This window comes from Haloarcula salina (assembly GCF_049603855.1).
GTDB classification, from domain to species: Archaea; Halobacteriota; Halobacteria; order Halobacteriales; family Haloarculaceae; genus Haloarcula; species Haloarcula salina_A.
Genome location: NZ_CP187146.1, coordinates 1,149,713 through 1,204,571 on the forward strand (window position 1 = coordinate 1,149,713; position 54,859 = coordinate 1,204,571).

56 protein-coding genes (2 of these 56 cut by a window edge) are annotated in these 54,859 nt (G+C 67.3%); 34 read left to right on the forward strand and 22 right to left on the reverse strand.

The window, feature by feature from the left end; all coding sequences use genetic code 11:
- On the reverse strand, nt 1-848 hold the 5' portion of the coding sequence (gene aglG, locus ACOZ4I_RS05995; protein WP_424003994.1) for a glucosyl-dolichyl phosphate glucuronosyltransferase. 88 nt of this gene lie to the left of the window's left edge; the window shows 848 of its 936 coding nt (coding positions 1-848); it begins with the start codon at nt 846-848; its stop codon lies beyond the left edge, outside the window.
- A 95-nt stretch (nt 849-943) separates the two neighbouring features.
- Here aglG and ACOZ4I_RS06000 point away from each other — a divergent pair, with 95 nt between their 5' ends.
- Nucleotides 944-3,763: an oligosaccharyl transferase, archaeosortase A system-associated gene (locus ACOZ4I_RS06000; RefSeq protein ID WP_424003996.1), complete on the forward strand. Its 2,820-nt coding sequence runs from the start codon at nt 944-946 to the stop codon at nt 3,761-3,763.
- Between the two features lie 100 nt (nt 3,764-3,863).
- Here the strand turns inward: ACOZ4I_RS06000 and ACOZ4I_RS06005 are convergent, their stop codons facing one another.
- Nucleotides 3,864-4,043, reverse strand: a complete 180-nt coding sequence (locus tag ACOZ4I_RS06005; protein WP_424003998.1) for an HEWD family protein — start codon at nt 4,041-4,043, stop codon at nt 3,864-3,866.
- A 77-nt stretch (nt 4,044-4,120) separates the two neighbouring features.
- Here ACOZ4I_RS06005 and ACOZ4I_RS06010 point away from each other — a divergent pair, with 77 nt between their 5' ends.
- Nucleotides 4,121-4,678, forward strand: coding sequence for a class I SAM-dependent methyltransferase (locus tag ACOZ4I_RS06010; protein ID WP_424004000.1), 558 nt, complete (start codon nt 4,121-4,123; stop codon nt 4,676-4,678).
- Nucleotides 4,679-4,685: 7 nt separating this feature from the next.
- On the opposite strand, the gene ACOZ4I_RS06015 is transcribed toward ACOZ4I_RS06010, so the two are convergent.
- The 3 genes from ACOZ4I_RS06015 to ACOZ4I_RS06025 are packed head-to-tail and all read right to left on the reverse strand — an operon-like array spanning nt 4,686 to nt 5,940.
- Nucleotides 4,686-5,141, reverse strand: coding sequence for a hypothetical protein (locus tag ACOZ4I_RS06015; RefSeq protein WP_424004002.1), 456 nt, complete (start codon nt 5,139-5,141; stop codon nt 4,686-4,688).
- 31 nt (nt 5,142-5,172) lie between these two features.
- Nucleotides 5,173-5,616: an acyl-CoA thioesterase gene (locus ACOZ4I_RS06020; protein ID WP_424004004.1), complete on the reverse strand. Its 444-nt coding sequence runs from the start codon at nt 5,614-5,616 to the stop codon at nt 5,173-5,175.
- Between the two features lie 48 nt (nt 5,617-5,664).
- The gene (locus ACOZ4I_RS06025) at nt 5,665-5,940 is read right to left on the reverse strand and encodes a PadR family transcriptional regulator (protein ID WP_424004006.1); all 276 of its coding nucleotides are present in this window, start codon (nt 5,938-5,940) and stop codon (nt 5,665-5,667) included.
- A gap of 248 nt (nt 5,941-6,188) precedes the next feature.
- Between ACOZ4I_RS06025 and ACOZ4I_RS06030 the strand changes: the two genes are divergently transcribed.
- The 3 genes from ACOZ4I_RS06030 to purM are packed head-to-tail and all read left to right on the forward strand — an operon-like array spanning nt 6,189 to nt 9,469.
- A complete protein-coding gene (locus ACOZ4I_RS06030; protein WP_424004008.1) occupies nt 6,189-7,721 on the forward strand; it encodes a TraB/GumN family protein in 1,533 nt (510 codons plus the stop codon).
- Entirely contained in the window at nt 7,721-8,398 is a 678-nt protein-coding gene (locus ACOZ4I_RS06035) for a metalloprotease (RefSeq protein WP_424004010.1), read from the forward strand. Before ACOZ4I_RS06030 ends, ACOZ4I_RS06035 begins: the two co-directional genes overlap by 1 nt.
- 60 nt (nt 8,399-8,458) lie before the next feature.
- Nucleotides 8,459-9,469 carry a phosphoribosylformylglycinamidine cyclo-ligase gene (purM, locus tag ACOZ4I_RS06040; RefSeq protein WP_424004012.1) on the forward strand — a complete coding sequence of 337 codons (1,011 nt, stop codon included), beginning with the start codon at nt 8,459-8,461 and terminating at the stop codon, nt 9,467-9,469.
- Nucleotides 9,470-9,499: 30 nt separating this feature from the next.
- Here purM and ACOZ4I_RS06045 read toward each other — a convergent pair whose 3' ends face one another.
- From ACOZ4I_RS06045 to ACOZ4I_RS06055, 3 genes are all read right to left on the reverse strand, one after another.
- Nucleotides 9,500-9,646, reverse strand: a complete 147-nt coding sequence (locus tag ACOZ4I_RS06045) for a hypothetical protein (protein WP_424004014.1) — start codon at nt 9,644-9,646, stop codon at nt 9,500-9,502.
- A gap of 116 nt (nt 9,647-9,762) precedes the next feature.
- The gene (locus ACOZ4I_RS06050; RefSeq protein WP_424004016.1) at nt 9,763-10,305 is read right to left on the reverse strand and encodes a CBS domain-containing protein; all 543 of its coding nucleotides are present in this window, start codon (nt 10,303-10,305) and stop codon (nt 9,763-9,765) included.
- 81 nt (nt 10,306-10,386) lie between these two features.
- Complete coding sequence (locus ACOZ4I_RS06055; RefSeq protein WP_162411606.1) at nt 10,387-10,755, reverse strand: DUF555 domain-containing protein; 369 nt, start codon at nt 10,753-10,755, stop codon at nt 10,387-10,389.
- Between the two features lie 275 nt (nt 10,756-11,030).
- On the opposite strand from ACOZ4I_RS06055, the gene ACOZ4I_RS06060 reads away from it, so the two are divergent.
- The 6 genes from ACOZ4I_RS06060 (at nt 11,031) to ACOZ4I_RS06085 (ending at nt 15,956) form a co-directional block, all read left to right on the forward strand.
- The gene (locus tag ACOZ4I_RS06060; RefSeq protein ID WP_424004018.1) at nt 11,031-11,201 is read left to right on the forward strand and encodes a hypothetical protein; all 171 of its coding nucleotides are present in this window, start codon (nt 11,031-11,033) and stop codon (nt 11,199-11,201) included.
- Between the two features lie 105 nt (nt 11,202-11,306).
- On the forward strand, nt 11,307-12,029 hold the full coding sequence (psmB, locus tag ACOZ4I_RS06065) for an archaeal proteasome endopeptidase complex subunit beta (protein ID WP_424004020.1): 723 nt from the start codon (nt 11,307-11,309) through the stop codon (nt 12,027-12,029).
- Between the two features lie 118 nt (nt 12,030-12,147).
- Entirely contained in the window at nt 12,148-13,515 is a 1,368-nt protein-coding gene (locus tag ACOZ4I_RS06070) for a phosphopentomutase/phosphoglucosamine mutase (protein WP_424004022.1), read from the forward strand.
- Between the two features lie 83 nt (nt 13,516-13,598).
- A complete protein-coding gene (cdd, locus tag ACOZ4I_RS06075) occupies nt 13,599-13,985 on the forward strand; it encodes a cytidine deaminase (protein ID WP_424004024.1) in 387 nt (128 codons plus the stop codon).
- On the forward strand, nt 13,982-14,806 hold the full coding sequence (locus ACOZ4I_RS06080) for a nucleoside phosphorylase (protein WP_424004026.1): 825 nt from the start codon (nt 13,982-13,984) through the stop codon (nt 14,804-14,806). The genes cdd and ACOZ4I_RS06080 overlap by 4 nt, the downstream gene beginning before the upstream one ends.
- Nucleotides 14,807-14,909: 103 nt before the next feature.
- Nucleotides 14,910-15,956 (forward strand): FAD-binding oxidoreductase, encoded by a 1,047-nt coding sequence (locus ACOZ4I_RS06085; protein ID WP_424004028.1) that lies wholly within the window; start codon nt 14,910-14,912, stop codon nt 15,954-15,956.
- Here ACOZ4I_RS06085 and rocF read toward each other — a convergent pair whose 3' ends face one another.
- Both rocF and ACOZ4I_RS06095 read right to left on the reverse strand, forming a co-directional pair.
- Nucleotides 15,957-16,871: an arginase gene (gene rocF / locus ACOZ4I_RS06090; protein ID WP_424004030.1), complete on the reverse strand. Its 915-nt coding sequence runs from the start codon at nt 16,869-16,871 to the stop codon at nt 15,957-15,959.
- Nucleotides 16,872-16,920: 49 nt separating this feature from the next.
- Nucleotides 16,921-17,844, reverse strand: a complete 924-nt coding sequence (locus tag ACOZ4I_RS06095; protein WP_424004032.1) for an NAD-dependent epimerase/dehydratase family protein — start codon at nt 17,842-17,844, stop codon at nt 16,921-16,923.
- A gap of 122 nt (nt 17,845-17,966) precedes the next feature.
- Between ACOZ4I_RS06095 and ACOZ4I_RS06100 the strand changes: the two genes are divergently transcribed.
- Together ACOZ4I_RS06100 and ACOZ4I_RS06105 are read left to right on the forward strand one after the other, a co-directional pair.
- Nucleotides 17,967-18,500: an Rrf2 family transcriptional regulator gene (locus ACOZ4I_RS06100; protein ID WP_424004034.1), complete on the forward strand. Its 534-nt coding sequence runs from the start codon at nt 17,967-17,969 to the stop codon at nt 18,498-18,500.
- 145 nt (nt 18,501-18,645) lie between these two features.
- On the forward strand, nt 18,646-19,809 hold the full coding sequence (locus ACOZ4I_RS06105; RefSeq protein WP_424004036.1) for an NAD(P)/FAD-dependent oxidoreductase: 1,164 nt from the start codon (nt 18,646-18,648) through the stop codon (nt 19,807-19,809).
- Between the two features lie 132 nt (nt 19,810-19,941).
- On the opposite strand, the gene gyrA is transcribed toward ACOZ4I_RS06105, so the two are convergent.
- Nucleotides 19,942-22,389, reverse strand: coding sequence for a DNA gyrase subunit A (gyrA, locus tag ACOZ4I_RS06110; RefSeq protein ID WP_424004038.1), 2,448 nt, complete (start codon nt 22,387-22,389; stop codon nt 19,942-19,944).
- Nucleotides 22,386-24,314, reverse strand: a complete 1,929-nt coding sequence (gene gyrB / locus ACOZ4I_RS06115) for a DNA topoisomerase (ATP-hydrolyzing) subunit B (RefSeq protein ID WP_424004040.1) — start codon at nt 24,312-24,314, stop codon at nt 22,386-22,388. Before gyrB ends, gyrA begins: the two co-directional genes overlap by 4 nt.
- Nucleotides 24,315-24,459: 145 nt before the next feature.
- Here gyrB and ACOZ4I_RS06120 point away from each other — a divergent pair, with 145 nt between their 5' ends.
- Together ACOZ4I_RS06120 and ACOZ4I_RS06125 are read left to right on the forward strand one after the other, a co-directional pair.
- Entirely contained in the window at nt 24,460-26,850 is a 2,391-nt protein-coding gene (locus ACOZ4I_RS06120; protein ID WP_424004042.1) for a DNA topoisomerase VI subunit B, read from the forward strand.
- Nucleotide 26,851: 1 nt separating this feature from the next.
- Nucleotides 26,852-27,958 carry a DNA topoisomerase IV subunit A gene (locus tag ACOZ4I_RS06125; protein WP_424004044.1) on the forward strand — a complete coding sequence of 369 codons (1,107 nt, stop codon included), beginning with the start codon at nt 26,852-26,854 and terminating at the stop codon, nt 27,956-27,958.
- Between the two features lie 140 nt (nt 27,959-28,098).
- Here the strand turns inward: ACOZ4I_RS06125 and ACOZ4I_RS06130 are convergent, their stop codons facing one another.
- The 6 genes from ACOZ4I_RS06130 to ACOZ4I_RS06155 all read right to left on the reverse strand — a co-directional run bounded on the left by ACOZ4I_RS06130 (nt 28,099) and on the right by ACOZ4I_RS06155 (nt 35,927).
- A complete protein-coding gene (locus tag ACOZ4I_RS06130; RefSeq protein WP_424004046.1) occupies nt 28,099-28,578 on the reverse strand; it encodes a hypothetical protein in 480 nt (159 codons plus the stop codon).
- A 93-nt stretch (nt 28,579-28,671) separates the two neighbouring features.
- The gene (locus ACOZ4I_RS06135) at nt 28,672-29,418 is read right to left on the reverse strand and encodes an MBL fold metallo-hydrolase (RefSeq protein ID WP_424004048.1); all 747 of its coding nucleotides are present in this window, start codon (nt 29,416-29,418) and stop codon (nt 28,672-28,674) included.
- A 76-nt stretch (nt 29,419-29,494) separates the two neighbouring features.
- Nucleotides 29,495-31,153, reverse strand: a complete 1,659-nt coding sequence (gene ligA, locus ACOZ4I_RS06140) for an ATP-dependent DNA ligase LigA (RefSeq protein ID WP_424004050.1) — start codon at nt 31,151-31,153, stop codon at nt 29,495-29,497.
- Between the two features lie 38 nt (nt 31,154-31,191).
- The gene (locus tag ACOZ4I_RS06145; RefSeq protein ID WP_424004052.1) at nt 31,192-33,633 is read right to left on the reverse strand and encodes a type II secretion system F family protein; all 2,442 of its coding nucleotides are present in this window, start codon (nt 33,631-33,633) and stop codon (nt 31,192-31,194) included.
- A 1-nt stretch (nt 33,634) separates the two neighbouring features.
- A complete protein-coding gene (locus ACOZ4I_RS06150; RefSeq protein ID WP_424004054.1) occupies nt 33,635-35,257 on the reverse strand; it encodes a type II/IV secretion system ATPase subunit in 1,623 nt (540 codons plus the stop codon).
- A gap of 169 nt (nt 35,258-35,426) precedes the next feature.
- A complete protein-coding gene (locus ACOZ4I_RS06155; RefSeq protein ID WP_424004056.1) occupies nt 35,427-35,927 on the reverse strand; it encodes a TIGR04206 family protein in 501 nt (166 codons plus the stop codon).
- A 102-nt stretch (nt 35,928-36,029) separates the two neighbouring features.
- On the opposite strand from ACOZ4I_RS06155, the gene ACOZ4I_RS06160 reads away from it, so the two are divergent.
- Nucleotides 36,030-36,458, forward strand: coding sequence for a DUF5793 family protein (locus ACOZ4I_RS06160; RefSeq protein ID WP_424004058.1), 429 nt, complete (start codon nt 36,030-36,032; stop codon nt 36,456-36,458).
- 45 nt (nt 36,459-36,503) lie between these two features.
- Here the strand turns inward: ACOZ4I_RS06160 and ACOZ4I_RS06165 are convergent, their stop codons facing one another.
- Nucleotides 36,504-37,292, reverse strand: coding sequence for an NAD-dependent protein deacylase (locus ACOZ4I_RS06165; protein ID WP_424004784.1), 789 nt, complete (start codon nt 37,290-37,292; stop codon nt 36,504-36,506).
- Between the two features lie 190 nt (nt 37,293-37,482).
- On the opposite strand from ACOZ4I_RS06165, the gene sucC reads away from it, so the two are divergent.
- From sucC to ACOZ4I_RS06190, 5 genes are all read left to right on the forward strand, one after another.
- Entirely contained in the window at nt 37,483-38,631 is a 1,149-nt protein-coding gene (gene sucC / locus ACOZ4I_RS06170) for an ADP-forming succinate--CoA ligase subunit beta (protein ID WP_424004060.1), read from the forward strand.
- Nucleotides 38,628-39,500: a succinate--CoA ligase subunit alpha gene (gene sucD, locus ACOZ4I_RS06175; RefSeq protein ID WP_424004062.1), complete on the forward strand. Its 873-nt coding sequence runs from the start codon at nt 38,628-38,630 to the stop codon at nt 39,498-39,500. Before sucC ends, sucD begins: the two co-directional genes overlap by 4 nt.
- 43 nt (nt 39,501-39,543) lie before the next feature.
- A complete protein-coding gene (locus ACOZ4I_RS06180; RefSeq protein WP_424004064.1) occupies nt 39,544-40,536 on the forward strand; it encodes a sensor histidine kinase in 993 nt (330 codons plus the stop codon).
- 297 nt (nt 40,537-40,833) lie between these two features.
- Nucleotides 40,834-41,070: a transcriptional regulator gene (locus ACOZ4I_RS06185; RefSeq protein ID WP_424004066.1), complete on the forward strand. Its 237-nt coding sequence runs from the start codon at nt 40,834-40,836 to the stop codon at nt 41,068-41,070.
- 276 nt (nt 41,071-41,346) lie between these two features.
- Nucleotides 41,347-42,351, forward strand: a complete 1,005-nt coding sequence (locus ACOZ4I_RS06190; protein ID WP_424004785.1) for a sensor histidine kinase — start codon at nt 41,347-41,349, stop codon at nt 42,349-42,351.
- Between the two features lie 37 nt (nt 42,352-42,388).
- Here ACOZ4I_RS06190 and ACOZ4I_RS06195 read toward each other — a convergent pair whose 3' ends face one another.
- Nucleotides 42,389-42,817: an SRPBCC family protein gene (locus ACOZ4I_RS06195; RefSeq protein WP_424004068.1), complete on the reverse strand. Its 429-nt coding sequence runs from the start codon at nt 42,815-42,817 to the stop codon at nt 42,389-42,391.
- A 60-nt stretch (nt 42,818-42,877) separates the two neighbouring features.
- Here ACOZ4I_RS06195 and ACOZ4I_RS06200 point away from each other — a divergent pair, with 60 nt between their 5' ends.
- The 5 genes from ACOZ4I_RS06200 (at nt 42,878) to ACOZ4I_RS06220 (ending at nt 48,156) form a co-directional block, all read left to right on the forward strand.
- A complete protein-coding gene (locus ACOZ4I_RS06200; protein ID WP_424004070.1) occupies nt 42,878-43,780 on the forward strand; it encodes an ABC transporter ATP-binding protein in 903 nt (300 codons plus the stop codon).
- The gene (locus tag ACOZ4I_RS06205) at nt 43,781-45,664 is read left to right on the forward strand and encodes a PrsW family intramembrane metalloprotease (protein WP_424004072.1); all 1,884 of its coding nucleotides are present in this window, start codon (nt 43,781-43,783) and stop codon (nt 45,662-45,664) included.
- Complete coding sequence (locus ACOZ4I_RS06210) at nt 45,657-46,745, forward strand: ABC transporter permease (protein WP_424004074.1); 1,089 nt, start codon at nt 45,657-45,659, stop codon at nt 46,743-46,745. Before ACOZ4I_RS06205 ends, ACOZ4I_RS06210 begins: the two co-directional genes overlap by 8 nt.
- A 41-nt stretch (nt 46,746-46,786) precedes the next feature.
- Nucleotides 46,787-47,764, forward strand: a complete 978-nt coding sequence (locus ACOZ4I_RS06215; RefSeq protein WP_424004076.1) for an aldo/keto reductase — start codon at nt 46,787-46,789, stop codon at nt 47,762-47,764.
- A 116-nt stretch (nt 47,765-47,880) separates the two neighbouring features.
- Entirely contained in the window at nt 47,881-48,156 is a 276-nt protein-coding gene (locus tag ACOZ4I_RS06220) for a hypothetical protein (protein ID WP_424004078.1), read from the forward strand.
- A gap of 25 nt (nt 48,157-48,181) precedes the next feature.
- On the opposite strand, the gene ACOZ4I_RS06225 is transcribed toward ACOZ4I_RS06220, so the two are convergent.
- Nucleotides 48,182-48,682: a macro domain-containing protein gene (locus ACOZ4I_RS06225; protein WP_424004080.1), complete on the reverse strand. Its 501-nt coding sequence runs from the start codon at nt 48,680-48,682 to the stop codon at nt 48,182-48,184.
- Nucleotides 48,683-48,821: 139 nt separating this feature from the next.
- Between ACOZ4I_RS06225 and ACOZ4I_RS06230 the strand changes: the two genes are divergently transcribed.
- From ACOZ4I_RS06230 to ACOZ4I_RS06255, 6 genes are all read left to right on the forward strand, one after another.
- On the forward strand, nt 48,822-49,496 hold the full coding sequence (locus tag ACOZ4I_RS06230) for a DUF2071 domain-containing protein (RefSeq protein WP_424004082.1): 675 nt from the start codon (nt 48,822-48,824) through the stop codon (nt 49,494-49,496).
- 70 nt (nt 49,497-49,566) lie between these two features.
- Entirely contained in the window at nt 49,567-50,946 is a 1,380-nt protein-coding gene (locus ACOZ4I_RS06235; protein ID WP_424004084.1) for a response regulator, read from the forward strand.
- A 36-nt stretch (nt 50,947-50,982) separates the two neighbouring features.
- Nucleotides 50,983-51,777: an HAD-IIA family hydrolase gene (locus ACOZ4I_RS06240; RefSeq protein WP_424004086.1), complete on the forward strand. Its 795-nt coding sequence runs from the start codon at nt 50,983-50,985 to the stop codon at nt 51,775-51,777.
- Nucleotides 51,778-51,843: 66 nt separating this feature from the next.
- Nucleotides 51,844-52,434 (forward strand): DJ-1/PfpI family protein, encoded by a 591-nt coding sequence (locus tag ACOZ4I_RS06245; protein ID WP_424004088.1) that lies wholly within the window; start codon nt 51,844-51,846, stop codon nt 52,432-52,434.
- Between the two features lie 114 nt (nt 52,435-52,548).
- A complete protein-coding gene (locus ACOZ4I_RS06250; protein ID WP_424004091.1) occupies nt 52,549-52,779 on the forward strand; it encodes a zinc ribbon domain-containing protein in 231 nt (76 codons plus the stop codon).
- 2 nt (nt 52,780-52,781) lie between these two features.
- Entirely contained in the window at nt 52,782-52,955 is a 174-nt protein-coding gene (locus ACOZ4I_RS06255; RefSeq protein ID WP_424004093.1) for a hypothetical protein, read from the forward strand.
- Between the two features lie 18 nt (nt 52,956-52,973).
- Here ACOZ4I_RS06255 and ACOZ4I_RS06260 read toward each other — a convergent pair whose 3' ends face one another.
- Complete coding sequence (locus ACOZ4I_RS06260; protein ID WP_424004095.1) at nt 52,974-54,356, reverse strand: PQQ-dependent sugar dehydrogenase; 1,383 nt, start codon at nt 54,354-54,356, stop codon at nt 52,974-52,976.
- 115 nt (nt 54,357-54,471) lie between these two features.
- Between ACOZ4I_RS06260 and ACOZ4I_RS06265 the strand changes: the two genes are divergently transcribed.
- Nucleotides 54,472-54,720: an MTH865 family protein gene (locus ACOZ4I_RS06265; protein ID WP_424004097.1), complete on the forward strand. Its 249-nt coding sequence runs from the start codon at nt 54,472-54,474 to the stop codon at nt 54,718-54,720.
- Nucleotides 54,721-54,790: 70 nt separating this feature from the next.
- A protein-coding gene (locus ACOZ4I_RS06270; RefSeq protein WP_424004099.1) for a hypothetical protein crosses the window boundary here: on the forward strand, nt 54,791-54,859 show its start. The gene runs 81 nt beyond the window's last position; 69 of the gene's 150 nt are visible here — the first part of the coding sequence; the start codon lies at nt 54,791-54,793; its stop codon lies off the right edge, out of view.

A 54,859-nucleotide genomic window follows, 5' to 3' on the forward strand; every position in this document is an offset into this window, starting at 1 on the left:
AGCGACGGCGAGCGGACGAGTCCAGCGAGCCTGGCGGGGGCGAACCGAAGCAGGAGGTCGCCGAGGAAGTCCGACTCCTCGCCGGTGGACTCGGGGACGAACACTTCCATCCCGCGCTTGGAGTAGCCCTGCCAGAACGCCCTGTCGAGCAGCCAGCCGGGGTCGGTCCGGTACTCGAATATCTTGTGTGCGACCAGCGCGTCGGGCGTGTAGTAGACGCGCTCGCCGTACTCGCTCTCCAGGCGCGCACACAGCTCCGTCTCGCCGCCCTGGAGGTTCTTCTCGCCCTGTCGGCCGCCGATGTCGTCGTCGAAGCCCCCGAGGTCCAGAAACACGTCTCGGTCGAAGGAGATGTTCGAGCCGAACGTGTTGCGGACCTCGCCGGGCTCGTCGGGGTCGCCGTTCGGGCCGAACCCGCGGTGGGTGACGCCGACGAGCCAGTAGAACTCCTCGGGGAGGTATCGCGGCTTGCCGGCGACCCACGCCGGCGTCATTCGGCCGCCGACGGCGAGCGCGTCTTCGCGCTCGTAGGCGTCGACTACCGCCTCGACCCACCGGTCGTCGGCGACGGCGTCATCGTCGATGAACGCGACCACGTCGCCGGTCGCCGCTTTGGCCCCGTTGTTCCGGCTCTCCAGCAGGCCGACGTTTTCGTCGTTGCAGTGGGTCAGCACGTCCGCCCGGTCGCCGAAGTCTCGTTCGTAGCGGTCGTAGACGGCCCGATCGCCGTCGGAGACTAGCACCAGTTCCACGTCGTCGTACGTCTGTCCGAGGACGCTCTCGGCCGCTTCCCGGCAGTCGTCGTAGCGCTCCATCGTGTGCGTACAGAGCACGACCGAGACTCGCATACTCTGGGGTCGGAACCGGCGCTGTTAGGCGTTTCCATCCTGCGGTCGTCTGGAGGTCAAAAGGCTTATGCGCGCGTTGGCAGTTTCTCCCTGCAATGAGTCAATCCCGGGGATACTTCGACGACAACCCCGAACTCGAGTCCGCCCTGGAGTGGGCCGAGCGCTGGTACCACGTTCCGATCCTCCTGGTACTGCTCGGGTTCATGCTGTGGAATCGCGTCCGTAGCTGGCAGAATTTCATCATCGACGGCGAGGTCTATTTCAGCGGTAACGACGCCTGGTATCACCTCCGCACGACGCGGTACACGGTGCAGAACTGGCCCTCGACGATGCCGTTCGACCCGTGGACGTACTTCCCGTACGGTACCAGTTCGGGCCAGTTCGGCACGTTCTTCGACCAGATCGTCGCGACCGTCGCGTTGATCGTCGGGCTGGGATCCCCGAGCGATCAGACAGTCGCGATGACGCTCCTGTTCGCGCCGGCGGTCTTCGGCACGGCCGTGGCCATCCCGACGTACGTCATCGGCCGTCGACTCGGCGGTCGGCTCGGCGGCGTCACCGCCGTCGCCGTCCTGGCGTTCTCTGCCGGGTCGTTCCTCCAGCGGAGCATGGTCGGGTTCTCGGACCACCAGGTCGCTGAGGCGCTGTTCCAGACGCTCGGCGTCCTCGGCGTCATGGTGGCCGTCAGCGTCGCCGCGCGCGACAAGCCGATCTACGAGCAGTTCCTCGAACGAGACCTCGACGCGCTGCGCGACACCGTCGGCTGGTCGGTCCTCGCGGGCGTCGCAATCGCGATGTACCTCTGGACGTGGCCGCCGGGCGTCCTCCTGCTCGGCATCCTCGGGCTGTTCTTCCTCCTGCGGCTCTGCATCGAGTACGTCCACGACGACAGCCCTGAGCACACCGCTATCGCCGGGGCGATCACGATGTCCACCGTCGCCGTACTGAGTGCGTCGCGGCTCCAGACCCTCCAGATCACCGCGACCTCGCACTCGCTCTTACAGCCCGGGATGGCGCTCGCCGTCGCCGTCGGCTGTGTCTTCATGGCGTGGCTCGCCCGCTACATGGAGCGGTCCGACTACGAGCGGTACTTCTACCCGGCGACCGTCTTCGGCATCCTCGCCGTCGGAATCGCGTTCATGGCAGTCGCGCTGCCGGACCTGTACGGGTTCTTCGTCAACAACCTGAGCCGTGTCGTCGGATTCGTGACGACGACCTCCGGGGGGACCGTCGGCGAGGTCGCCCCGCTCAGCGACCCGTCGGTCCTGTTCAACCGGCACGGGTTCGCCGTCCTCGTGGCGGCCGGCGGTGCGGTGTGGCTCGCCGGGCGGCAACTCCTCGACGAGGACGCGCCCGCCGAAGACCTGCTCGTGGTCGTCTGGGGGGCGATCCTCCTGATGGCGACGTTCACCCAGCGGCGGTTCGCGTACTACCTCGTCGTACCGATCGCGGTGCTGACTGGTATGGCCGTCGGCCGGGTCGTCAGGCGCTTCGATCTCGTTCCCGACGACGGTATCGAGTACTACCAGGTGCTGACGATCCTGACGATCGTCCTCGTCGTGATCGCACCGCTGGTCCTCATCGGCCCGACGACGACGCAGGTCGGACAGTCGGCCAACCCCGGTGCCGGCATCCAGGGCTGGGACGAGAGCCTCCAGTGGATGCAGACCCACACGCCCGCCGAGGGGGCGTACGGAACCGGTGAAAGCGGCTCACTCGAGTACTACGGGACGTATCCGCGACAGGAGGACTACGACTACGAGCAGGGAACGTACGGCGTCATGTCGTGGTGGGACTACGGGCACTGGATCACGACGCGGGCCGAGCGGATTCCGAACGCGAACCCCTTCCAGCAGGGCAGCGACACCGCCGCGCAGTTCCTGATCGCACCCAACGAGACGCGGGCCAACGGCGTCCTCGACAACATCGACGAAGACGACGCCAAGACCCGGTACGTCGCCGTCGACTGGAAGATGGCCGAGACGAACGGGAACATCGGCGGGAAGTTCTTCGCTCCGCCGAGATTCGTCGAAGGCGTTCAGGGCAGCGACTACTACAGTCGGATGTACGTTCAGACCCAGAGCGGCGGGTTCCGACAGGTGACGTTCCAGAAGCAGGCCTACTACGAGACGACGGTGGCGCGGCTGTACCGGTTCCACGGCAGCGCGGCGGAACCACAGCCCCTCGTCGTCGACTGGGAGAACAAACAGACCAGCGCTGGCACGCAGTACCGCGGTGCGCCGACCAACGAGGAGGAACCAGCGGGCCAGCAACAGGGCCGAATCCTCCGGCAGTTCGAGTCGATGGAGGCCGCGCGCCAGTACGTCCAGAACGACCCGACCTCGCAACTGGGTGGCTACGCCGGAACGCCGGCCGAGCGCGTCCCGGCGATGGAGCACTACCGACTGGTCGGCTCCAGCGAGAGTGAGGCGTTCAACAGCGCCCGATACCAGTCCTCGGCGTGGACCAAGATCTTCGAGCGCGTCCCCGGCGCGACCGTCGAGGGGACCGCCCCGGCGAACACGACCGTCCGGGCTGCGGTGCAGATGCACAACCCCGCGACGAACAAGACGTTCGTCTACCGCCAGCAGGTCCAGTCCGATCAGAACGGTAACTTCGAGATGACCGTCCCGTACTCGACGACCGGCTACGACGAGTGGGGCGTCGACGAGGGGTACACGAACGTGAGCGTCCGGTCGCGGACGGCCTACCAGTTCACCGCGGTGGGGACCCACAACGGAAGCCGGACCGCGTTCACGGACACCACCCAGATCACTGAGGGGCAGGTCATCGGTGAGGACGAGACGACCGCCACAGTCGAACTGACGCCGGTCGAGGTGACCACCGGGAACGCCACCGACGGCTCACTCGCCGCGCCGTCGACGTCCGAGACGTCGGCACAGCCGGCGTCCTAAGCGGTCACGGCGTAGATTCTTCCCGAGGGACGTTTCGACTCTTCTGAGCGCGATCCGATACGTTCGAACGGGAGGAGAAACGCGACTGATTGGACCGTCTTCACTCGGCGAGCGGATTGAACGTGCCGTTGATGTCCCACTCGTGGAGGCAGTGGGGATTGCCGGACTGCTTGGTTCCGTCCTTCGTGACGATGCTCCACGTTTGCTTGTCCGGGTTCCACTCGTCGACCCGTCCGCAGCGTTCACACTCCCGTTTTCGGGGTGCGACGATTTCGACCATATCGGTGGAAATGCGTGAGCCGTTATCAGGCTGCCGGTCCCTGCCTGTTTTTCTCGGCGGAGCGCGAACTGCCACCGATGGGATTTCACACGTTCGACGTCGACCGGGCCGCACAGCTCGAAGACCCCGGTCGATACGAGTACCTCTCTGTCGACGAACTCCTGGCGCTGTTCGATCCCGGGCCGTCGTCGATCGTCGCCGACCTCGGGAGCGGGACGGGCTTTTACACCGACTCGGTTGCCGAGACGGCCGGCCGCGTCTACGCGCTCGACGTGCAGGCGGCGATGCACGAGCACTACCGGGAGAAGGGAATGCCGGGGAATGTCGTGCCGGTCACCGCGGCCGTCGAGGCGCTCCCGTTCACCGACGCGCTCGACGCCGTGGTGTCGACGATGACGTTCCACGAGTTCGCCTCACCGGCCGCGATGGACGCTATCGCCGCCTCTCTCGTCCCTGGCGGTCGGGTCGCAATCGGCGACTGGACGCGGACTGGGACCGGACAGGAGGGGCCGCCGCTGTCCGAACGATACGAGGCCGACGACGCCGTCGAGTTCTGTGCCGACGCCGGCATCGACGTGACCCGCGCCGAAGACCGGCGCGAGACGTTCGTCCTCGAGGGCGTCCTGCCGGAGTGAACGCCGATCAGAAGTCCGGCAGGCCGTCGGCGTCGACCTCCTCGGCCTCCCAGTCGATGTAGTCTTCGGCGAGCACTTCACAGACCACCTGCCCGAACTCGGTGAGGCCGGCGTTGATCCCCGAGACGGTTCCCCAGGAGTCGATGTCGGGGTGAATCTCCCGCTCGCGCCAGTCCTCGGGGAGCCCGGGCGCGTGATAGCCCACGCGGCCGGCGAAAGAGTCCCAGAAGAAATCGAACTCCGAGAGCAGATCGAGGTCCGTGACGATGGCCCACTGGTCGTCGTCGAGGGCGGTTTCGGCGGCCCACTGCTCGAACGCGTCTTCCCACGCGCCCGCATCGAGCGCGTCGGCCAGTTCCGCGCGGCGGTACTCGTCGCCTTGGACCTCGGCGTCGTCGTATTCGTCGGCGGCGACGCCGGTCGAAAGCTCCGGTCGCGGCGGCGTCTCGACATCGAGTGTCATAGTCGTCGTAGGCGGGCGGCGGGAATAAACGTCAGCGTGTCGCCTCGCCGTCGAGGGCGCGTCGGCGCAGTCGCTCGCCCCGCTCGGAGTCGACCGTCAGTTCCGGTACCGGGACGGGGGTTCCGTCGTCGTCGACGGCGACGTACACCGAGTACGACTCCGTCGTCGGTTCGCGCTCGCCGGTCCGGAGGTCCTCCCGGGAGGCGCGCAGTCGGACCTTGACGCTCGTCTCGCCGGTGTCGTAGACGAAGGCCTCGACGAGGGCGTTGTCGCCGACGGGGATGGGTCGCTTGAAGTTCACCTGATCCATTCGCGCGGTGACGCAGGTCTCGCCGGCGAATCGCATCGCGGACATCGCCCCCAGTTCGTCCATCCACTTCAGTACGTTCCCCCCGTGGGTCGAACCGAGGTGATTCGAGTGGTTCGGCTGCACCATCCAGCGATTCTCTAGATACGTCTCCAGAACAGTTGGCATGGGCCGACGTTGGTGTCGGCTCCCGTTGAGTCTGTCGTCCGGGGACGCTTACGCCGAGACGTACTGTGCTTCCCAGTCCTTGCGTGCGTCGAGTTCGCGCTTGCCCCGCTTGGTCAGCGTGTAGAAGTTCGTCCGACGATCGCGCTCGCCCTTCTCGATCAGACCCTTCTCGACGAGGGTGTCGAGGTTCGGGTACAGTCGGCCGTGGTTCACTTCGCTCTCGTAGTAGTCCTCCAACTCCTCCTTGATCGCCAGCCCGTGTGGCTCGTCGAGCCCCGCGATGACGTACAGGAGGTCCCGTTGGAATCCGGTCAGGTCGTACATCGCTATACCCGTTACAGTTTGACCCCATACATATCAGTCTTTTGAATCAGTAGTGAGACCGGTACTTTCGATGACCGCTGCCACGTCTGGTAGTTACCACGAAATATGTTCCTGTATTAACAGACTGTCGTCTAATAGCTTCGGCTACTGTCGAAGACATACAATGGGACGAACATGACGGGACGACGATATTGGGTCGGTGGACCCGACCCGACAACGGTAAAGGACGCGACTGTGTAACGCGGATGATGACCGAACACGCGGAGTCGGCGGCAGACGATCTCCCCGAGCCGTCGGGCGCGGGGCGCGTCGACGTCGTCGGAACCGCTCACGTCTCCGAGCACAGCGTCGCGGAAGTCGAGTCCGCTATCGAGGAGGCAGACCCCGACGTCGTCGCCGTCGAACTCGACGAGGGGCGCTACCGCCAGATCAAAGGCGAGACGCCCGACGACCTCGACGCGAGCGACCTCCTGCGGGGGAACACCGTCTTCCAGTTTCTGGCCTACTGGATGCTGTCGTACATCCAGACCCGGCTGGGCGAGCGCTTCGACATCCAGCCCGGCGCCGACATGAAAGCCGCCATCGACACCGCCGAACGTCTCGGACTCGGCGTCGCGCTCGTCGACCGGGACATCCAGACCACGGTCCAGCGCTTCTGGGCACGGCTCTCCGCGGTCGAGAAGCTCACGCTCGTCGGGAGCCTGGCGGCCGAACTCGGCCCGCCGCTCACGGTCGGGCTCACGTTCGGCGCGGTGCTGGGCGGAGCCGTCGCCATCGTCGCCGGCGCGTTCGCCGGCTCGATCATCGTCCCGCCCGGCGCGCTCTCGGGCGTGTTGCCCGGCGGCGTCGGAACGACCGTCGCCGGCCTGCTCGACACGCTGCTGGTGATCTGTGTCGTCGCGCTCGCGGTCGGGATCCCGATTGCCGCCGTCCTGACGCGGTTCCGCGGCGGCGAGGAAGTCGAGGAGTTCGACATGGAGCGACTGACAGACACCGACGTGGTCAGCGCGATGATGGAGGAGTTCCGCCAGTTCTCGCCGGGCGGCGCGGAGGCGCTCATCGACGAGCGCGACGCCTTCATCGCCCACCGGCTCGTCGCGCTCCGCGAGGCCGGCTACCACGTCGTCGCCGTCGTCGGCGCGGGACACCGCGAGGGCATCGAACGCTATCTCGACGACCCCGATTCGCTCCCGCCGATGGAATCGCTCGTCGGCACCGAGAGCGGGCGACGCGTGTCGCTGTACAAGGCGGTCGGCTACGGCTTCGGCTTCGTCTTTCTCGCCTTCTTCGGCCTGCTCATCCTGGGCGGTGCGAGCCAGGCAGTCCTCCTGAAACTGTTCGTCGCGCTGGTCGCGGTCAACGCCGTCCTGGCCGGCGGCCTCGCCAAGGTGGCCGGCGCACACTGGTCGAGCGCGCTCGCGGCCGGTGCGTTCGGCTGGCTGACGAGCCTCTTTCCGCTGCTCGCTGCCGGCTGGTTCGCCGGCTACGTCGAACTCAAGTACATCTCCGTCAACATCAGCGACATCGCGACGCTGAACGAGATACTCAACGACCAGGAATCGCCGATCATGGACCTTCTCGCCCGGATGCGACAGGTCCCGCTCTTTCGGCTCATCCTCGTCGTCGCCCTGACGAACGTCGGCAGCGCCGTCGCCTCGTACGTCGTCTTCCCGGTGCTCATTCCGTACATCTCCTCGGACATCGGCGGCATGGCGGGCGTCTCTCGGCTCCTCTGGCAGGGTGTCCGCGAGGGAACGCAGATCCTGGTGGGGGTCCTCTGATGGCCGGCCAGATGGGGCGACGCGGCGGCGCGGGCGGCGGGCCCGGCGGCCTGTCGTTCAGCGGGCGCGAACTCCGTGACCTCGTCGTCGCGTGGCTCGCCCTCGGCGTCGCCTTCACGTTCTTCCTCGAACGGGAACTGCGCCGCATCGTATTCCTCCAGTTCCAGGGCCTGTCGCTGTCCGCCGTCGCAGGCACGTTCGCGGTCAGCCTGCTGACCGTCGGCATCGGGTTCCTACTCCACGAGCTCGCGCACAAGGTCGTCGCCGTCCGCTTCGGGCAGGTCGCCGCGTTCAAGGCCGACTACAAGATGCTGGGGTTCGCCGTCCTCGGCGGCCTCGTCGGCTTCCTCTTCGCCGCGCCCGGCGCGGTCGTCCACCGCGGCCGGCTCACGGCCCGGGAACACGGCCTCATCGCCGTCGCGGGGCCGGTGACGAACCTCGCGCTCGCCGTCGCCTTCCTCGTCCCGTTCGTCTCGGCGCTGCTGTCGGGCACGGGTGGGTTCCTCTGGGAAGTCGCGCGGATGGGACTCCAGATCAACCTCCTGCTCGCCGGCTTCAACATGCTCCCGTTCGGCCCGCTCGACGGCCGAACGGTGCGAGAGTGGAGCACGCCGGTCTTCCTCGTCGTCGCGGTACCGTCGATCCTGCTCGGACTCGGCGCGCTGTTCGTCCTCTGAGGCGGGCCGGCGCTCCGGCGGAACGACGCCCTTTTGCCCGCGCCACGCGCGCTCTCGCATATGACCGACGGAGACGCGACGGACCCCGAGGACGACACAGAGGAGGGACTGACCTACGCGGAGACCGGCGTCGACATCGACGCGAGCGAGGCGGCGACGGAGGCGCTCATCGGCGCGGCCGGCGAATTCGAGGGCGACTACGCGGGCCTGCTCGACATCGGCGACCAGTACCTCGCGCTGGCAACGGACGGCGTCGGCACGAAACTGCTCGTGGCCGAGGCCATCGACGACTACTCCACCATCGGCATCGACTGCATCGCGATGAACGCAAACGACCTGCTCGCGGCCGGCGTCGAGCCGGTGGCCTTCGTCGACTACCTCGCCGTCGAGACGCCCGACGAGGAGACGAGCGAGGACATCGGCGCGGGGCTCCAGGCCGGGGCCGAGCGCGCCGGGGTCGCCCTGGTCGGCGGCGAGACCGCGGTGATGCCCGACGTGATAAAAGGCCTCGACATCGCCGGGACCTGCGCGGGCCTGGCCCCGAAAGACGCCGTCTTCCCCGGCGAGGCCCAGCCCGGCGACGCCGTCGTCGGCTGGCCGTCCTCGGGGATCCACTCGAACGGGCTCACGCTCGCGCGCGAGGCCGTCACGCGCGACCACGAGTACACCGACCCGTTCCCGCCGAACCCCGACCGGACCATCGCCGAGGAACTGCTGGAGCCGACCCGGATATACAGCGAGGTGCTCGACCCGCTCCGGGCCGTGGAGACGCACGCGGCCGCTCACGTCACCGGCGGCGGCTGGACGAACCTCACGCGGATGGGAGCACACCGCTACGAGATCACGGACCCCTTCGATGCCCAACCGGTCTTCGAGTTCGTCCAGCGCGAGGGCTCCGTCGACGACGAGGAGATGCACCGGACGTTCAACATGGGCACCGGCTTCGTCGCCGCGGTCCCCGAGAGCGACGCAGACGAGGTCGTCGACGCGTCGGACGACGCGCGCGTCGTCGGAACCGTCGAAGACGACGACGAGGCCGTCGCCGTCCGCGGCCTGGAACTGACTGACTGAGCGAGAACCGAACCGTCGGCGGCGAGCGCCTCAGGCGGAGAGGACGTCTTTCCCGGCCGTCTCCTCGGCGATGCGGATCTGCAGCGCCTGTCGGATGTGGTACTTGGCGGCTTCGGTTTCGGCGCTGTCGAGCGCGGCTTCGAGTTCGGCGTAGAGCGGGTCGTCAGAGTTGGGCATCGTAGGTAACTCGTCGGTGAGACAGAATATATAGCCACAGTACCGTTTTCGGGGTTAATCGGCTCTTACGGCCGGTATGGCAGTACTATCGCCGTTTCCGTTTCTGAGAACTGGAGTTAGCTCACCGTACGCGCGATGTCGGCCTCGGTTATGACCCCGATAGTTTCGCCCCCCTCGACCACCATCACGGCGGCGTTGTGGTTCAGGTACGCGTCGACTTCGTCGATCGGCGCGTCCGGTTCGACGGTGGCGATGGACTCGTGCATTACCTCGGCCACGGGGAGTTCACCGACGTTCTCCTCGGAGCGCTGGCGGATGTCCGAGTTCCCGATGAGTCCCTGGGGTGCGCCGTCGCGGACGACCGGGACCTGCGAGTACCCCTTCTCGTCCATCAGCTCCTTCGCCTGGTGGACGGAGTCGTCGGGCGCGACGCTGACCACCGGGGAATTCATGAGGTCGCTCGCCTTGACGATGCCGCCCTCGGCCTCTTCGAGCGCGGTGACGATTCGCCGGAGCGTCGAGAGTCGCGGGTCCACGTCGCCGCCCTCGATGCGGGCGATGAGCGGTTGGGACACGTCGGCGCGCTCTGCGAGCTCGCTCTGGGTCAGGCCGAGTTCGTTCCGGCGTTCCCGGAGGTCCTGCGGCGTCGGTAACTCCATACACGCGATTACTAATGGTAATATAAAAAGCCAACGGCTACGCGCAGGCGATGCCGTATCGGGAGAACGTGACGGGTCGCGTTACGCTTCGGCCTCGGCTTCGTCGTCTTCCTGCGTCTCGAAGACCTCGATGACTTTCAGGGGCACGTCCCGGAGTGCGCCGCCGATCTCGCTCTTGGCGATTCGCTGGGCGTGTTCGGGGGACTCTGCGTTGAACACGTCCATCTCGAGGACGAGCCCGACGAGGGCGGTGTCGGCCGCGATGAACGCCGAGTCGAACGGCTCGCCGCAGGCCGGACAGCCGGTCGCGCCGACCTCGACCTCGACGTAGTCCATCTCCGCCTCGTTGAGGCGCTTGCCGGCCTCGCTCACCGCGACGCCGATTGCGTCGTCGATGTCGTCTACGTCACGGACCAGCCAGGCTGCTTCCATCGCCACGAGGTAGTTCATATACACACTCTCGTGGCCCGACTATTCGATAGTTTTGATTCGCGCCGGGGTGCGCACGTCACCGTTACTATCCGCATAACTTATGCGAACCACCGGTGCGGCTCACACCCCCATTACGCCGCTGGCGGCGGCAACGGCCCGGAACCGCGCGGTTTTCGGGCCGATTGTGAAACCGCAAGACGGCGGCGGGACGATCCTTCACAATCGATGATATTCTTCCGCGAGGTGGCAACAAAGCTTATATACCAGACACGCTCTGGACTCAGCCGAAGACGATGGTTGCCCGACTGTACACCGCAACGCTGTTCGCACTCTACCAGTTCACCCTGCTACTCGGCATCCTGCTGTTGCCGGTAGCGATGATCACGGAGCGACTCGGCCTCCGGCTGCCGATGGACCGGGTCGTCTCGGGGCTCAACGACGCCTACGCGCAGGCGAGCGCCTGACGATGTCACCGTAACGAACGAGGTGCGACTGCGCCCCCACGCTGGAGGCGGTCAGGCTCACCACAAGAAGAGGTTTTATCAGCGCCGGACTGATACCGCAGGGTAATGCGAGAGATGACTCCCGGGCCGGATTTCTCTGGACCCCAGACCGCCGACGAGTTCCAGAGCGATCCCTACGAGCCGGAGGTCGGCTCCCTCCCCGAACAGTCCGCCCAGGACGGCGAGAAGGTGAACAAGACCGGCACGACCACCATCGGTATCACGACGGCCGACGGCGTCGTCATCGCGACGGACATGCGCGCCTCGCTGGGCGGTCGCTTCGTCTCGAACAAGAACGTCCAGAAGGTCGAGCAGATTCACCCCACCGCCGCGCTCACGCTCGTGGGCAGCGTCGGCGGCGCGCAGTCGTTCATCCGCACGCTCCGAGCCGAGGTCAACCTCTACGAGGCCCGACGCGGCGAGGACATCACGATGAAGGGCCTCTCGACGCTCGCCGGGAACTTCGCCCGCGGCGGTCCCTTCTTCGCCATCAACCCCATCCTCGGCGGCGTCGACGACGACGGCCACCACGTCTACTCTATCGACCCGGCCGGCGGCGTCATGAAGGACGACTACACGGTCACCGGCTCCGGGCTGACCGTCGCCTACGGGACCCTCGAAGACCGCTACGAGGACGACATGAGCAACGCGGAGGCCCGCGAAGTCGCGGCCGCCTCCATCAAGGCCGCCGCCGAGCGCGACACCGGCTCCGGGAACGGCATCTACCTCGCCGAGGTCACCGCCGACGGCGTCGACATCGACGGCTACGACTTCGACGAACTGCTGTAATCGGTTTCGCGGCACAGCTGTGTTTTCCCTGTCAGTCTTTTCGCGCGCTACCAGCGCCAGCCCCGCCATAGCTGTCGCCGAACGAGAGAATTAAACGGCCGGCTTCCGCATCGCCGGTATGGAACTGTTCGGGACGGCCGGAATCCGGGGGGACGTCGTATCGAAGGTGACGCCCGCGCTCGCGTTGCGAGTCGGGCAGGCCGTTGGGCGGGACGGCGAGACGTTCGCGCTCGGGTACGACGGCCGGGTGACCTCGCCGGCGCTCGCCGACGCGATGGCCGCGGGCCTCCAGAGCGCCGGCGCTCGCGTCGTCAGAATCGGGCGCGTTCCGACGCCGGCCCTGGCCTACGCTTCGCGGGGCCGCCACGGCGTGATGATCACCGCGAGCCACAATCCGCCGACGGACAACGGCATCAAGGTGTTCACCGACGGTACGGAGTACGGCGACGACGCCGAGACGCGAATCGAGCGCCGCGTCGCGGACGAGGTGGGCCCCGCCGTCTGGCGCGACTGGGCCGACGCCGAGTCCGTCGACTTCCTCGACGACTACCGGGACGCGGTCGCGACATACGCCGAGTCGCTGGGGGCCGACCCCTCCGGGCTGACGGTCGCCGTCGACTGCGGCAACGGGATGGGCGGCGTCGCCACGCCGCAGGTGCTCGGTGCACTCGGTGCGGACGTGCTCGCGACGGAGGCCAACGTCGACGGCTTCTTCCCCGGCCGAGAGAGCAAGCCGACGCCGGAGACGCTCGCCGACTTCCGGCGGTTCGTCGCCGACTCGGACGCCGACTTCGGCTTCGGCCACGACGGCGACGCGGACCGCATCGTCGTGGTCGACGGCGACGGCGCGGTGATCCACGAGGACACCGTCCTCGCGATGCTCGCAGAGCACTACACGCGGGCGGCGACCGCCTCTGACCCCGTCGTGGTGACGACGCCGAACGCCTCCGGCCGCATCGACGAGCGGGTCGAGGACGCCGGCGGCCGCGTCGAGCGCATCCACCTCGGTTCACTCCACGTCGGTATCGCGAACGCCCGCGAAGACGGGAACGACGAGACGGAAGTCGTCTTCGCCGCCGAACCCTGGAAACACATCCACACCGCATTCGGCGGCTGGATCGACGGCGTCGCCAGCGCGGCCGTCCTCACGCGCCTGTTCGCCGCCGAGGGCGTCGCCGAGCGGCGGGCCGCTATCTCGGAGCGCCCCTACGAGAAGGTCAGCGTCTCGTGCCCGGACGACGCCAAGGTCTCGGTCATGGACCGCCTCGAATCCGCCCTGCCCGCCGCGTTCCCCGACGCCGACGTCTCGACGGAGTACGGCGTCCGCCTCTCCTTTTCGGACGGGTCGTGGACGCTCGTGCGCCCGAGCGGCACGGAACCGTACGTTCGCGTCTACGCCGAGAGCGACGACATCGACGCGCTCGTCGGGGAGACGACCGACGTCGTCGGCGACGCGGTGGACGAGGTCACCGCCGCGGACGCCTGAGTCGTCGTCCTGGCCGCCGGCGACGAACCGGCACATTCTATCGGGACCGACAGCATTTCCCCACGTCCGGCCGACGCGGGAGCATGGACGACCTCATCGAAGCGGCCAGAGACGCCATCGACGACGCGTACGTCCCGTACTCGGAGTACACCGTCGGGGCGGCCATCGAGACCGCCGACGGCGACGTGTACACCGGCTGTAACATCGAGAACGCGAACTACAGCAACAGCCTCCACGCCGAGGAAGTGGCCGTCGGCAAGGCGGTCAGCGACGGTCACCGGGAGTTCGAGCGCATCGCCGTCACCTCCGGCAAGCGCGACGGCGTCACCCCCTGCGGGATGTGTCGCCAGACGCTGTCGGAGTTCTGCGACGATTCCTTCGAGGTCATCACCGACGGCGACGACCCGACCGCGTACGAACTCGGCGACCTCCTGCCGACGACCATCACCCGCGAGCACCTCGACGCATGACCGAGGACAGCGAAGACCCGAACGACGAGGTCCAGTACCATCTGGAAGTGAGCGCCGACGACGTGGCCGACAGCGTGCTGCTGCCGGGCAACCCCGAGCGCGTCGAGAAGGTCGTCGACTACTGGGACGACCACGAGGTCGTCGCCGAGCACCGCGAGTACCGCACGGCGACGGGGACCCACGAGGGGTCGCCCATCTCGGTCACCTCGACGGGCATCGGCTGTCCGTCCGCCGCCATCGCCGTTGAGGAACTGGCCCGCGTCGGCGCGGACACGTTCCTCCGGGTCGGCTCCTGCGGGGCCATCCAGGAGGAGGCCAGCGTCGGCGACCTGATCATCACGACCGGCGCGGTCCGACAGGAGGGGACCAGTAAGGAGTACGTCCGCGAGGACTACCCCGCGAGCGCCGACCACCGCGTCGTCTCGGCGCTCGTCGCCGCCGCCGAGGAACTGGACTACGACTACCACCTCGGCGTCACCTGCTCGACCGACAGCTTCTACGCCGGCCAGTCCCGCCCCGGCTTCGACGGCTTCGAGGCCAGCGGTAGCGACGAGCGCATCGCGGCGCTCCGGGAGGCCGGCGTCCTCAACTTCGAGATGGAGGCCGCGAGCATCCTCACGCTGGCGAGCCTCTACGGCCTGCGCGCCGGCGCGGTCTGTACGGTGTACGCGAACCGTCAGACCGGCGAGTTCCGTACCGAAGGGGAGCGCAAGGCCGCGAAGTGCGCCAGCCTCGCCGTCTCCTACCTGGAGGCGATGGACGAGGCCGTCGAAGCCGCCGACGCCGATCAGTGGCACGCCGGCCTCTCGATCGACCGCTAGGGCGGTCGCGGCGGGCGCTAGCGTTGCGAGACGCCGTTCCCGCTCGGCCGTGACGGACGCGCGACGGGGGTAGACATACAATCGACCCGGTGCTAGGCTGCTCATGGACTTGCCCTCCCACCTTTCACAGCACGACCGCGCGGCGCAGTTGCCGCTGGTCACGAAAGACGCTCGCGTCATCCTCGCGGAACCGATGGACCGAAACCGCAACGACGAGGTGCTGTCGGCACTCCGCGACCAGATCGCGGCCGTCGGCGAGCGGTCGTGGCTGGCGGACGCCGACGAGGGCTCGACCTACCGATGGGACGACCTGACCGAGCGCCTGCGGGAGGCCGGCGCATCGCCGGCCCGCCTCGACCGGGTCGGGACCCTCGCCGACCGGTTCGACCGCCCCTATCCGTCGCTGCTCCGCCTCCGGGTGAAAGCCGACGTGGACATCGACTTCGCCCCGGGGCAGTACGTCACGCTCAGGGTGGGCGACACGCCGCGTGCGTACTCGCTCGCGAACTCCCCCACCGAGGACGAACTGGAGTTCTGCATCCGACTCGTCCCCGGCGGCCGGCTCACGAGCAATCTGTTCGAACACGTCGACGTGGGCGACCGGGTGGTGGTCCGCGGCCCCAACGGCCACATGGTACTCGACCCGCCGTCGAGTCGCGACGTGGTCTTCCTGGCGACGGGGACCGGCGTCGCCCCGTTCAAGAGCATGATCGACTACACCTTCGAGACGGGCCGTGACGTTGTCGACGGCGAGCCCCGGGATATCTGGCTGTTCCTCGGCTGCGGCTGGGAGGACGATCTGCCCCACCGCGAGCACTTCAGGCGGCTGGATGCCGAACACGACCACTTCCACTTCGTCCCGACGCTCACCCGCGAGCCGCTGTTGACCGACTGGGACGGCGAGACCGACTACGTCCAGTCGGTGTTCGTCGCGCACGTCGCCGCGGACGCCGTCGCGGGCGCACGGCTCCCCGAACGACTCGCCGAGGCACGCGAGCGGGCACCGAAATCGGGCGTCGACGCCAGAATCGATCCCGCCAGCGCGGAGCTGTACGCCTGTGGCATCAGCGCCATGGTCTCGACGCTTGTCCGGGCCGCACGAAGCGTCGGCGTCCCCGACTCGGAGATGCAGTACGAGGGGTTCGGATAGTCAGAGCACGCGTTTGCCGAAGGCGCTCGCGACCAGTTCGCAGGCCAGTTCGGCCGTCTGGTTGTGCTGGTCGAGGATCGGGTTCACTTCGACCACCTCCATCGAGCGCAGTCGGTCGTGGTGCTCGGCGACGTACTCCATCGCGATGTGGGCCTCGCGATAGGAGACCCCGCCCCGGACCGGCGTCCCGACGCCCGGCGCTTCCGTCGGGTCGAGCCAGTCCATGTCGAGGCTGACGTGGATGCCGTCTGTGCCGTCGGTCGCGATCTCCAGGGCCTCGGCGACGACCTCCGGGGCGCTCCGGGCGTCGATGTCCGACATCGTGAACGCCGTCGCGTCGCTCTCTCTGATGAGGCGGCGCTCTCCTTCGTCGACGTCCCGGAGCCCGACGATGACGACGTTCTCCTCGCTGACGGCCGGCGTGTGCGCCCACTCGTGCTCGGCGAACGCGCCCCGGCCGAGGACGGCGGCCAGCGACATCCCGTGGATGTTGCCGCTCGGCGTCGTCTCCGGCGTGTTGAAGTCGCCGTGCGCGTCGAACCAGATGACGCCGAGGTCCTCGTCGTCCCGGGCCGCGCCGGCGAGCGTGCCGACGGCGATGGAGTGGTCTCCGCCCAGCACGAGCGGGAACCCACCTTCGCCGACCGTCGCGTCGACCGCGGTCGCCACGTCTTCGCACACCTCCTTCGTCTCCCTGAAGAACTTCGCGCGGCCCGGCGCGGGACCGCCCGCGTCCGGGTCGCGTTCCTCCGGCCGCGGGACGTGGATGTCGCCGCCGTCGATACAGTCGATTCCAGCGCTCTCGATCTGTTCGGCGAGGCCGCCGTAGCGGATGGCCGACGGACCCATGTCGACGCCGCGTCGGTCGGCCCCCAGGTCCATCGGGACGCCGAGGACGCGCACCTGTCGGTTCATACCCGCGCTTCACCGTCGAGAAGTAAATGTCCCCGCTTCGCGGCCCGACTCAGTCGTCCGTGTAGGGGGCACAGACCAGTTCGATGCCCTTCTCGAAGCTGATCTGGGGTTCCCAGCCCGTGGCGGCGCGCATCTTCGAGGCGTCCGCGCAGGTGTCGTGGACGTACACGTCGTCCGGGATGGGGTTCTCGACGAACTCCGGGTCGATGTCCGTCCCGAGTTCGTCGTTGAGCATCTCGACGACGGTGAGGAAGTCGTAGGCCTCGCCGGTCCCGAGGTTGTAGATGCCGTCGAGTTCGTGGTCGGCGGCCTGGATCAGCCCGCGGACGATGTCGTCGACGTGGGTGAAATCGCGGGTCTGCTCGCCGTCGCCGTACAGCACGGGCGCTTCGCCGTTGGCCATGTCGTCGGCGAACTGCGCGATGACGTTGGCGTACTCGCCTTTGTGTTCCTCGGCACCGCCGTAACCCTGGTACACCGAGAAAAAGCGCATCCCGGCCAGCGTGAGGTCGTAGTGGTTCCCGAAGTACTCCGCGTAGGTCTCGCGGGCCATCTTCGAGGCCTCGTAGCCCGTGTTGACCGTCACGTCCATGTCCTCGGGCGAGGGCTCGGTCCGACTGCCGTAGATCGAGGAGGTGGAGGCGTAGACGATGGTGTCACAGCCGTCGTCGCGGGCCTGCTCGACGGTGTTGACGAATCCTTCGATGTTGACCCGCGCGCCGTGGGTCGGATCGTCCTCGTGCATCGCGTAGGAGGACAGCGCGGCGAGGTGAAACACCACGTCCACGTCGGTCGGCAGGTCGTCCTCGACGACGCTTCGTTCCACGTACTCGACATCTTCCGAGACGTTCTCGGCCGTCCCCAGATAGCCGTCGTCCAGTGCGATAACGTCGTTGTCCGCGGCGAGTTCGTTCGCGAGGTTCGCTCCGATGAATCCGCCGCCACCGGTCACCAGTACCCGTTGATCTTCCATATCTGTGTCACGAAGGGGCCCGTCAAAAGTGGTGGTGTTTTTGTCCGTTTCGAACGCCCCACGCGGCGCGTTCCACACAGTCTACCGTCGCATTTAAGGACGGCTATACCGAACAACAAATTATGTCATCTATCGAACTGACACCCAGCCAAAAGAACATTCTACAGGAACTGGTAAATCTCTACCGGGAGAGCGAGAGCGCGGTCAAGGGCGAGGACATCGCGGAGAAGGTCGACCGGAACCCGGGGACCATCCGCAACCAGATGCAGAGCCTGAAGGCGCTGCAACTGGTCGAGGGCGTGCCGGGCCCGAAAGGCGGGTACAAGCCCACCGCGAACGCCTACGACGCCCTGCAGATCCAGGACATGGACCAGGCCGCCGAGGTCCCGCTTCGCCACAACGGTGACCTCGTCGAGCACTCGAACGTCGAGGAGATCGACCTGACTAGCGTCCACCACCCCGAGAAGTGCCGCGCAGAGATCCAGCTCCAGGGCTCTCTCTCCGAATTCCACGAGGGAGACTCGGTGACAGTCGGCCCGACACCCCTCTCGAAACTCCAGATCATCGGCACACTCGAAGGCAAAGACGACACGAACAACAAACTCATCCTCGCTATCGACGATATGCGAGCCCCGGCCGGCGAACCCGAACACTAGCTCCGGTCGGTTTTTCCCTCTCGCTATCTCTCCCCTCGCGGTGGGTGTCGCTCGCTCGCATTCATCACGATTTTATCGGCATAATTTACCCCAGAGCGGGACCGATTTCAAAGGCTTTGTATCGGTCGGTTGCGGAGTCGTCGGTATGACAGAGAACGTAGTGGTACTCGGAGCAGGGTATGCCGGCGCAGGGACGATCAAAAGTCTCGAAGACGAGTTGGACGGGGAGGCGGACGTGACGTGGATTTCGGACACGGACTATCACCTGGTGCTGCACGAGTCCCACCGGTGCATCCGGGACCCGAGCGTTCAGGAGAAGATCGCGATTCCGGTCCACGAGATCAAACAGCCCTCCACATCCTTCATCCAGGACGAGGTCGTCGACATCGACACGGAGGCTCGCGAGGTGGAACTGGCCGACTCGGAGTCGGTCGACTACGACTACCTGCTGGTGGCGCTGGGCTCCCAGACCGCCTTCTTCGGCATCGAGGGCTTAGAGGAGTACGCGCTGACGCTGAAGGGACTGGACGACGCTTTGGAGATTCACGACGCGATCCAGTCTGCTGCGCGGGAGGCCTCGACGAACGACCCGGCGCAGGTGGTCATCGGCGGCGCTGGGCTCTCGGGCATCCAGACGGCGGGCGAGGTGGCGGAGTTCCGCGACGAACACAACGCACCGATCGACATCCACCTCGTCGAGGGGCTGGATCAGGTGCTGCCCAACAGCGATCCGGAACTACAGGGCGCGCTGCGCAAGCGCCTCGAGGAGCGCGACGTGAACATCAAGTGCGGGGAGTTCATCGGCGAAGTGGACGAAGAGACCGTCTACATCGGCGACGAGGACGAACTGGACTACGACGTGCTGGTGTGGACCGGCGGCATCACGGGCCGTGACTGCGTGGCCGACGTGGACCTGGACAAGGACGAGCGCAACCACCGGATCCACGCGGAAGGCACGTTCCAGACCGACGACGAGCGGGTCTTCGCCATCGGCGACTCCGCGCTGATCGACCAGCCTGGCGACCAGCCCGCGCCGCCGACCGCCCAGGCTGCCTGGCAGGCCGCGGAAGTGGCCGGCGAGAACCTCGCGCGTGCGGTGCGCGGCCAGCCGCTGACGACCTGGACGCACAAAGACAAGGGAACCGTCGTCTCGGTGGGCGAGAAGGCCGTCGCCCACGACGTGATGAACATCCCCGTCGAGACGTTCGGGGGACTGCCGGCGAAAGTGCTGAAGAAAGGTATCGCCGCGCGCTGGATCGCCGACGTGACCGGAGTCGGCCGGGCCGCCAAGGCCTGGCCCGACATGTAGACAGGCCGGTATTCTTTCGGTCGTCTCGTTCGCGGACCGCCGCTTCACTCGTTTCGAAACCGCGATTTCGCCGAGCGACGCGAGGGTGCGCGTGTTACTAGCGGTGTAACGGAAAATCGCCCGCTCTCGGTTCTATTCGGCGTCTGCCGGAACGACCGTGACGCTCGCGACGCGGTCGCCGTCCGCTAACTCCATGATCGTCACGCCCTTCGTGTTCCGACCGACCTGCGACACGTCGCCGGCGCGGATGCGCATGATCTGACCCCGCTCGGACATGATGACGAGGTGGTCGTCGTCGGTGACGGCCTTGGCCGTCGAGACGCGGCCGTTTCGCTCGTCGGTCTTGATGTCGATGAGTCCCTTCCCGTAGCGGGACTGGCGGCGGTACTCGTCGAGCAGCGTTCGCTTGCCGAAGCCGTGTTCGGTGACGGTCAGCAGCGAGCGCTCGTCGGCGTCGACGGTGGCGACCATCGCGGCCACCTTGTCGTCGCCCTGCAGGTCGATGGCCCGGACGCCCCGTGCTGTCCGCCCCATCTCGCGGACCTCGTTCTCGTCGAAGCGGATGGTCATCCCGTGTTCGGTGGCGACGACGAGGTCCGTCGTCCCGTCGGTCACCTCGACGTCGACGAGCGAGTCCCCGTCCTCGAGTTTCGCCGCGCGGATACCCGTCGTCCGGATGTTCTCGAAGTCGGCGGCGCAGGTGCGCTTGGTGTACCCGTTCCGGGTCACCATCGTGATGCACTCGTCGTCCTCGAACTCGTCGGTCGAGACGACGGCGGTCAGTTCCTCGCCGTCGGCGAGGTCGATGAGGTTGATGGCGGACTTGCCCCGCGCGGTCCGGGACATCTCCGGGATCTCGTAGGTCTTGAGCCGGTAGACCTGACCCTGATTGGTGAAACAGAGCAGGTAGTCGTGGCTGTTGGCGCGGAACACCTTCGAGACGCGGTCGTCCTCCTTGGGGTCGGCCCCGATGATGCCCTTGCCGCCGCGGTTCTGCGGGTCGAAGTTCTCCACCGGCATCCGCTTGATGTAGTCGTCCTCGGTGATGACGACGACGCAGTCCTCCTCGGGGATGAGGTCCTCGTGGGTGACCTGGCCCTCGTCCTCGATGATGCTGGTCCGGCGGTCGTCGTCGTATTCGTCTTTGATCTCCCGGAGTTCGTCGGCGATGACGCCGTCGAGCTTCGCGCGGCTGGCGAGGACGGATTCGAGGTAGTCGATGGTGTCCTGGACGTCCTCGTACTCGTCTTCGATCTCGGCGGCCTCCATCGAGGTGAGCGAGCCGAGTTGCATCCGAACGATGTGGGCGGCCTGCTCCTCGGAGAAGTCGAACGACTCCTGCAGGCCGGCCCGCGCAGCGTCGCGGTCCTCGCTGTTGCGGATGAGTTCGACCACGTCCTCGACGTTCTCCAGGGCCTTCAGGCGGCCTTCGAGGATGTGGGCGCGGTCTTCGGCCTCGGCGAGGTCGTACTCGGAGCGCCGCCGGACGACCTCGCGGCGGTGGTCGATGTAGTGCTGAAGACTCTCTTTCAGCGAGAGGACCTTGGGCTGGCCGTCGACGAGCGAGAGGTTGATGACGCCGAAAGTGGATTCGAGGTGGTGGTCGAGCAGACGGTTCTCGACCACGTCGACGTTCGCGCCGCGCTTGAGTTCGACGACGATGCGGACGCCGTTGCGGTCCGACTCGTCGCGGAGGTCCGAGATGCCCTCGATCTTCCCCTCGTTTACGTCCTCGGCGATGCGCTCGACGACGCGTGCCTTGTTCTCCTGGTAGGGGAGTTCGGAGATGACGATGCGTCCCTCCTCGGGGTCGACCTCGTACTCGGCGCGGACGCGGAGGCGGCCGCGGCCGGTCGTGTACGCCGAGTAGATGGCGTCGCGGCCGACGATGTTGCCGCCGGTCGGGAAGTCCGGGCCCTTGACGTGTTCCATCAGGTCCTCGACGGTGGCGTCGGGGTTTTCGAGCAGGTGGACCGTCGCGTCGACCAGTTCGCCGAGGTTGTGCGGCGGGATGTTGGTCGACATCCCGACGGCGATGCCCGACGAGCCGTTGAGCAGGAGGTTCGGGACCTTCGCCGGGAGCACGTCCGGCTCTTGCAGGCGGTCGTCGTAGTTGCTGGAGAAGTCGACGGTGTCCTTCTCGATGTCTTCGAGCAGTTCCTCGGCGAGCGGGGCCATCCGGGCCTCCGTGTACCGCATCGCCGCGGCCGGGTCGCCGTCCATCGAGCCGAAGTTCCCTTGCCCGTCGACGAGCGGGTAGCGCATCGAGAAGTCCTGTGCCATCCGAACGAGCGTATCGTAGATGGCCGAGTCGCCGTGCGGGTGGAAGTCACCCATCGTCTCGCCGATGATGGACGAGGACTTCCGGTGGGCGGTGTTGGAGGTGACGCCCATCTCGTGCATCGCGTAGAGGATGCGCCGGTGGACGGGCTTCAGGCCGTCGCGGACGTCCGGGAGCGCCCGACCCGCGATGACGGACATCGCGTAGTCGATGTAGGACTGCTCCATCTCGTCCTCGATGCGGACGTGTTTGATCTGCTGTGCCGGCACGTCGGTGTCGTCTGGAACGTCTGAACTCATATGTCGACCCACTCCGCTTCGGGGGAGTGTTCCTTGATGAACTCCTTGCGCGGTTCGACGGCGTCGCCCATCAGGACGTTGAACATCTTGTCGGCGGCCGCGGCGTCCTCGATGGTGATCTGCTTGAGGATGCGGTTGTCGGGGTCCATCGTCGTCTCCCAGAGCTGTTCGGGGTTCATCTCACCGAGACCCTTGAACCGCTGGACCTGTGTGGGGTTCCCGTCGCACTTCTCCTCGACGATGCGGTCGCGCTCTTCCTCCGTCATCGCGTCGTAGGTGTTGCCGCGGTAGCGAACGCGGTACAGCGGCGGCTGGGAGGCGTAGACGTTGCCCGCCTCGAGCAGGGGCTTCATGTGCCGGTAGAACAGCGTCAACAGGAGCGTCCGGATGTGCGCACCGTCGACGTCGGCGTCGGTCATCAGGATGATCTTCTCGTAGCGGAGGTCGTCGGCGTCGAACTCGTCGCCGATGCCCGTTCCAAGCGCGGTGATGAGGTTCCGAATCTCGTTGTTCTCCAGAATCCGGTCGAGGCGGTGTTTCTCGACGTTCAGGATCTTCCCCTTGATGGGGAGGATAGCCTGGAACTCGGGGTTGCGGCCCTGCTTTGCACTCCCGCCGGCGGAGTCGCCCTCGACGATGAACAGCTCGGCGTCCTCGGGGTCGCGGGTCTGGCAGTCCGCGAGCTTGCCGGGCAGCGCCGTCGAGTCGAGCGCCGACTTGCGCCGCGTCAGCTCTTCGGCCTTCTTTGCGGCCTTGCGGGCCTTCGCGGCCTCGACGGCCTTGCCGACGATGGCCTCGGCGGTGTCGGGGTTCTCCTCGAAGAACGTCGCGAGGCCGTCGTGCATCGCGGACTCGACGATGCCGCGGACCTCGCTGTTGCCGAGCTTCGTCTTGGTCTGGCCCTCGAACTGCGGGTCCGGGTGCTTGACCGAGATGACCGCGGTCAGCCCCTCGCGGATGTCGTCGCCCTTCAGCGTGTCGTCTAAGTCCTTCAGCAGGTCGTTGTCGGTCGCGTAGTCGTTGACGACGCGCGTGAGCGAGGTCTTGAACCCGGTGAGGTGGGTCCCGCCCTCCCGCGTGTTGATGTTGTTCGCGAAGGCGTGGATCGAGCCCTGCAGGTCGTCCGTTCCCTGCATGGCGATCTCGACGTGGACGGTTCCGTCCGCGATTTCCTCCTCGTCCTCGAAGTAGATGACGTCGCGGTGGAGCGGGTCCTTGGTTTCGTTCAGGTACTCGACGAACTCCCGGATGCCGCCGTCGTAGGCGAACGTCTCCGACTCGCCGTCGCGCTCGTCTTCGATGGTGATGGCGACGCCGGAGTTGAGGAAGGCCAGTTCGCGCAGGCGGGAGGCGAGCGTCGAGAACGTGAACTCGCCGGTCTCGAAGATGTCGTCGTCGGGCCAGAAGCGGACCGTCGTCCCCGTCTCCTCGTCGGGTTCGAGGTCGCGGACCCGCTTCAGGTCGTACTCCGGTTTGCCGTGGTCGAAGCGCTGCTTCCAGAGCGCGCCGTCGCGCCTGACCTCGACTTCGAGCCACTTCGAGAGGGCGTTGACCACGCTGACGCCCACGCCGTGGAGGCCGCCGGAGACCTGGTAGGACTTGTTGTCGAACTTGCCGCCGGCGTGAAGGATCGTCATCACGACCTCGACGGCCGGGCGGCCGTGTTCTTCGTGTTCGTCGACGGGAATCCCTCGCCCGTCGTCAGTGACAGAGACAGAGCCGTCGTCGTGAATCGTTACGTCGATAGTGTCGCAGTATCCCGCGAGCGCCTCGTCGATCGCGTTGTCGACCACCTCGTAGACGAGGTGGTGGAGACCGCGAGCGTCCGTCGACCCGATGTACATCGCGGGCCGCTTCTGGACGGCTTCCAGCCCTTCGAGGGTCTGGATCGACTTTGCGCCGTACTCATCAGACTCTCCTGACATAGGAACTTACGCCTGCTAACAGCGGTGGACGTATAAAAGTCCCGCACGCGCGCGAGCGAGAACGACGGACGTCCCGTCACGCGGTTCACTTTCACTCCGGTGGCGATTACCTTTTAACCTCCACGCCGGTACGTACCGCACGACAATGACCTCGTATCAGTCGCGACTCGGCGAAGGCGAGGGTATCGCCGAGGAGTTGGCCGAGTCCCAGCGGGCCATCTCCATCGCCGAGTTCTTCGAGAAGAACAAACACATGCTGGGCTTCGACTCGGAGGCCCGGGCGCTCGTCACGGCCGTCAAGGAGGCCGTCGACAACGCGCTCGACGCCTGCGAGGAGGCCGGTATCCTCCCCGACATCTACGTCGAGATTCAGGAGTCCGGTGACTACTATCGGCTGGTCGTCGAGGACAACGGCCCCGGTATCACGAAAGAGCAAGCGCCGAAGATCTTCGGGAAGCTCCTCTACGGCTCGCGGTTCCACGCCCGCGAGCAGAACCGCGGCCAGCAGGGGATCGGTATCTCCGCGGCGGTTCTCTACTCGCAGCTGACCTCCGGCAAGCCAGCGAAGATCACGTCCCGACCGAAGGGCCAGGACCAGGCGCAGTACTTCGAACTCATCGTCGACACGGACACGAACGAACCGGAGATCAGCGTCGACGAGACGACGACGTGGGAGCGCCCCCACGGGACCCGCATCGAACTGGAGATGGAGGCCAACATGCGCGCCCGGTCGACGCTCCGGGACTACATCCAGGACACCGCCGTCGTCAACCCCCACGCTCGCATCGAGTTCGACGAGCCGGGGCTGGAGGAGTCCCTGAAGTTCGAGCGCGCGGAGGGTGCAGACCTCCCCGACGAGACCGAGGAGATCCGCCCGCACCCCCACGGGGTCGAACTCGGGACGCTGCTGAAGATGCTCGAAGCCACCGACTCCTACTCTATCTCCGGGTTCCTCCAGGAAGAATTCACCCGCGTGGGCGGGAAAACGGCCGACAGCGTCATCGCGAACTTCAACGACCGCCACTACGGCCGTGGCATGGCGTGGCAACCGCCGAAGGTCGGCGAGGAAGCCGACGTCGAGGCCGCCGTCGAGGACGCCGTCGCGAACAAGGGCGCGGAGACGACCGCGACCTTCGCCGCCGCCGTTTCCGACGCGATTCACGACCGCGACCGCGTGGCGTACCACGAGATCGAAGCCATCGTCGACGAGTCGGCCGACGAGGCTGAGGCGGACGGCGACACGACCTTCGGCGCGACGGTCCGCGAGAACGCCGTCGAGGCCGCGTGGGGCGCGGTCACGAGCGAGCGGACGAGCGACCTCTACGCGCTGGTCGACGAGGCGACGACGGTGCGCAAGGACGACGCCGTGGTCGAGGGACTCGCACGGCGACTCGCCGACAAGTTCGCGGACGAGGGCCGCCACTGTCTGACCCGCGACGAGTTCCGCGAGTACGTCGACCGCGCGGCCGACATGACCGAGGAGCAAGACGACGCCACCTTCGGCGAGACGGCCCGCGAGAACGTCCTGGACGAACTCTGGACCGCGGCCGTACGTGTCCCCGAGGACCCCCCGAAGGTCTCGAACGTGGCCGACGACCGGGACACGGCGAGCGAACTGCTCTCGGCGATGCGCGAGACGGACATCATCGCGCCGCCGACGGACTGCCTCTCGCCGATCACCGCCGAACTGGTCGAGGAGGGGCTCCGCAAGGAGTTCGACGCGGACTTCTACGCCGCCTCGACGCGCGACGCGGCGGTTCACGGCGGCGACCCGTTCATCGTCGAGGCCGGCATCGCCTACGGCGGCGAACTGGAAGCCGAGGGCAGCGTCGACGTAATGCGCTTCGCCAACCGCGTGCCCCTCGTCTACCAGCGCGGGGCCTGTGCCACGACGGACGTGGTCAAGTCCATCCGCTGGCGCAACTACAACCTCGACCAGCCCGGCGGCTCGGGCATCCCCAACGGCCCGGCGGTCATCATGGTCCACGTCGCCTCGACGAACGTTCCCTTCACCAGCGAGTCGAAGGACGCCATCGCCAACGTCCCCGAGATGGAAGACGAGATCGAACTCGCCATCCGGGAGGCCGCCCGCGAACTCAAGAGCTACCTGAACAAGCGCCAGTCGATGCAACAGCGCCGCAAGAAACAGGACAAACTGGCGACCATCCTGCCGGAGATGGCCGAGAAGCTCACCGAGGTCACCGGCAACGACGAACTGGAGATCGACGACTCGCTGGCGCGCATCATGAACAACGTCCTCGTCGAGCGCGAGGTCGACGGCGACACCGTCCGCGTGACCGTCGAGAACAACGACGACACGAACGCCGATATCGACCTGACCGACATCGTCACCGCCGAGCCACAGGACACCAACGGCGCGACGGTCGTCGAGATGGACGGCGAGTGGTTCGTCAAGTGGTCTACGACCGTCGAGTCCGGCGACACTGCCGTCCTGGAGTACAGCGTGCGCGACGAGGCCGAGTTCACCGTCTCGGTCGACGGCGTCGAAGACGAGAAACTCACGGTGAACGCCTGATATGAGCACCGAATCAGACACGACACCCGAATCGGAGGAAGCGCGCGAGCAACTCATCGACCTCGCGGCGGAGTTCTACGACCAGTTCGCCGGCGGCGAGGTACCGACCATGACCATCCCAACCCGGACGAAGTCGAACATCGTCTTCGACGAGGACGAGCAGGTCTGGGTGTACGGCGACCGCAACTCCACGCGGTCGGCCAAGACGGTCTCGGGGGCAGAGAAGATTCTGAAGGCCATCTACACCATCGACTTCCTCTCCCAGCAACTGGAGGAGGACCGCTCGTCGACCCTGCGTGAACTGTACTACCTCTCTGAGTCCTGGGACCTCGACGAAGCCCAGTTCAACACGCAGGACGAATCGAACAACCTCATCGAGGACCTTGAGATCGTCTCCGAGGTCAAACGCGAGGACTTCCACATGCGGCCGGAAGAGTCCGGGGCGAAGGTGATGGGGCCCCTGCTCCTCCGCGAGCAGACCAACCGCGGCGACCGCGAGATTCACTGCCAGGACGACGTCGGCCAGGGCGGCTACCAGATCCCGAACAACCCCGACACTATCGAGTTCCTCGACAACGACGCGGAGTTCGTCCTCTGTGTGGAGACCGGCGGTATGCGCGACCGACTCGTCGAGAACGGCTTCGACGACGAGTACGACGCCCTGGTCGTCCACCTCGGCGGCCAGCCCGCGCGGGCGACCCGGCGGCTCATCAAGCGGCTCCACGACGAACTGGACCTCCCGGTCACGGTGTTCACTGACGGTGACCCGTGGTCGTACCGCATCTTCGGGTCGGTCTCCTACGGCTCGATCAAGAGCGCCCACCTCTCGGAGTACCTGGCGACCCCCGAGGCCCAGTTCATCGGCATCCGCCCGGAGGACATCGTCGAGTACGAACTGCCGACGGACCCGCTGTCGGACTCCGACGTCAACGCGCTGGAGAGCGAACTGGAGGACCCGCGCTTCCAGTCGGAGTTCTGGACCGAACAGATCGAACTCCAGCTCGACATCAACAAGAAGGCGGAACAGCAGGCGCTGGCCTCCCGCGGGCTGGACTTCGTGACTGATACGTACCTGCCCGAGCGGCTGGACGAGATGGGCGTGCTGTAGGCAGGGTACCTAGCAGACGTTTTCGCGATCATTCCAGCGCGTACACAGTACCTTCCGCGGCGGTGTACGCCCGTGACCGATTCACCGTCTGGGCAGGGGCCAATCCTGGTGTGTTTCGTCCAGTTCTGCGTGGCAACCCATTAGTCGTGGTCCGGCGACTTCTCCTGTGGCGGGAGCTTGAGCAGTGAATGGGCGCGTCGACGACCCCACTTTCGCACTTCCGCACCGACGGAGGTAAACAGCAGCGTCCCAGCGAGACAGATCGAGACGAGCTGGAGCGCGACCGTCGCCCACGGTGTCGGTGCTGGAGCGAAGATCAGGACGGTACCGAAGAGCACGATCAGATCGAAGAGTTGCTCCATCACGAAATAGCCGAAACTGGCTCTGAGTGATGGGTGAAAGCCGGCGGTCCAGAACGACACGACGACGATCGTTCCGAACAACAGGCCGCTCCCCATCGTCGACAGCGGCAGTTCGGCCTGAATCGCATCGGCCACTGCAGCGCCGAGCGACCAGAGCGACCAGCCGACGAGGACCCAGACCAGCAGTAGGCGTCCGAACGAGGGCGTTCGATCGGCTGAGGAACGTGTTTCTCCTGCTCGATCACTGGCGCGTTCCATGTCGGTTGTGTTCTGCTGAACGCCCCAATATTGTTTCACTGACAGATGGGGTGAGGGACCACCGTCTCGGGTCGCCGCAGACGGGTTCGCCAGTCAGTTCTCGTCCAGCACGACCGGAACGCCGCGCTTTGCCACGTCCTCGGCGAACGCGCCCGAGTCGGCTTCGAGCGACGTGAACGTGTTGTAGTGTATCGGAAGCACGAGGTCCGGGTCCATCGCTTCGGCCAGATCGGCGGCCTCGTGGCGGTTCATCGTGTAGTTCTGGGCGATGGAGGGGACGAACAGCGACACGTCGAGTTCCGCGTGCCCCTCCAGCACGTCGGTGTCGCCGGTCCAGAACACGCGGGTGTCGTCGAGCGAGACGAGGAAGCCACAGCCGATGCCCTTCGGGTGGATGGGCGTGCCGTCGTCTTTCACGTTCCGACCGTCCTCGTGGTTGTACGCCGGGACGGTCCAGACGGGCACGCCGTCGACCAGGATGTCGGCCTCCGTCGACACCTCGCGCACCTCGTAGTCGAGGTCGGCGAGGCGGTCGAGGTCGCGGTCGGAGTCGCGGACGTTGATGCCCTCGCAGGCGACGACGGTGGCGTCGTCGCTCGCGACCCGGCGGATACCGTCCGGGTCGTAGTGGTGGACGTGGGTCACGCAGACGATGTCGCCGTCCTTCGGGGCGTAGTCGCGCGTCGGCGGGTGGCCGACGCCGGGCGTGTCCGGTTCCCACTCGCCGGTGAGGACGCCGTAGCGGCCGGGGTCGAAGTAGACCACGGTGTCTTCGCCTTCGAGTCGGAGGGTCGCGTAGCCGAGCCACTCGGCGGTGATGCCGTCGTGTCGAACTGTCATGGGCCACGGTACACAGAGGCGGCCATTACACGTGTCGGTCCGGGCCACGCGAGCGCCATGCCGCCGTCGCCGCCGGTCACCCACCGTCGGCGAGTCGCTCGACCCGCTCCAGGGAGTCGGCGTCCGCGGGGGACTTGTCCTCGCGGACCGAGCGGAACCGGGGGAATCGCAGCGCGTACCCCGAGTCGTAGGACTGTGAGGCCTGGATCTCCTCGTAGCCGACCTCGAAGACGACCGCGGGGTCGAGGTCGACCTCGCGGCCGTCCTCGGCGCGGACGTGGGCCTCGAAGCGCTCGGTCAGGTCGTCGAGTTCCTCGTCGGTGAGGCCCGTCGCGACGTTGCCGACGGTGGCGTAGCCGTCGTCGGTCCGCACGGCGAGTTCGAACGTCCCGAGGACGTTCGCCCGGCGGCCCTCGCCCCACTCCGCGCCGGTCACGACGCAGTCCAGCGTCTCCACGTCGGGCTTGCGCTTGCGCCAGCGCTTGCCCCGCTTCCCGGGGGTGTACGCGGCGTCGGGGTCCTTCAGCATGATGCCCTCCTGGCCGGCCGCGAGGGCGGCGCCCTCGATCTGCTCGATTTCGTCGGCGGTGTCACAGATTCGGACCTCGGAAACGAGGTCGCCGTCGGCGGCGCACAGCGATTCGAGGCGGTCGTGACGCTCCGAGAGCGTCGCATCGAGCAGGTCCTCGCCGTCGGCGTGCAGGCAGTCGAAGGCGTGGAGGCGAACGGCCACGTCCTCGCGGGTCGCAGCCACGTCGTGCTTGCGCCGGAACCGCCGGAGCACCTCCTGGAAAGGGAGCGGTTCCCCCTCGTCGTCGACCGCGACGACCTCGCCGTCGAGGATGGCGGGCGCGGACAGCGTCGACTCGACGCGGTCGACGACCTCCGGGAGCGGGTCGGTTACCTCCTCCATGTTCCGGGAGAACAGGCGGGCGTCCTCCCCGTCGAAGTGGACCTGCACGCGAGCGCCGTCGTACTTCCACTCGACCGCGACGCGCTCCCAGTCGTCGAGCGCTCCGGTGACGGTTCCCGCCTGCGCGAGCATGGCCTGGACCGGGCGGCCGATTTCGAGCGTGATGGCCGCCAGTCCGGCATCGCCCTCGTCGCGGGCCACCTCGGCGACGTGGCCGTAGTCGTTCGAGACCTGGAGCGCTCGCTCGACGGTCTCGACGGGCGCGTCGAAGGCGGCCGCGACGGCGTCCCGAACCGTCCCCTCGCCGACGCCGATGCGCATCTCCGAGAGGACGAGTCGGGCGAGGAAGGCGGCCTCCGACGGCGAACAGCGGTTGAACAGCCCGAAGAGGATGTCAACTTTGGTCCCCTGACTGCCGTCGCCGTCGACGGCGGCCAGGTCGCGCAGTTCGGCGTCGAGTTCGGCCACCGTGAGCGCGTCGTCGCCGCCCGCGCCGAAGGCGGCGAGCCCCCGCTGGCCGCCGAACTCGTAGCTGGCCGCGACGGCCCCGATCTCGCCGCGCTCGGCCAGCCGCCGTTCAACGTCGTCGGCGTCGACGTTCTGTCCCGCCGCGCGAGCGATGGCCTCGTAGCAGAGCCGCGGTCCGATATCCAGCGTCCGCGACTCGTGGGCGGGGAATACCCGGCCCTGGACGAAGCGAGCGAGCGTCCCGAGGTCGTCGCCCGCGTCGGCGAACAGCGCGGTCACCGCGTCGGTGATGGCGGTGTCTGCGCTCTCGGCTTCGATCTCTTCGGCGCGGTCGGCGAAGGCGGCGAACTCCATCGGGCGTCAGTTCCTCGCTGGTGACCGTAAACCCAGCGTCACCGGACCGTGTGCGTGACGGTGACGTTCTCGCCCGCTGACGACGACGCGTAGGGCCTGTCGGGCGACCCCGACGCGCCGAAGACGTAGTCGAACCGCTCGTTCCCGTTCGTGTCCTGATGGGCGACGAGGACCAGCGGCTGGCCGGTGGGGGGCGGCCCGTCGAGTTCGATGCGAACGTCGCGGTGGGTCCCGGCCGAGAGGTACTCCGAGGTCCCGATGACGCGCCCGGACTCCTCGTAGCGGTGGACGACGAGGAAGCCGCCCTCGGAGAGCGACGCCGACTCGACGGTGAGCTGGTCGCCGGACACGGCGGGACTGGTGACCGTCATCGAGGCGACCGGTGAGGACAGCAGGAGGAAGGCGATGTAAGCGACGCCCAGTAGCACCGCGGCGTGTTTCGCGCCGTCCTTGAGGCTCCCCTCGCCCAGCTGGCCGCCGACGAAGCCCGTCAGGACCGCCTGTATCAGGGCAGTGTGGAAGAACACGAGCGTGTACGCGGCCTTGTCGACCTGCCCGAAGCGCGCGAACTGGCTGGCGTCGACGCCGAGGCGGTTCGACGACGGCGGCGTCGGCACGTTCGACGGCAGGCTCGGGACGAGCACCTCCTGAACGGCGACGATGATGATGAGGAAGACGAGAAAGGAAACGTAGATGACGACGAGGTAGGTGAGCATCTGCTGCTGGCGGCGGCGCTTCAGTCTGAGGTCGGCGCGGGACTGGGTCGCGGCGATGCGGAACACCGGCCCGAGTTCGCCCGAGGCGTGCATCGCGTTGGTCAGCAGCGTCACGACGCGCGTGACAGACGCGGTACGGACTCGGCGGCCGAACCGAACCAGCGCGTCGTCGACGTTCGCGCCCATCGAGATGTCGGACCAGATCCGGTCCATCTCGGGGGTGAGCACGCCGAGGTCGCTCCCGCGAACGCGACGGAGGCTCTCGACGACCGTCATCCCGGCCTCGTTCAGACTGGCCAGCCGTTCGAGCAGGTCCGGCGTCGCCGCCTCGATGCGGGCCAGTCGACGGGCGTACACCCAGCGCGCCAGCGCGAACGGGGCGAGAATCAACAGCGCGGCCTGGATGACGAAGTCGTCGGCGATGCGGACGTTGACGGCCGACGCTTGCAACGCGGCGGGCAGTCGGAACGCGAGCAACAGCAGCGCGACGGGAACGGCGATGTACAGCACGTATCGGGGGTTCCAGATCAGCGACTCCATCGGCGAGCGCAATAGGTCGCGGACGGACTGGACGCGGTCGTAGAACCGGAGCCGGAGCCAGTTCGCCTCGTCGGCCGGAACGACGCCGCCGTCGGTCACCTCTGACCGGTCGGCCGCCGCGGCCGGCTTTCCGAACGTGGTCGTCTCGTGTCTGTCGAGCACGTCGGTCACTCCCATGTCGGCAATGCCGAGCGCCTGGAGTTTGAGGTCGAGGTAGACGATGAACCCGACGTTGGCGAGCGGGATGACGAGGTACGCCATCAGCTGTAACAGCCACAGCGTGTCCGTCGTCGTCAATCCGAAGACGAGCAGGATCGTCATCAGGAACAGGACCGCGGCCACGAAGACGGTGACGTACGCCTCGGCGACCGTCGCCAGCCGTTCGAGCAGGTCCGCTTGCCGCTCGGCGGCTTCCTCGTGGTGGCGCTCGTACTGCTCGTAGAGGAACGACGACAGCGACTGACCGCTCTGGAGGACGCTGCCGAGGTTCTCCGAGAACGTCCTGAACGTCTCGCTCGGCGTCCGGCGGGAGACGTGCCGGAGCGCGGTGTTCATGTCCCGACCGAACAGGTCCATCTCTCGGACCGCGACGCCGACTTCCTTCGCCGTGTCGCCGTAAATCGCCTGATTTCGGGCCAGGACGCGCAACACGTCGGGGAACGACATTCCGCCGCGAGAGAGCGCGTACATGAACGCGATGGTTCGGGCCATCCCCGCGTCGATGTTCCGGCCCCGAACGTCCGCCCGGTTCTTGGGCTGTTGCCAGCGGACGAGGTACGTGAGCGCGGCGGTGAGGACGCCCGAGGCGACCCCGCCACCGATGAGGATGTAGAGGGTCTGGGTCGGCGTCAGGACGAGTTCGAAGTTCCGCAGGCCGAAGGCGGTCACCATCGTCGACGGCAGTCCCTGCGCCAGCGTCACGAGGTCGGGGAGCACCAGCAGGAACCCGCCGACGGCGTACGCGCCGGCGACGGCCCCGGCGACGGCCCCAGCACCGGCGTACAGTAACGTTCGGGCCGCGTAGCCGCGGTAGGTCTCGCCGACGTAGGCGGCTTCGAGCTGGCGCTCGCGCTCCGTGGACTGGCCGACGTAGCGGCCGAACAGCCGTCGAGCGAGCCGCGTGACGTTCCGGTCGAACGTCTCGTCGACGGTGCTGTACACCACCAGCGCGACGATAGCGACGACCAGGGCGAGCGGTGCCAGTCCGAGCGGGTTCAAGGCCATGTCAGGCTACCGCGTCGGCGTCGATACTGTCCATGATGCGATCCTTATCGGCGTAGTACTTGTTGACCATCGCGGTGAACTTCCGGTAGTCCGAGACGGTCTGTTCCTGGAGGTATCGGAGGAACCGCTGGCGGTCGCGAAGTTCGGTGAGCAGGTCGGACTGGGACCAGCCCCGCTCGTCACGGATCTCGTCGAGCAGTTCGCTGTTGCTCTCCGTGAAGCGGTCCTCGGTCGGCCGCCAGCTGTACGTGTTCGAGTAGTCGAGTTCGCCCGTTCGCTGGTCGATGCCCTCGATCTCTGCGAGCGTCTTCGCGCGGCGGACGCGCTCGCCCCCCGAGCGGCCGAGCACCTGCACACAGAGGATATCGAGGCTCTGGACCATCGGCCGCGGGACGTTGATCGGCTCGTTCTCCAGTCGGTTGATGACCGTCTGGACGGAGTCGGCGTGCATCGTCGAGAACGTCGTGTGACCGGTGTTCATCGCCTGAAACAGCGTGATGGCTTCTTCCCCGCGCACCTCGCCGACGATGATGTACTCGGGCCGGTGGCGCAGCGCGGAGCGCAGCAGGTCGTACATCGTGATGTCCGAGTCGTCGAGGCGCTCGCGCGTGACCGACGAGAGCCAGTTGTCGTGGTACAACGACAGTTCGCGGGTGTCCTCGATGGAGAGCACCTTCGAGCGCGGCGGGAGAAACATCGCGAGCGCGTTCATCGACGTGGTCTTGCCGGCGGCGGTCCCGCCGGCGAAGATGAGCGACTTGTTGGACTCGATGGCGAGCCAGAGGTACGCGAGCATCTCCACGGAGAACGTGCCGTACTCCAGCAGATCGATGGGCGTGAACGGCTCGTCGGCGTACTTTCGGATGGTGAAGGCCGACCCGCGCGGCGTCACTTCCTCGCCGAGCGCGAGTTCGATTCGCGAGCCGTCCGGGAGCGTCGTCGAGACGACGGGATCAGAGACCGAGATGTGCCGGCCCGAGCGCTGGGCGAGCTGGATGACGAAGTCGTTCAGCTCCGCGGCGTCGTAGGTGACGTTCGTCTCGATGTCCGTGTAGCGGTCGTGGTAGACGAAGATGGGGAGGTTCGCGCCGTCACAGGAGATGTCTTCGATGGCCGGGTCGTGCATCAGCGGGTCGATGTGGCCGTAGCCCTGGAACGACCGATAGAGGTAGTAAAACAGCCGGTAGAACGTCTCCGGCTCGATGACGACGCCGTACTCTTCGAGTCTGGCCTCGAGTTCCTCCTTGAGGACGCGCTCGGGGTCCGTATCGACGTCTTCGCGGTAGATGAGCGGGATACGGATGTCCTCGAACAGGCGGTCGAGCAGCTCCCGCTCGATGTCGGAGAGCGACGGTTCGACGACGTGATACCGGTTCTCGTCGCGTTCCGGGTTGTGATTGATCGAGACGAACGCGAAGGGGGCGTTCAGCCAGTAGCGCTCGATCTCTTGGTAGCCGTCCAGCCCGTCGAACTCGACGAGGCGGCCGTGGCGGGCGGGGTCGTAGTTCGCCGTCGGGACGGCCGATCCGCTCAGGACCGTCGCCGTCCGCGAGAGCCACGACCGGATGTGACCCAGCGGGTCGGAGACGATATCGCCGGGAGCTGGTGGTTCTGGGTTCGACATCGGTGGTCTGGTGGGGCGACAGCACGGCGTCCCCAGAGTCTACCCCCTGCTATCGGATGCTCCTACTTAAATTCGCTCGCCAAATTATCATCCGTATAATCGCCAGCGGTCGGCGGACCGCACCGATGGCGGTGCGGGTCCGCCTGCTCCGGCCGCCCGGGACCGGCTTTCAGGCCCGGTCGACGGTCAGCAGGAGCCCCGACAGGACGAGGGCGACGAACGGCCCGACGGGGACCGTGACGCCGGGGAACGACGTGACGAACAGCCCGCTGGCCGCGAGCGTCGCGAGGCCGACGAGGCCGAGCAGGACGCCGAACACCCTGACCGGGTCCGCCGGGAGCGCCGCCTCGACGCGGTCCTCGGCGCGGTAGTAGACGAGACTGAGACCCAGCGGGAGGAGATAGAGGGCGAGCGCCGCGGTGGCGATAGTGCCGGCGAGCGCGAGCGTCGCGGACTCCTGGAAGCCGCCGATCTGCCACGTCCAGAGGAACGGGCGCTCGCCGGTGAGGGTCGCGCCGAAGATGAACTGGAACCGGAAGGGCAGAAATCGCAGCGCAACGACGGTCACGCGCTGGACCTCGAACAGGGACACCGACCAGGGAGCGAGTCCCACGAGCCAGGTCGCGAGCACCGCGAACTCGCCCGCGTACTCGGATTTCACCCACGCCATGCTACTGTCAGAGGGTGCACCGGCCCGGTAAAAGCTACCGATACCGTCGGTCGGGTCGCCGTTACGTTCATTTGGCCGGGAGCCGTACGACTAGTCACCGGAATGAGGCGTGATTACTTCACCGTCGACACCCAGGCCGCGGCCGCCGAAGACGACGTCCCGACGCTCTCGATCGAGTACGACGGGCCGACAGCGGAACTCAGCGAACGCCTCACAACAGTAGCGGGGGAGTCGCTCGATGCGGGGGAGATCGACGTGACCTTCCGCCGCCAGCCCGACGAGGACAGGGGGGTGCTGTCGCTGACGAATCGACACACCGGCGAGTACCTCTTCGAGGCCACCGTCCCGGCAGCGGACATCGAGTCGCTCGTCACCGCCGCCGAGGGCAGCGAACACCCGTCCTTCGAGATCCGACTCGCCGTCGGCGAGGACGACACGCGCGTCTACGAGAAGCGCACGCTGCTCGTCTACGACCACGACGGGAGCCTGCTCCGCGGACGGAGCCTGATTCCCGGCGGCGTCGAACTGTAGCGCGCTCGACGCTCGCACGGGATCAGTCCGCCCTTCTCATCGCTATCAGATCCGCTCGACGAGTCCCGGGAGCGCTCGCGTCACGTCCGACCGGAGGACGTAGTCTGCGTCCCCGTCGCGGGGGGTCTCGTCGTAGTTTATCACGACGAGCGTCGCGCCCGAATCGGCCGCGATTTTCGGCAGGAGCGACGCCGGCCGGACCGACAGCGACGATCCGACGGCGAGGAACACGTCGCTGTCGCGGGCGAGGCGCTGGGCCTCGTTCATCGCCACGTCGGGGAGCGCCTCGCCGAATAAGACCACCGCGGGCCGGTAGACGCCGCCGCAGTCACACCGGGGCGGGAGGTCGCCGTCGGCCGCCCGCTCGAACACCGGATCGGCGGGCCGGCGGTCGCCGCAGTCGTCGCAGGCGACCTCCCGGTGCGTGCCGTGCAGTTCCACGACGCGCTCCGTCCCGGCCGCGTCGTGCAGGCCGTCGATGTTCTGGGTGAGGACCGCGTCGAGGCGGCCCGCGGCTTCCAGTTGTGCCAGCGCCTCGTGGGCGGCGTTCGGCTCTGGGTCGAGGTCGCCGTAGATCGACTCTCGCAGCGAGAGCCGGTCCGCCCAGAACTCGGCGGGATCGGCGTCGAGCCGCCGCCGGTGGAAGTCCATCGGGTCGTGGCGGTCCCAGACGCCGTCCTCGCCGCGGAACGACGGGATGCCAGAGGCCGTCGAGACGCCCGCCCCCGTCAGCGCGACGGCCGTCTCTGCGTCCCTGAGCGCGTCGGCCACGGCGTCGAGTGGCTCGTCAGTCACGGGCGGGCGTAGGGCGGCCGGAGCAAAAACCACAGTCATCCCGTGCTCCGCCCGGTGACCCTCGCCCAGCGCCCTGTCACCCACTGCGAGTGCGTCGCCGCACGTCTGGATGTTCGTGGAGCGATGGCGGCGATAACCGACCGTTCTTTGCATCGCGAAATCGAGTCGCCGGTTCCGAGCGTTCGATAAAGACGGATTTAAATCGTCACCGCTCGCCTGTTCGTTTGACATGCGCTTGCACGAATACCAGGCGAAGCAAGTCTTCGCTGACGCGGGAGTTCCCACGCCCGCATCGCAGCTAGCTACAACGGTGGACGAGGCCGTCGACGCGGCCGAGGAGATCGGGTATCCGGTCGCCATCAAGGCACAGGTACACGTCGGCGGCCGCGGGAAGGCCGGCGGGATCAAGCTCGTCGAGAACAAGGAGGAGGCCGAAGAGGCCGCCGACGCCATCCTCGGGATGGACCTCAAGGGCTACCACGTCTCGACGGTCCTCGTCGAGGAAGCCGTCGACTTCGTCAACGAGCTGTACGTCGGCGTGACGATGGACCGCGGCGAGGGCGAGCCGGTCGCCATGGTCTCGACCAAGGGCGGCGTCAACATCGAGGAGGTCGCCGAGGAGGACCCCGACGCCATCGCCCGCGAGCACATCGACCCCGCGTTCGGGATGCACCCCTTCCAGGCCCGGAAGGTCGTCTACGAGGCCGGCGTCGACCGCGAGGTGGCCAACGACGTGGCGAGTGTCCTGACCACGCTCTACCAGCTCTGGGACGACCGCGACGGCAGCGACGTCGAGGTCAATCCGCTGATGATCACGAGCGACGACGAGGTCATCGCCGCCGACGCCGTCATGAACATCGACGACGACGCGCTGTTCCGCCAGCCCGAGATCGCGGAGATGGGCGAGGAAGCGGCGGAGGGCGACGAACTCGAACAGAAGGCCGACGAGTACGGCTTCGACTACGTCCGCCTCTCCGGGAACGTCGGCATCATCGGCAACGGCGCGGGCCTCGTGATGACGACGCTCGACCTCGTCGACTACTACGGCGGCGAGCCGGCTAACTTCCTCGACGTTGGCGGCGGCGCGAAGGCCGACCGCATCGCGAACGCCCTCGACATGGTGTTCTCCGACGACAACGTCGACTCGGTCGTCTTCAACATCTTCGGCGGGATCACCCGCGGCGACGAGGTCGCAAACGGCATCAATCAGGCACTGGAGCAGTTCGACGAGATCCCGAAACCGGTCACCGTCCGCCTCGCCGGCACCAACGCCGAGGAGGGGATGGAGATCCTGAACGAGGACCTCGTCACGGTCGAGCACACGCTGGAGGACGCCGTCCAGCGCGCAGTCGAGTACGCGAAGGAGGTGGAAGCATGAGTGTTCTAGTCGACGAAGACACGCGCGTCGTTGTACAGGGAATCACCGGCGGTGAAGGGAAGTTCCACACCGAACAGATGCTGGAGTACGGCACCAACGTGGTCGCCGGAGCCGTCCCCGGCCGCGGCGGCCAGGAGGTCGCCGGCGTGCCGGTCTACGACACGGTCCAGCAGGCCGCCCGCGAGGAGGACGCCAACGCCTCCGTCGTGTTCGTGCCGCCTGCGTTCGCGGCCGACGCCTGTTTCGAGGGCCTGGACGCGAAGGGCATCGACCTCGTCGTCGCCATCACCGAGGGCATCCCGACACAGGACATGGCCCGCGTCTACCGCAAACAGCAGGAGACCGACACGCACCTCGTCGGTCCGAACTGTCCCGGCGTCATCACGCCCGGCGTCGCCAAGCTCGGCATCCTGCCCGGCAACATCTTCTCCGAGGGGAACGTCGGTCTCGTCTCCCGCTCGGGCACGCTGACCTACCAGGTCGTGGACAACCTCACCGACCGCGGCCTCGGCCAGACGACCGCCATCGGCATCGGCGGCGACCCGATCATCGGGACGGACTTCATCGACGCGCTCGAACTGTTCGAGGCCGATCCCGACACCCACGCAGTCGTCATGTGCGGCGAAATCGGCGGCGAGGACGAGGAGGAGGCCGCCCGCTTCATCGGTCAGAACATGGACACGCCCGTCGCCGGCTTCATCGCCGGCCGCACCGCCCCGCCGGGCAAGCGCATGGGCCACGCCGGCGCGATCGTCTCCGGGTCCGGGACCGGGACCGCCGAGTCGAAGATCACCGCGCTGGAGGACAACGGAGTCCCCGTCGGTGACACACCGGAGGAAGTCGCGGACCACATCGAAGACCTGCTGTAGGCCAGCGACGGTTTCTTACCGCCCGTTTTCGTAGTGCCACGAGATGACGCTCGCTCGTGGGTCAGTCTACCTCGCCGTCGGCAGCGAAGCGACAGACCGCGCCCCGGACCTGGCCGACGCGCTCACCGACTCGCCGGCCTCGGTCGAAACGGTCGCCGACCCGACCGCCGTCCGGGACCGCCTCGCCGATGGCTCCGTCAGAGGCGTCGTCGTCGGCGACGGTGAGACCGACGGTCTCGACGTGTTCGAGTCGCTCAGGGCCGTCGACGAGGCGGTCCCCGTCGTCGTCCTCGCCGCGGAACCGGTCCCGACTCGCGTGGAGGCCGCACTGCGGACCGGCGTCACGGATTACCTTCCAGCGGACGTGGACGCGGAACTGCTGGCCGCGAGGCTCGAAGCGTACGCGAGGCGGTGGCCGACCGACTGGCGGGCCGCGACGGCCCAGTGGGACGATATCTCCAGCGGTGTCTCACACGACGCGAAGAACCCGCTCAACGTCGTCATGGGCCGACTCGACCTGATGGAGATCGGCGAACCACACGAGGAACCCCTGCGCCGGTCGGTCGATCGTGTGGAGTCGTTTCTCACCGACCTCTCGCAACTCGGAAGCATCGGCCGTCCGGTCACCGACCCGAAACCAGTCTCGCTCGCAGACGTCGCCAGCGACGCGTGGTCGGCGACCGACCGCGGGGACGCGACACTTGACATCGCGACTAATATGACGGTGGACGCCGATCCGGACCGACTCCGCCTGCTGTTCGAGCGTCTGTTCGACAACGCGGTCGACCACGGCGGCGAGGGCGTGACGGTGACGGTGGGGGACGCGGACGGCGGCTTCTACGTGGATGACGACGGTCCCGGGATTCCCGACGACGAGCGGGAGGACGTGTTCGAACTGGGGTACGGAACGACGCGAGACGGAGAGGGATACGGACTCTTCTTCGTCCAGGTGATCGCGCACGCTCACGGCTGGACCGTCGCCGCCCGGGAGAGCGCGAACGGCGGTGCCCGGATCGACGTGTCCGTCTCGGAGTAGCGCGGACCCCGTCTATCGGAGCCAGTGACCGTCAGCGCGCACCCGATCGCACGATGACAGTACGGTCGGTGTGCCACTCGTTTCAATGGGGACTATCGCACTGTCGTCCCGCGGCGGTGGCGACTCCTCGAACCGCCTGCCGACACATACTTCTGACGACCATTACTGGTCAGTAATCGTAGTCTTTCACACACTGAAAATCGACTGACGGCGAAAGGATCTAATCTGCCGACAACGGAAAGAAGGGGCCGTGAACGTTCCGGTATCGCTATAAGGGTTGACTCAGTACAATCGAATATGACTCATATCTGTCGGAACTGCAAGCGGACATTCGGGACAGAACTCGAACTCGAACTCCACCGGGACACGTGCTCGGCCGGCCAGCTCTACTGCGACGAGTGCGGTGACCGGTTCACGGAGCGAGCGGCGACGGAAGACGGCTGGCACTATCGATGCCCGAACGACGACTGCGACGGCACCGGTATCGACGACGACATTCACAAGGTATCCGACGCCCGCGTCGCGAAACAGTAGACTCCTCATCGACAACGTCCTCGCCGAGTAGCACGAACACTCACAGCGGTCGCGACGGTTCGCAGACCCGCTCTGACGGCCAACGACCTTATACCGCTCTGTTTCGATGGGTTGTAACGAGTGAGTACATCGCACGAGCACCGATCGGCTGTGGCGTACGTCCCGAAGGCGATTCAGGGAGTCGGTGCGCTGCTTTTCGTGACGCATCTCTGGTCCGTCTTCTACTTTTTCGGGCTCCCGACGAGAGTCGTCCTCACGTACCAGTACGTCCTCAGTCTGCTGTCGGTCGCCCCGTTCGCGCTGAGCATCGTGCTCGTCGCTCTGTGGTTCGAGCGCGCCGCCCTGTCGCCGACACAGTACCCCCGTATCCTAGCGTGGTTCGCCGGCGGTCTCGGGAGTTTCCTGCTGTTGAATCTGGCGATGATGGTCGCCTGGCCGTCGGGCACGTTCGGCGGGGACCTGGGCTGGGCGCTGTTCGCCGCGGCCGTCGGCGGGGCCGGCGGACTGGCCATCGGCGTGTTCGAGGCGCGCGCAATCGCTCGCGCCGTCGACGCCGAGCGACACAGACTGCAACGAACGGCTGTCGAAGAGCGCAACGAGCGACTGAACGAGTTCGCCTCCCTCGTCGCTCACGACCTCCGGAACCCCCTCGAAGTCGCGTCGGGGAACGTCGAACTCGCCCGGCAGGAGCACGACTCCCCGCGTCTCGAAACCACCGCTGCCGCGCTCGACCGGATGGGGACGATCATCGACCAGACCCTGCTGCTGGCCCGGACCGGCCACGTCATCAGCGATACCGAGGCGGTCGACCTGCGGGAGCTGGTCGATCAGAGCTGGCAGTCGGTCCCAACGGGGGACGCGACCCTCCGAAACGAGGTGACGGACACTATCGAGGCCGATCCGGACCGGCTTCGCCACCTGTTCGAGAACCTCTTTCGAAACTCGGTCGAGCACGGCTCTGCGGGAAGCCAGAACGTGAACGACGACTGCACCGGGGACCTGACGGTCCGCGTCAGTTCGATGGACGGCGGCTTCTACGTTGCCGACGACGGCCCCGGAATCCCGCCGGAGAAGCGTGAAGCCGTACTGCAAGACAGCTATTCGACTGCTGACGGTGGAGGCGGGCTGGGACTGGCAATCGTCCAGCGGATCGTCGACGCGCACGGGTGGGAACTGGCCGTGACGGAGAGCGACGAGGGCGGTACCCGGTTCGAAGTCACTGGCGTCGACAGCCGGACCGAAGCGGCTGTAGCGGACGCCGAGGCCGCCCTCGGGGCGTGACCGGTCCGGCCGTGGCACCGAGGGGCCGGTCGTCAGGTCACTCCCGTCCGTCTGCGATCGTCTCGATGCGGCGACAGGCCCGCGCACAGACCGGCGCGTAGGCGCTCGCGAGCGGCGGAATCTCGAAGCCGACGACGGCCCCCTCGTCCCGCTCCTCGACGAAGTGGCCCGTCGCCGGGAGGCGCGCCACGTCCCACGTCCAGCGATAGTCTCGGCAGGCCGTCACCTCGAAGGGGAGCCAGACCGTCCCGACGACTCGGACCCGGCCGGTCGTTCCACGCTCGACGTATCGGTCGCTGCAGTCGACGGCCGACACCGACGGGCCCCACGCCGGCCAGCAGTGCGTGTCGGTCAGCACGTCCCACACGGCCGCGGCGGCGGCCGCAGTCTCGCGGCGGACGACGAGCCGTCGGCCGTCCGGGGTCCGTTCGAGCGCGGCGGTCGCGTCACCGAGTCCGAGTGCCATTATCAGAATGGATAGGGCGGAGCCAAGGTATAGGTTGGTCCGTTCGCAAGCCACGCCAAGATGATCGAAGCCCGGGATATTCGCAAGGAGTACGGCGGTTTCGTCGCCGTACAGGGCAGTACGTTCTCGGTCGACCGCGGCGAGGTGTTCGGTATCATCGGCCCGAACGGGGCCGGGAAGACGACGACGCTGAAGATGCTCGCGGGCCTGCTGGAGCCGACGAGCGGACACGCCGAAATCGCGGGTCTCGACACGGAGACCGCCGAGATGCGACAGCGGCTCGGCTTTCTGCCCGAGGAGTCGCCGCTGTACGAGGAGATGACGCCCATCTCGTATCTGGAGTTCTTCGCTGACCTCTACGACGTGCCCGCTGACGTGGCCGACGAGCGGATGCACGACACGCTGGACGAACTGGAACTGGAACACCGCGACCGGAAGCTCGGTGACATGTCCAAGGGGATGAAGCGGAAGGTCGCCATCGCCCGGTCGCTCATCAACGATCCCGACGTGCTCATCTACGACGAACCGGCGTCGGGACTGGACCCGCTCACGACGAACTACGTCATCGAGTTCACCGAACAGCTGGCCGAGGCGGGCAAGACCATCGTCTTCTCGGCGCACAACCTCTTTCACGTCGAGTCCATCTGCGACCGCGTCGCCATCATGAACGAGGGGCAGATCGTCGCCAGGGGCGACCTCTCGGAGCTCCAGGCCGAGTACGGCCACACGCGCTATCACGTCTACACGACCGTCGACGTGCCCGACGCGGTCAGGGAGAACGGCACGTACCGACGGGTCGTCGAGAGCATGGACGCCGTCGAGGCGACGCGCGAGCGGGCCGAGGCGGACGGCGGCGACGTGGTCGACATCCGCACGGAGGAGTCCAGCCTGGAGGAGGTGTTCCTCAACGTCGCCGAGGCGGGGACCACGGGGTCGCGCTACGTCGAGGGGGACGCCGAGTAGATGCGACCGCGGACGTTGCTGCGGATCGCGAAGTGGGAAGTGACGAAGAACGCCGGCGGCGTCGACCGACGGACGCTCGCCGTGATGGCGGTGGCGCTCGTCGCGATGGGCGCGGTCGCGGCGGTCGCGGTCAGCGGGGGCGGCGGCGCGGGAATGGACGCGGGCATCTACCGCATCGGCGTCGACGACGACAGCCCGTACCGCGACGTGGCGGCCGACGACCCGTCGTTCGACGTCCGCGACCCGGACCCGGCGGCCGTCGAGCGCCACGAACAGGAACTGCTCTACAGGGGGACCCAGCTCAGGAGCGTCCCCCGGACGGCGAAAGAGCGGGCCGCGCTCGCGGAACTCCGCTCCAGCACTGAGGGGTACAACGACCGGACGATGGCGGGCGACGACAATCAGACCGCCGCGTTCCCGGTATCCGTGACGCTCGTCTACGCCCAACAGAACGGCAGCAGCGCGATCGATCCGCGAAGCGGGTCGGACGGCGGCGACGGGGGCAACGGCGACGGGAGTGGCGCAGGCGGCTCTGGCGGCGGTGACGGCGCGTCGGGAGGCGGTAACGGTGGGAGCGACGGGTCGGCGTCCGGTACCGGCGGAACCGGCGAGGCTGCGGGCGGCAGCGGTGCGAACCTCGGCGCGCTCGGCGCGCGCCTGACCGGTGAAGTCCAGGGCGGCACGCCGTCGGACATCTCGCCGCCGTTCCCCTTCGAGTCGCTCGTGCTCGCGTTCCTCTACGTCGTCCCGATGAACTTCGTCATCCAGGCCTACGGCTCCTCGATGCTCTCCGAGCGGCTGAACCGCCGCGGCGAACTCCTGCTCGTGACGCCCGCCTCTCGCGGGGACATCATCGGGGGCAAGACGCTCCCGTACCTCCTCGGAGCCGTCGGCGTGACGGCGCTCATCACCGCCGCGCTCCGGTTCGGCGGCGTCGCGCCGTCGGGCAGTCACGTCGCGGTGCTCGCGGTCGTCCCGCTCGTCGTGCTGTTCCTCTCGGCGACGTTCTGCGGCGCGATGTTCGCTCGCTCGTTCAAGGAACTCACGTTCGTGACGGTGACGGTGACGGTGACGCTGACATCCTACGCGTTCGTCCCGGCCATCTTCACCGACGTGACGCCCATCGCGCTCATCTCGCCGCTCACGCTCGTCGTGATGGACCTCACGGGGCGGGCGATTCCGCTCTCGTCGTTCGTCTTCTCGACGACGCCCCCGCTGCTGACCGGACTGGTCCTGTTCGGCCTGGGGGCGGGCCTCTACCGCGAGGAGGACATGTTCACCCAGCGCCCCATCCCGCTGAAGGTGCTCGACGCGCTGGCCGGCCGCATCACGTCGCGCCGGAGCGCGCTGAAACTGAGCGTCTTCCTGTTGCCGCTGGTCGTCGTCGCCGAGCTGGCGGCCGTCGCGTTCCTGTTCGTCCTCGACTCGGTCTCGCTGAACGTCTTCGGGACGAACCAGTCGCTCGGCATCGTCCTCGCGCTGGGCGTCATCGTCGTCATCGAGGAGGTGGCAAAGAGCCTGCACGTCTACGCCGGCTACGAGCACGCCCGCTACGAGCGGACGCTCCGGTCGGCGCTCGGTATCGGCGCGCTCTCGGGCCTGGGATTTTTCGTCGCGGAGAAGGGCCTGCTCATCGCGCGCCTCTCGAATCTGGAGACCCTGCCCATCGGCGAGGCGGCGCTCCAGGGGACGGTCCTGCCCGCCGGCCTGCCGCTGTGGGTCGCGGGCCTGCTGTTCCTGTTCCCGCTCGCGCTGCACGCGGTGACGGCGGCCATCTCGTCGGTGGGGGCGAGCCGCGGCTGGCGCGCCTACCTCGGCGGCCTCGGCCTCGCCGTCGTCGTTCACTTCGCCTACAACCTCGCGGTGGTGAGCACCCTTGTCTGACGACCGCCCGTTCTGGCGCGATCCGCGACTCGTCGTCGCCCGTCGGGACGTTCGGTCGCTCTCCCGCGAGAAGACCATCGTGCTCGCCCTGCTCATCCAGTTGTTCGTCGCGGCCTTCTCGTCGTTCCTCGTCGTCGGCCTCACGTCGCTGTACGACCCGAGTTCGGTTTCGGCCGGCGAAGTGGAACTCGCGGTCACCGGCGACGCCCGCGACGAACTGGAGGCGGCCGCGGCACAGCAGGAGCGAGCGAGCGCGACGGTCTTCGAGAGCGAGGCCGCCGCACAGCGCGCGTTCGAGCGCCGGGAGGTCGACGCGGTACTGCGCGGCGACTACGTGCCGTCGGCGGCGGGGCCGGGCCAGCGAATCGGCGTCACGGCGACCGTCCCCGAGGGGAGCATCCGGTCGACGCTCATCGTCGTGGAGGTCCGGCGGGTCCTGAGCGCGCTCGAACGACAGGAGCGCGTCGAGCGGACGGCCCACCTCGATCAGCCGCCCGTGCCGCTCCCGCGCTCGGTCAGCGCGAGCCAGTACTTCGGCTTCACCTACACCATCCTGATCCCCCTGCTCCTGTTCCTGCCGGCGTTCATCAGCGGCTCGGTGGTCGTCGACACCGTCACCGAGGAGATCGAGCGCGGCACGCTCGAACTGCTGCGGGTCGCTCCGGTGTCGCTACTCGACATCGTCGACGGGAAGGCGCTCGGGATGGTCCTGCTCGCTCCCGCGCAGGCGCTGCTGTGGGTCGCACTGCTGTCCGCGAACGGCATCGCCGTCTCGAACCTCGGCGCGATCACGCTGTTCGTCACGGCCGTCGCCGTCGTGGTCGTGACCCTCGGCGTCGTCCTCGGCATCACGCTCCAGCGGCGACGGCCGGCCCAGTTGCTGTACTCGGTGCTGACGCTGGTCGTCTTCGGCGGGGCCGTCCTCCTGCCCGAACACCCGGCGACGACGGTGGCGAAGCTGGCCGTCGACAGCCCCACGCTGGTGACCTACGGCCACGTCGCTGGGACGGTGGCGGTCGCCGTCGCCGGCTACGCGCTGGCCCGTGTCTACGTCGACCGGGTGGCCGCCGAGGCGCTCTGACGCGCCGAAGCTTTTTCGCCGGCGCGCTCGCGGGGTCGCGTATGGAGTACACCACGCTCGGCTCGACGGGGATGGAAGTCAGCCGCATCTGCCTGGGTTGCATGAGCTTCGGGAGCTCAGAGTGGCGCGACTGGGTGCTCGAGGAGGACGAGAGCCGCGAGATCATCGAGCGGGCCATCGACCTCGGAATCAACTTCTTCGACACCGCGAACGTCTACTCGCTCGGCGAGTCCGAACGGATCCTCGGGACCGTGCTCGACGACTACGACAGGGATTCGCAGGTCGTGGCGACGAAGGGGTTCGGGGAGATGCGCGAGGACGACCCCAATTCGAGCGGGCTCTCGCGGAAGGCCCTCGAACAGGAACTGTCGAACTCCCTCGACCGGCTCGGAATGGACACCGTGGATCTCTACCAGACCCACCGCTGGGACTACGACACCCCCATCGAGCAGACGCTGCGCGCGCTCGACGACGCGGTGCGGCGCGGGCAGACGCGGTACGTCGGCGCGTCGTCGATGTGGGCCCACCAGTTCGCCGAGGCGCTGTCCGCCTCGGATCGGCTCGGGCTGGAGCGGTTCCAGACGATGCAGAACCACTACAACCTCCTGTACCGCGAGGAGGAGCGCGAGATGCTCCCGCTGTGTGACCGGGAAGGGGTCGGCGTCGTGCCGTGGAGCCCGCTGGCCCGCGGCTATCTCGCCCGGCCTCACGAGGAGGTCGAGGCAACGAGGCGCGGTGAAACCGACGACTACGCCCGCGGACACCCGTACTTCGAGGGCAACGGCCGCGTGGTCAACGAGCGCGTCCAGGAACTGGCCGACGAGTACGACGCGTCGATGGCCCAGATCGCGCTCGCCTGGGTCCTCCACAAAGACTGGGTCGACGCCCCCATCGTCGGGACCAGTAGCCTCGACCACTTAGAGGAGGCCGTCGCGGCACTGGACATCGATCTCGACGACAGCGACGTGGCGTGGCTCGAAGAGCCCTACGAGCCGGTGCGGGTCTCGGGTCACGAGTAACCCGGAGTACGCCCACGATTGGACTCTGCGGAGCGCGTGGCGTTCTCGCGTACTGGTAGTCGAGCGCACATTTATGTCGGTCGACGTTCGACGATCATATACGGGGAATGGTACCAATGAACAAGCAACGGTCGGACCGGGCCGACTCCTGCAGCGAGCGACCGCTCTGTGAGTCGGCCAGCAGCCTGGAGCACTGGCTGACGAGCGCCGTGGGCCTCGGGATGGCGCTGGCTATCGGGGTCGCTTTCTACGTACCAATCGTCGAGACGGCCGCCTCGCTGGAGTTCCTCTCGACGACGGCGATGGTGTTCCTGATCACGGCGCTGTGGCTCGTGCTCTGGGGGACGCTCGAACTGGCCTGGGAGTGGCGAGCCGGGCGCGTCCACCGCTGACCGGACACCGCCCGGACCCGCCCACTCAGTCACGAACGGCCTCGGCGACGCGCCGCATCGCCCGGTAGTCGTCGTCGGAGTACGCGATGAGGCGTACGTCCGTCAGCGAGTCCGGCTGGAACGCGGCTAGTTCCTCGCAGATGATTCGCACGCCCTCCTCGAAGTCGAAGCCGGCGATGCCACAGCCGATGGCCGGTAAGACGAGGGACTCGCAGTCGAGCGCGTCGGCCTCGGCGAGCGCGTTTCTCGCGGCGTCGCGGATGCTCTCGGCCGTCGCCTGTCCGCCCGGCGGCATCGCGGCGGCGTGGATGACGTACTCCGCGTCGAGGTCGTAGGCGTCGGTGGTAGCGACGCCGCCGAGGTCGACGGGCCCCTTCGCGACGGCCTCGTCGTTCAGGCCCGAGCCGGCCGCGCGCTTGAGTGCGCCGGCCACGCCGGACCCCATCCGCAGGCTCGTGTTCGCGGCGTTGCCCAGCGCGTCCGCCGACTGTGCAGCGATGTCGCCCTGGAGTACCTCGAACTCCATGCTCGGCGCTTCGGCGGACGCGGGCAAAATTCTGGTGCCGGTGTGACGCAGTCTATCGGCCCGTCGCCGGCGCGCGATACTACGCGGGCTCTCACGTCCGGCCCGCTACACTGATGAGCGTGTCCGACGGAGTACCGGTGTGGTAGCGCTCCGCCCGCTCGAAGCGACGCTCGACGACGTGTGTTTCTGCCACTGGCCGGTGGCGCGAGAGCGCGCGGAAGCGGTGGTCCCCGACTGGCTCGCGGTCGAGACGGCCGACGGCGACGCGTGGGTGTCCGCGATCGCGGCCACCGTCGAGCGCGTCGACCTGTTCGGCGTCACGGTCTCTCGCCCGGCGGAGCTACTGACGGTCCGGACGTACGTGCGCGGGCCATCGGGACAGCGCGGCGTCGCCGTCCTCGCTCTGTTCTGTGACGATCCCCGGACGCGAACGGCCGTCTCGGAACTGTTTCACGTCGCACCCGGTGACGCCGTCCCACGGGTACTGCCGACGAGCGAGCGGCGGCGCGTCCTCGACGCCGGCGACCGTCGACTGTTCGAGTGCCGCTACGAGGCGACCGGGGAGCCGGTGGCCCTCCCACCAGATTCGCTGGCGTCGTTCCTCGTGGACCGCCAGCGGTACTTCGCGGCGGGACCGCTTGGAACGCGCCTGGTCGGGAGCATCGGTCACGACCCCTGGCGACTCGACCGCGTCGACGCCGCCGTGACCGGTGCGCCGCCAGCACCGGTAGAGTTGTCAGGTGAAAATACTATCTCACTTACTCATCACAGCCCCGGCGTCACGCTCTCGCTCGCGCCGCCCGCGTTCGCGTGACGTGCGGAGCGCTCTCCTTGCAATATAAGTACCGACACACCGTGTGGTAGACAAGGACCCAAGCGCGCTCATGTCATCTATCAATACTATACGGACGCTGGTCGTCGACGACAGCGACTTCTTCGCGGAGATGACGGCCGATACGCTCACGCAGGAACACGACATCGATGCGGTTGCCGCGACAGGCGCGTCGGAGGCACTCGAACGACTGGAGTCGGGCGGATTCGACTGCGTCGTCAGCGACTACGAGATGCCCGAGATGGACGGACTGGAGTTACTCGACGAGATCCGACGGGACAACCCTTCGATCCCCTTCATCCTCCTGACCGGTCGCGGCGACGAGGAGACGGCGAGCGCGGCCATCGCCGCCGGCGTCGCCGACTACCTCCTGAAACTCGAAGTCGTCGAGGACAAGCAGTACGGCCGGCTGGCCAACCGGATCGAGAACGTCGTCTCGCAGGACCGGACCCGCAAGAAGTTCGAATCGCTGGTCGCGGACTCGCCCGACGGAATCGCCCATCTCACCATCGACGGGCAGATCCTCTCGGTGAACCCCTCGATGGCCGACCGGCTGGGCGCCGACACGTCGATCCTCGCCGACCGGAACCTCCGGGACGTGATGGACCCCGAGGTGGCCGACCAGCGCATCGAGGCGGGCAGGCAGGTGGTCGAGACCGGCGAGGCGACTCGGAGCGAGGACGCCGTCGGGGACCGGCACTACCAGAACCAGTACATCCCCGTCGACAGCTACCGCGAGAGCGACACGTTCCAGCTCGTCTCCCGCGACATCACCGACCGCGTCGAGCGCCAGCGAAAACTGGAGCGCCAGAACGAGCGTTTAGAGGAGTTCGCGAGCGTCGTCAGCCACGACCTCCGCAATCCGCTGAACGTCGCCCAGGGTGCGGTCGACCTGCTCGACGTTCCCGACGAGGAGAACGCCGACTTGGTGGACAAGATCGATCGGTCGCTGGACCGGATGGGCTGTATCATCGAGGACGTGCTCACGCTGGCCCGTCAGGGGCGGACCGTCGACGACCCTCAGGAGGCGGAACTGGAGACGCTCGCCTCGACCGCCTGGAACTGGATCGAGGCCGAACAGTCCTCGTTGGCTGTCACGTCCAGCGCTGAACTCGAAGCCGACCGGGGCCGCGTCCAGGACTTGCTCGCCAACCTGTTCCGCAACGCCATCGAACACAACGACGGCGAGGTCGAGATCGAGGTTGGCCTGTTCGGTGACGCAGGTTTCTACGTGGCCGACGACGGCAGCGGCGTTAGCGATGACGCGGACGAGGTGTTCGAGATGGGCTACACGTCCAGCGAGGACGGCACCGGATTCGGTCTGGCCATCGTCGAGCAGGTCGCGGAGGCCCACGGCTGGTCGGTCGACCTGACCGACAGCGAGGACGGCGGCGCGCGGTTCGAGGTGACCGGCGTCGAGTTGCGGAACTGAGACGGACTTTTCACCTCGCGACCCCGAGTACGGACGATGACACTCGATGGGATCGTCGTCGACCTCGACGGAACGGTGTATCACGGCGACGCGCCGCTTCCGGGCGCGAGCGCGGCGGTCGACGCCATCAGGGACCGCGGCATCGACATCTGCTTCTTCTCGAACAACCCGATCCACGACGGCCGTGAGTACGTCGAGCGACTCCGCGGAATGGGTATCGACGCCCGCGAGGGCGAGGCCTGCTCCTCCGGCGTCGTCACCCGCGAGTATCTGGACGAAGTGCACGCGGGCGACGACGTGTTCCTCATCGGCAGCGACCGGCTCCGCGGGCTCGTCGAGCGGACGGGTGCGGGACTGGCCGCCGACCCCGCAGAGACCGACGTGCTACTGGCGTCGTGGACCGACGGCTTCCACTACCGCGACATGGTCGACGCGCTCCGGGCCGTCGACGACGACACGGCCTTCCTCGGGACCGACCCTGACCGGACGTTCCCCGGCGAGAACGGCGACCCGGTGCCCGGTTCCGGCGCGATCATCAGTGCCGTGGCCGGCGTCGTCGGCAGGGAACCGGACCGCATTCTCGGCAAGCCATCCGACGCTGCCGCGGAGGCTGCCCTGGAGCGCCTCGGCTGTGCGGCGTCGGACTGCCTGGTCGTCGGCGACCGCCTCGACACCGACATCGCCATGGGCGAGCGACACGGGATGACCACCGTCCTCGTGCGAACCGGCGTCACCGACGACGCGGCCCTCGAACGGAGCGACGTGACGCCGGACTACGTCGTCGACTCGCTGGCGGACATCGACGACGTGCTCGGCGAATTCGACGAGTGACAGAACTCTGGTAATTCTCCTGCGGCTTTATCTTCGCGCCGAGCGTACCACTGGGTGGTGATACCGATGGGCAAAGACATCCTCATGATCGTCGGCGATTTCGGTGAAGACCTCGAGATAATGGTCCCGTTCCAGGCCCTCCAGATGGTGGGACACGACGTGGACGCAGTGTGCCCCGAGAAGGAGGCCGAGGAGACCATCAAGACGGCGGTCCACGACTTCCGCGGCGACCAGACCTACATGGAGTCCCGCGGCCACGACTTCGCGCTGAACGCGACGATGGCGGACGTGACACCGAGCGAGTACGACGCACTCGTCGTCCCCGGCGGGCGCGCGCCGGAGTATCTTCGGACATACGACGCTGTCATCGAGGCCGTACAGCACTTCTTCGAGGAGGACAAACCCGTCGCGGCGCTGTGTCACGGACCGCAGATCCTCGCCGCCGCAGACGTGCTCGACGGCTACGAGATGACCTCCTATCCGGCCTGCCGCGCCGAGTGCGAGGCCGCGGGCTGTTCCTGGGTCGACGGCGTCGTCACCGACCGGAACCTCGTCACCGGTCAGGCGTGGCCCGACCACCCCGAGTGGCTCGCGCAGTTCATGGACTTGCTGGGCGACGAAGTGTCCCACGGCGACCCCATCGCCGCTGACGACTGATCGCGACGGGCCACGCGGAGCGACGCGCAGAGTGAATCGCCGAACGAGGGGGTGCGGACGGTCTCACACGCCCCCAACAGATTTGTTACGCTGGCGGGGCAACGTCGGTCTGCAATGCCCTCCAACACGCCTTCAGCACACGACGACGAGCGCGGCTGCCCGAAGTGCGGTCACACGGAAACCGACGTCGGCACGATCTCGACGACCGGCGGCGGCATCTCGAAGATGTTCGACATCCAGACGAACCAGTTCCAGGTCGTCTCGTGTACGAACTGCGGCTACTCGGAGCTGTACCGGGACACCGGCTCGGCCGGGAGCGACATCGTCGACGTCTTCCTCGGCTGACGATGCCGGCCGCAAGCGGCCTGTTCGTCCTGGTGTTCCTGGGACTGGCGCTCGCCGCGCCGCTGCTCCTCTACGCGCTGGTCCGCAGCGAGCGCGACCGGCGCGTCGAGACCGACAGGGAGACCGCCGAGCGACTGGCCCGGCGAGACACGGGCGACGACCGCCGGACGCGTTGACGGTCCGAAGTTCCGTCGTCAGGCCGGCCCGAGCCGGTGGACAGCCCCCGTCTCGCCGCTGACGCCGCCGGCGTCAGTCGTACAGACGAGTAGCTCCCCGCTCTGCGTCCGCCCGAACGAGAGCACTCCCGAGCCGAAGGTGTCTCCGTCGACAGGGACCGGCGTCACCGGCCACAGCCCGTCGTCGGCCTCGGTGGCGACGAACAGCCGACCGTCTGCGCGCCAGTCGGCGAACACGTAGCGGCCCTGTAGCGTCGGAAGCGCCTCGCCGTCGTACAGGTAGCCCCCGATGACGGAGATGCCGGCCACCTCGGCTCCGCCGTGGGGGTACTCGATAATCGGGTCGACGAGCGGTTCGCCGTCTGGTGTCTCCGTCGGACAGTCGGTGGCCTCGAAGCAGTGGGTCGCCTCCCGGACGTTCCAGCCGTAGTTGCCACCTCGCTCGACGAGGTTGACCTCCTCGTACTCGTTTTGGCCCACGTCGGCGACGAACAGGCGGCCGTCCGGCCCGAAGGAGAACCGCCAGGGGTTACGAAAGCCCCAGGCGTACTGCTCGTCGAGTCCCTCGCGGCCGACGAGGGGGTTGTCGTCGGGGACCGCGTACGGGTCGTCGCCGTCGGCGTCCACGTCGATGCGGAGGACGCTCCCGAGCAGGTTCTCGGTCACGTCCTGGCCGTTGCCGCCGCCGACGCCGTCGTACCAGTCCTCGACGTGACCCCGGCCCTGGTCGCCGCCAGCGCCGCCGTCGCCGACGCCGACGTAGAGGTAGCCGTCCGGGCCGAACGCTATGTCGCCGGCGTTGTGGTTCGACTGGGGCTGTGGAATCTCGAGAATCGTCCGCTCGCTGTCGGGGTCGAACGACCCGTCGCCAACCTCGAACGACGAGAGGACGAAGGTGTGCGAGTAGCCGGTCGGCGTGCCGTCGCGCCGCGGCGCGCTGTACCGGAGGAAGACCCGGCCGCTCCCGTCGAAGTCGGGGTCGAAGGCGACGCCGAGCAGGCCCCGCTCGTCGTAGCCGCTCACGTCGACCACGCGGTCCCGGAGGTCGAGCACAGTCTCGAAACCGTCGTCGGTCACGCGGTAGAGTCGGCCGGGCTGGTCGACGACGTACGTGTCGTCGGTCGTCGGCGCGGCCACGTCGACCGGGGACGTGAACCCCGTGGCCAGCGTCTCGACGCCGAGTTCCAGGTCTGCGAGATCGTCGGCGTCGTTCGACCCGCCCGTACCGTCGTTCGAGTCGCCAGTTCCGTCCGTGTCGTCGCCCGAGTCGCCGTTCCCGCCTGTGCCACTGCGTCCGTCCGTCTCGCCGTCGCTTCCGCCGCCGGGGAGGGCGCACCCGGCGAGTCCCGCAACTGTCAGCGCGCCGGACTGGAGGAGCCGTCGTCGGGAGAGTCCCGTCATACCGGACCGTGGGGCCGACGCCCAATCAACGTTGCAGTGTCGGGATAAACTTACAACAACGGGAGAGTGTCTCGATGTCGAACCTTTTATGACATATCTGGTACAACGTCAGCGCATGGCTAATAAAGACGATCTCCGTTCCCAGTTCGTCGAAGCGTTCGAGGACGCGGACTACCCGGTCTCGAATCCGATGGACCTCCTCCCGGCGCTACCGAACGGGCCGTCGACGAAGTTCGAATCCGGCGATTTCTCGATGACTGCGATGGAACTTAACACGAAACTCGACGGGGACTTCCCCTACGAGACCGTCGACGATTTCGTCGACGACGTGATGACGTCGCTCGAAGACCGCGACCTGATCTAGGCGACACTCGCGCTTGCTCGCAGTCGCTCGACCCTCGTCGTTTATCAGTCAGGCGACCCTACCGGAGAGTATGGTCGCGTTGCCGGTCATTGAGGCGCTCGTACGGACGTTCGGCCCATTTCTCATCCCGGCCACGCTG

Coding starts and splice junctions, on each gene's coding strand:
- ACOZ4I_RS06000 (WP_424003996.1), top strand. CDS start 944: ATGAGTCAATCCCGGGGATACTTCGACGACAACCCCGAACTCGAGTCC.
- ACOZ4I_RS06005 (WP_424003998.1), bottom strand. CDS start 4,043: ATGGTCGAAATCGTCGCACCCCGAAAACGGGAGTGTGAACGCTGCGGA.
- ACOZ4I_RS06010 (WP_424004000.1), top strand. CDS start 4,121: ATGGGATTTCACACGTTCGACGTCGACCGGGCCGCACAGCTCGAAGAC.
- ACOZ4I_RS06015 (WP_424004002.1), bottom strand. CDS start 5,141: ATGACACTCGATGTCGAGACGCCGCCGCGACCGGAGCTTTCGACCGGC.
- ACOZ4I_RS06020 (WP_424004004.1), bottom strand. CDS start 5,616: ATGCCAACTGTTCTGGAGACGTATCTAGAGAATCGCTGGATGGTGCAG.
- ACOZ4I_RS06025 (WP_424004006.1), bottom strand. CDS start 5,940: ATGTACGACCTGACCGGATTCCAACGGGACCTCCTGTACGTCATCGCG.
- ACOZ4I_RS06030 (WP_424004008.1), top strand. CDS start 6,189: ATGACCGAACACGCGGAGTCGGCGGCAGACGATCTCCCCGAGCCGTCG.
- ACOZ4I_RS06035 (WP_424004010.1), top strand. CDS start 7,721: ATGGCCGGCCAGATGGGGCGACGCGGCGGCGCGGGCGGCGGGCCCGGC.
- purM (WP_424004012.1), top strand. CDS start 8,459: ATGACCGACGGAGACGCGACGGACCCCGAGGACGACACAGAGGAGGGA.
- ACOZ4I_RS06045 (WP_424004014.1), bottom strand. CDS start 9,646: ATGCCCAACTCTGACGACCCGCTCTACGCCGAACTCGAAGCCGCGCTC.
- ACOZ4I_RS06050 (WP_424004016.1), bottom strand. CDS start 10,305: ATGGAGTTACCGACGCCGCAGGACCTCCGGGAACGCCGGAACGAACTC.
- ACOZ4I_RS06055 (WP_162411606.1), bottom strand. CDS start 10,755: ATGAACTACCTCGTGGCGATGGAAGCAGCCTGGCTGGTCCGTGACGTA.
- ACOZ4I_RS06060 (WP_424004018.1), top strand. CDS start 11,031: ATGGTTGCCCGACTGTACACCGCAACGCTGTTCGCACTCTACCAGTTC.
- psmB (WP_424004020.1), top strand. CDS start 11,307: ATGCGAGAGATGACTCCCGGGCCGGATTTCTCTGGACCCCAGACCGCC.
- ACOZ4I_RS06070 (WP_424004022.1), top strand. CDS start 12,148: ATGGAACTGTTCGGGACGGCCGGAATCCGGGGGGACGTCGTATCGAAG.
- cdd (WP_424004024.1), top strand. CDS start 13,599: ATGGACGACCTCATCGAAGCGGCCAGAGACGCCATCGACGACGCGTAC.
- ACOZ4I_RS06080 (WP_424004026.1), top strand. CDS start 13,982: ATGACCGAGGACAGCGAAGACCCGAACGACGAGGTCCAGTACCATCTG.
- ACOZ4I_RS06085 (WP_424004028.1), top strand. CDS start 14,910: ATGGACTTGCCCTCCCACCTTTCACAGCACGACCGCGCGGCGCAGTTG.
- rocF (WP_424004030.1), bottom strand. CDS start 16,871: ATGAACCGACAGGTGCGCGTCCTCGGCGTCCCGATGGACCTGGGGGCC.
- ACOZ4I_RS06095 (WP_424004032.1), bottom strand. CDS start 17,844: ATGGAAGATCAACGGGTACTGGTGACCGGTGGCGGCGGATTCATCGGA.
- ACOZ4I_RS06100 (WP_424004034.1), top strand. CDS start 17,967: ATGTCATCTATCGAACTGACACCCAGCCAAAAGAACATTCTACAGGAA.
- ACOZ4I_RS06105 (WP_424004036.1), top strand. CDS start 18,646: ATGACAGAGAACGTAGTGGTACTCGGAGCAGGGTATGCCGGCGCAGGG.
- gyrA (WP_424004038.1), bottom strand. CDS start 22,389: ATGAGTTCAGACGTTCCAGACGACACCGACGTGCCGGCACAGCAGATC.
- gyrB (WP_424004040.1), bottom strand. CDS start 24,314: ATGTCAGGAGAGTCTGATGAGTACGGCGCAAAGTCGATCCAGACCCTC.
- ACOZ4I_RS06120 (WP_424004042.1), top strand. CDS start 24,460: ATGACCTCGTATCAGTCGCGACTCGGCGAAGGCGAGGGTATCGCCGAG.
- ACOZ4I_RS06125 (WP_424004044.1), top strand. CDS start 26,852: ATGAGCACCGAATCAGACACGACACCCGAATCGGAGGAAGCGCGCGAG.
- ACOZ4I_RS06130 (WP_424004046.1), bottom strand. CDS start 28,578: ATGGAACGCGCCAGTGATCGAGCAGGAGAAACACGTTCCTCAGCCGAT.
- ACOZ4I_RS06135 (WP_424004048.1), bottom strand. CDS start 29,418: ATGACAGTTCGACACGACGGCATCACCGCCGAGTGGCTCGGCTACGCG.
- ligA (WP_424004050.1), bottom strand. CDS start 31,153: ATGGAGTTCGCCGCCTTCGCCGACCGCGCCGAAGAGATCGAAGCCGAG.
- ACOZ4I_RS06145 (WP_424004052.1), bottom strand. CDS start 33,633: ATGGCCTTGAACCCGCTCGGACTGGCACCGCTCGCCCTGGTCGTCGCT.
- ACOZ4I_RS06150 (WP_424004054.1), bottom strand. CDS start 35,257: ATGTCGAACCCAGAACCACCAGCTCCCGGCGATATCGTCTCCGACCCG.
- ACOZ4I_RS06155 (WP_424004056.1), bottom strand. CDS start 35,927: ATGGCGTGGGTGAAATCCGAGTACGCGGGCGAGTTCGCGGTGCTCGCG.
- ACOZ4I_RS06160 (WP_424004058.1), top strand. CDS start 36,030: ATGAGGCGTGATTACTTCACCGTCGACACCCAGGCCGCGGCCGCCGAA.
- ACOZ4I_RS06165 (WP_424004784.1), bottom strand. CDS start 37,292: ATGACTGTGGTTTTTGCTCCGGCCGCCCTACGCCCGCCCGTGACTGAC.
- sucC (WP_424004060.1), top strand. CDS start 37,483: ATGCGCTTGCACGAATACCAGGCGAAGCAAGTCTTCGCTGACGCGGGA.
- sucD (WP_424004062.1), top strand. CDS start 38,628: ATGAGTGTTCTAGTCGACGAAGACACGCGCGTCGTTGTACAGGGAATC.
- ACOZ4I_RS06180 (WP_424004064.1), top strand. CDS start 39,544: ATGACGCTCGCTCGTGGGTCAGTCTACCTCGCCGTCGGCAGCGAAGCG.
- ACOZ4I_RS06185 (WP_424004066.1), top strand. CDS start 40,834: ATGACTCATATCTGTCGGAACTGCAAGCGGACATTCGGGACAGAACTC.
- ACOZ4I_RS06195 (WP_424004068.1), bottom strand. CDS start 42,817: ATGGCACTCGGACTCGGTGACGCGACCGCCGCGCTCGAACGGACCCCG.
- ACOZ4I_RS06200 (WP_424004070.1), top strand. CDS start 42,878: ATGATCGAAGCCCGGGATATTCGCAAGGAGTACGGCGGTTTCGTCGCC.
- ACOZ4I_RS06205 (WP_424004072.1), top strand. CDS start 43,781: ATGCGACCGCGGACGTTGCTGCGGATCGCGAAGTGGGAAGTGACGAAG.
- ACOZ4I_RS06215 (WP_424004076.1), top strand. CDS start 46,787: ATGGAGTACACCACGCTCGGCTCGACGGGGATGGAAGTCAGCCGCATC.
- ACOZ4I_RS06220 (WP_424004078.1), top strand. CDS start 47,881: ATGAACAAGCAACGGTCGGACCGGGCCGACTCCTGCAGCGAGCGACCG.
- ACOZ4I_RS06225 (WP_424004080.1), bottom strand. CDS start 48,682: ATGGAGTTCGAGGTACTCCAGGGCGACATCGCTGCACAGTCGGCGGAC.
- ACOZ4I_RS06235 (WP_424004084.1), top strand. CDS start 49,567: ATGTCATCTATCAATACTATACGGACGCTGGTCGTCGACGACAGCGAC.
- ACOZ4I_RS06240 (WP_424004086.1), top strand. CDS start 50,983: ATGACACTCGATGGGATCGTCGTCGACCTCGACGGAACGGTGTATCAC.
- ACOZ4I_RS06245 (WP_424004088.1), top strand. CDS start 51,844: ATGGGCAAAGACATCCTCATGATCGTCGGCGATTTCGGTGAAGACCTC.
- ACOZ4I_RS06250 (WP_424004091.1), top strand. CDS start 52,549: ATGCCCTCCAACACGCCTTCAGCACACGACGACGAGCGCGGCTGCCCG.
- ACOZ4I_RS06255 (WP_424004093.1), top strand. CDS start 52,782: ATGCCGGCCGCAAGCGGCCTGTTCGTCCTGGTGTTCCTGGGACTGGCG.
- ACOZ4I_RS06260 (WP_424004095.1), bottom strand. CDS start 54,356: ATGACGGGACTCTCCCGACGACGGCTCCTCCAGTCCGGCGCGCTGACA.
- ACOZ4I_RS06265 (WP_424004097.1), top strand. CDS start 54,472: ATGGCTAATAAAGACGATCTCCGTTCCCAGTTCGTCGAAGCGTTCGAG.